The organism is Sphingobacterium sp. UBA3519 (assembly GCF_002377215.1).
Taxonomy (GTDB): Bacteria; Bacteroidota; Bacteroidia; order Sphingobacteriales; family Sphingobacteriaceae; genus Sphingobacterium; species Sphingobacterium multivorum.
In genome coordinates, this window is the sequence record NZ_DFPI01000010.1 from 149,953 (window position 1) to 207,623 (window position 57,671).

A 57,671-nucleotide genomic window follows, 5' to 3' on the forward strand; every position below is an offset into this window, starting at 1 on the left:
TGGCTGCGGCACCTTTTAAGATGGAAATATTGTCGATATCAGCTGGGTTGATGTCCAGCATACCATTACCTCTAATACGTTGATCGTCCCAATAATTATTATTGTTTGCACCAGTCGCACCACCTTGTTGATCGTTACGGATGATGATACCATCGACAACATAGAGGGGCTGGCGTTGATAGTTTAATGAATTGATACCACGGATTTGAACGTTAACCGCACTGGCAGAACCACCCGGAGCAGTGGTAATTTTCACACCTGGGGCTTTACCGTATAGTGCTGATCCAAAGTTGGTGTTACCCGCTTTGGTAATTTCTTCTGCTTTGATATTGCTAACTGCATATCCTAGCGCCTTAGATTCGCGCTTGATACCCATCGCAGTTACAACAACTTCATCTAAAGCTGAAGCGTCCTCAGTTAAGGAGACTTTAATCGATTTAGCGGAAGTAACCGTAATTTCTTGCGTGTGGTAACCGACAATAGAAACACGTAATACTTCTCCTGGAGCGGCTTGAATCGTAAAGGTTCCGCTTGCATTTGTTTGCGTTCCTTTGGCAGTACCCTTAACAGAAACTGTCGCTCCTGAAACAGGACCTTTCGCGTCTGTTACTGTACCAGTAATGGTTTGTTGTGCGTAAAGCGAGGTGGCGCTAAATAGCGTGCACAATGCTATACCTGTTGCTTTTTTGTAAAATAGACTCATTTTTTAATGATTAGTATGAATTACAATAAGTAAATGATTAGTGTGGTTATTTATTGAATTAAAATTTTATTGATATGGTTTTCGACTACAATTGCTGCAGTGCCTTTGATTTGTGCGTGTTTGTTTAAAGCTGACATCTGGATATTCGTTGTTTTTGCAATCTCGGGGATACAAAATTCATTGATGGCAATTTGTATTTGCGGATTCAGAATCCTTCCTAATTCTGCACCTCTTCCGCTGACAATAATTTGTTTTGGATTAAGAATATGGATAAGTGTTGATATACCTTTACCTAGCATGTAACCTATTTTTCCTAAATTATTGATCGCGATTTGATCGCCTACATTCGACGCTTCAATTAAAGCATCTATTTTGTTGAGATTGCTTTTTACGAAGGTGCTGTAAATTGAATATTCGTTATTTTGGATATCAGCTTCCGTGCTTCGAATGGCAGCATCCAACGACGCTTCCACTTCAAGGCACCCTCTTTTTCCGCAAGAACATAAGGTGTTGTCATCCGAAAGTGGGATATGGCTAAATTCTCCCGCAAAACCAGACTCTCCTTTAAAAACGGAGCTATTAATAATAATACCCAATCCTACTCCCCAATTTAGGTTGATAATCAGCGAATGATCAATACCCTTAGCCGCCCCAAACTCTTTCTCTGCTATAGCGATACATCTGGAGTCGTTTTCTATGACAGTAGATAGCTGATATTTTGCTTCTATGCTATCTTTTATGCGATATAGCGGATGATTATGGGGATAAGATTCATTGACACCCAGCTCGGAGTTTACAAATCCCGGCATGCTAAGACCAATGCCAATTATTTTATTGCTATTGATTCCCGATAATTCTAAAATCGATTCAATTTCACCCAATAGTAAATCAGAAGAATTGCTAGCCTTTAATTCTAAAGGAATATCGCGGTGTTCGATGACTTTTTGCTGATTGAGATCGGTAATGGTAAATGTAGAGAAATGCTGATCGGCTGAAATCGTTAAAATATAAAAATTCAGCGCTGGATTAATTGCGAACTGTAAAGGACGTCTTCCACCAGTGGATTCTGCAAAACCACATTCAACAATTATCTTTTCTTCGAGTAAACGATTGATTATTTTTGTGATGGAAGGTGTACTCTTGGCGAGTTTTTTGACCAACTCTGCAATAGAAAGCGCAGAATCAAAATAAAGGTTTTTCAGTATTTCTTTTTCCATCAGTTTGTGTGGTTTCTAAAAGTTGATTAAACTTTTGTTAAAGATATGTTAAATCGTATGTAAGATCAAAATACTTTTTAAAAAAATTTAAAAAGTTGCCGTTGTGCTTTGTCTTTTTATTTTTTCTATAACAATAAACCTTCCTGTTTATGCCATTAAATTGTGGACTGCGCATAAAAATGAAGGGTAAATACGTTATATTTACCTTTTAATTATACAATCTGATTATGAAACAACGCTATTACTCCTTGGATGTATTTCGTGGAGCTACTGTGGCACTGATGATTATGGTGAATAATCCGGGTACATGGGCTCATATGTTTGCACCGCTAAAACATGCAGAATGGCATGGATGTTCACCTACAGACCTGGTTTTTCCCTTTTTTCTTTTCGCAGTAGGTAATGCCATGTCTTTTGTTATACCTCGTTTACAGGAGGCAGGACCTGCAGTATTTTGGCAAAAAGTAATTAAACGGACGATCTTGATTTTTGCGATTGGACTTTTCATCAATTGGTGGCCTTTTGTGAAATGGGATGGTGCGGAGCTGGTTTTTAAACAATGGGTGGACGGAACGGATCCGAGCCGGGGAATTCGGATTTTCGGTGTGCTCCAACGCATCGCAGTCGCTTATTGTTTTGCTTCGATTTTAGCTTATTATTTTAAAGAAAAAACGATTATCTGGATCTCGGCAATCATACTGTTGTTATATTGGGCAATCTGTGCAATAGCCGGAGGAGCAGATCCCTATAGCTTGGAGGGCTGGTTCGGTACAAAGTATGATATAGCAATCCTAGGTTTGCCGCATGTTTACAAAGGGGAGGGGGTGCCATTTGATCCTGAAGGGCTGATGAGTACCTTGCCGACAATTGTTCAGGTCGTCTTTGGCTATTTAGTTGGTGTATTTATTAAAAAGCAAGGTCAGGTGGATTGGCTGTGGACGAAAGTGCCGGCCTCAAGTGAGCCTCATTTTAAATTGCTGGCGGGAATGTTTGTGACCGGATTTATTTTGGTCGTATTGGCTTGGATATGGGCCTTGGGTTTTCCGATCAATAAAAAAATATGGACGAGTTCCTATGTGCTCTATACAACAGGTTTGGCAACCATGACACTAGGTGGTATGATCTGGTTTATTGAAGTGCAGGGGGTGAAAAATAAATTGACACAGTTTTTTGATGTTTTTGGTAAAAATCCGTTATTCATCTTTGTCTTGAGCGGTGTTCTACCACGCTTTTTGGGATTGTTCCGCATTCCTGATGGCGTAAAAGAGGATGGTACACAAAAATACCTCGACGCTTTTGCCTGGTTTTATAAATATGTTTGCGCGAAAGTGCCTGGGATACCAGAAGTTGGTTCTTTTGTTTATTCACTATGTTTCTTAACGTTGATGTGGGTAATCTGCTATTGGTTGGATAAGAAGAAAATCTACGTAAAGGTTTAATAGTGGCTGAACCTTTGCTTATTAAATTATTTTGGCAACCGAAGATTTTTGCTATCTTTGCAGCCAATTAATAAAATTTTTAACGCTTTAATATTATTCAGGAAATGTATTTAAGTAAAGAGTACAAAGCTGATATCTTCGCAGAATTTGCTGGATCAGCTACAAACACAGGATCTACTGAAGGTCAAGTTGCTTTATTCACTAAGAGAATTGCTCACTTAACTGAGCACTTGAAAAAAAACAGAAAAGATTTCGGTACACAACGTGCCCTACAAATGTTAGTAGGTAAACGTCGTTCATTATTAGCTTATCTTTACAAAAAAGATATCAACCGTTACCGTGCGATCATTAAAGGTCTAGGTTTACGTGATATTATCAAATAAGCTTTAATACAAAGGTGTTAAGAAAGCCATCCAATTTTTGGATGGCTTTTTTTATTGTGTTTATCGTGCCCGAATTGTTATTGTATTTTTCGCGTCAGCATGGTCGTTTTCTGTTCGTCATGGCCTTTTGTAGTTGTTCAGGACTTTCTTAGGTTAGCGGACGACATTGGCCTATTTATCCCTTACTTCAGTTTCACTATTTAGTCTTTATTTAATCGCTTTTTCCTCGGAGCTTGCTCGCTATTTCTTCGCTTCCAACCGAAGAAGTACCGAACAAGCTCCGAACAAGTACCGAAGAAGCACCGAGGAATCTCCGAAAATGATAGCCATGTTTTATACTTGTCTTATATTGTTTTATACTACGCGACAGGCTAGATTCCTCGTTATAATTGATAAGCCTTTGGAAGCCTTTTTCGAGAAATAAGAGAACTTGAGAAGACTTCAATTGATTCATTGCTTGACAGATTAAGGCGGTTGCTGCCGTATTACGATGGTTTGATGATTTAGCCTGCTGTTAATTGCATTAATCTTAATATTTTAATTTACCTTTGTGCTGAAATCTAATGTATTTAAAATATTGGCATGCTGCCAACACGATGAAAAGCATGTCGCAAACAAGATTAAATGAATTACAACGAAATTAAAACAACCATCGATATGGGTAATGGCACCCAGATCGAATTGTCTACAGGTAAATTGGCAAAACAAGCCGATGGTGCTGTAGTATTAAAACAAGGTGATACGATGTTGCTTGCAACGGTCGTTTCAGCTAAAGAAGCGAAATCTGGGGTTGATTTTTTACCTCTTTCTGTAGATTATCAAGAAAAATACGCGGCAACTGGCCGTATTCCAGGAGGTTTCTTACGTCGTGAAGCTAGACTATCGGATTATGAGGTATTGATCTCACGTTTGGTAGACCGTGCATTACGTCCTTTATTCCCTGAAAACTATCACGCAGATACACAAGTGGCAATTAGCTTGATCTCTGCAGATAAAGATATTATGCCTGACGCTTTAGCAGGTTTGGCTGCTTCTGCAGCTATTGCTGTTTCTGATATTCCTTTTAATGGACCAATTTCTGAAGTTCGCGTTGCGAAGATTGACGGTCAATTGGTGATCAATCCAAAATTATCTGAACTTGAAAAAGCAACTTTAGAATTTATCGTTGCTGGTTCTGCACAAGATATTGGTATGGTTGAAGGTGAAGCGAAAGAAATTTCTGAAGCTGAAATGGTGGAAGCAATTGCTTTTGCTCATGAAGCGATCAAAAAACAAGTTGCTGCTCAAGTAGAACTGGCTAACTTAGTTGGTAAAACGGTTAAACGTGAGTATAACCATGAGCCTGAAAACCTTGAATTGAGAGATGCTATTTTTGCCGCTACTTACGATAAGGTTTACGCTATTGCAAAATCTGCTTCTGCAAAACATGACCGTTCTGAGAACTTCGCAAAAATCGCGGAAGAGTACAGAGCAACAATGCCAGAAGAATTGGATGATGATACAGCTTTCTTGTTTAAAAAATATTTCCACGATGTTCAGTATGATGCTGTTCGTAACCTTGTCTTAGATGAAGGAATTCGTTTAGATGGCCGTGATGTACGTACTGTACGTCCGATCTGGTCTGAAGTGGATTACTTGCCTGCTGCACACGGTTCGGCAGTATTCACACGTGGTGAAACACAATCATTGACTTCGGTTACTTTAGGTGCTAAAGACGATGAGCAAATGATCGATGGTGCTTTTATCAACGGTTATAACAAGTTTATTCTTCACTACAACTTCCCTGCATTCTCTACAGGTGAGGTAAGACCGAATAGAGGTCCAGGTCGTCGTGAAGTTGGTCACGGTAACTTAGCAATGCGTTCATTGAAACAGGTACTTCCTGCAGACAGTGAAAATCCATATACGATCCGTGTCGTTTCTGATATTCTTGAGTCAAATGGTTCTTCTTCTATGGCAACTGTATGTGCTGGTACATTAGCACTTTTGGATGCCGGTGTGAAATTGAAAGCGCCAGTTTCAGGTATTGCCATGGGATTGATTTCTGATGAGAAAACAGGTAAATACGCGATCTTATCGGATATCTTAGGCGATGAAGATCACTTAGGTGATATGGACTTTAAAGTAACTGGTACGGAAAATGGTATCGTTGCTTGTCAAATGGACTTAAAAATCAATGGTTTGAAATGGGAGGTGTTGACACAAGCTTTGGATCAAGCAAAAGAAGCGCGTTTACACATCTTGGGTGAAATGAAGAAAACAATTTCTGCTCCTCGCGAAGATTACAAACCACATGCACCACGTATCGTTCAATTGTTGATCGATAAAGAATTTATTGGCGCTGTAATCGGACCAGGTGGTAAAATTATCCAAGAAATGCAACGTGAGACCGGTGCTACAATTTCGATCGAAGAAGTTGATAATAAAGGTGTTGTTCAAGTATTCGCAGATAATAAAGCGGCTATTGATGATGCAGTAGGTCGTATCAAAGCGATTGCTTCTAAACCAGAGATTGGTGAAACTTACGAAGGTAAAGTGAAATCAATTATGCCATTCGGTGCTTTCGTTGAAATCATGCCTGGTAAAGACGGTTTATTGCACATCTCTGAAATCGACTGGAAACGTCTTGAAACAATGGACGGTATCTTCAAAGAAGGTGATAAAGTAACGGTTAAATTGTTGGATATCGACAAACAAGGTAAAATGAAGCTTTCCCGTAAAGCTTTATTGCCTCGTCCGCCGAAAGAAGACAAACCAAAGCAGGATAAACCTGCTGGCGAAGCTCCTGTAGCTGGTGCTGGTCAAGAATAAGTTTATTCTTTAAATGATATGAAAAGCTCGCTTTACGCGGGCTTTTTTTATGGAAAATAAAACTTAGCTGCATCTTTATCCTATGAAAAGTATACTTCGTTTGCTTCTTTTGAAATCCAGTCCGATTCTGGTGTTTGTCCTCATTCATGTGTCAGTTTATGGTCAGCGGTCTTTTGGGGATAAATTTCAGAAGCTGTCTGCCACTGTACAGCATTATGCACATAAAAATAATATGATTTTGCCCAAGGGGCATTATGAGTTTTATAAACTGGATCGTGCCATTTTGTGGTCCTATAAACAGGATTTATTTTGGCCTCTTAATAGGTTAATCTTAAAGGATAAAGCTATCAGGGATTCAATGACAGACGAGCTTTACATTAATTTTGATCGGGAATATAACCGCTTTGTGATGGATGTGTATGAAAGCCCTTATAAATTTAACGAGGCAAGACCATTTGAAGCACTTTCCGTGCAAGGTTCATTCAGAGGTGGGATGTCATCGCTTGTGGAGCGTTTGTCCAAGTTTTTATTGGATCATCAAGGACGCTGGGGCCTCGATCTGTCTTCTTTTACCTTATATATGGATCGGGAGCTTAGTGATGTGCCCTTAGCATACGATGGTGAGCCAGAAGTGGTGAAATTGCTCAAGCAATTTTTTGAGGAGGCCAAGATTCCCCATAAACCCGGTATTTACTATGGGAACCCGATGTACTGTTCGTATCGATTTGACTGGGTGACTAATAAAAATAAAGAGATTACACTCGATTGCTCGGCATATAATGACTATTTTAATATACTGTTTAGTGAAACGAAGTTATATGCGCTGGGCGGGACATGGGATAGCATGAAGGGACAAATGTCTTTTTTTTATGATCGTAAGAATAGCTGGAAACAGTTTGCTGCCCGGCGGGATGTCAAACGAATTTTGGATTTTTTAAAGGAGGAGACTGCTGTTAATCTATTGAAACTACATCATGATAGTAAAAGATTTAGTGGCGATTATTGGCTGGATGTTGCGGTGTTGAAATAAGGGGGGGTATTTTAAGAAGGAAATAGAAACAAATCAGGCTGTCAATTCGACAGCCTGATTTGTTTTTTATAACATGATAACACCTTTTATCTTCGCTACTTCTTTGTAGAAGTAGATCACCTGATCGGCGTCTTTAACGTTCAAGTTTACCGTAATTGAAGTATACTTACCTGTTTTGGAATCCTTAAAATCAAACTGTGCACCTGTGTCATCAAATACGCTCTGGATCTGATTGAAGTGGTCCTGATCTTTTGGTAAGATAAATTTATACGTATAGTCCTTTGGAAATGTTTCTAAGTCTTCCAAACGCTCTTTAAAAGTTTCATAGAAGTCTTTTGGATTATCACCTCCATCAGGGATATCTTGTATATTGATGTTTTTGTAATCTGCCATGTTTTGTTTCTCCTTAAATATGTTATTAAGGTATTAACAAATATTAATCCAGTAATGTTTTACTGACAATTTTTCAGTTAATTATTGTCAATGCTTGAAGGCCAATCGGCTTTGTTTTTACCAAAGTTTTTGTGTGGCGTAGCACTCATCTCGATTTCCATCTGTCCACCTGCTAAAAGCTGCGCATGTGTAATGAACGTTTTGGCGTAAGGCTGGCCATTTAATTTGATTGATTTGATATATGGATTGGCTTTGCCTTGGTTTTTAACATCGATCGCTAACGTTTTGCCATTCGGTAGATTGATATTCGCATGTTGCATCATCGGCGAACCGAAGACATAAACACCACTCATTGCATTTAATGGATAGAAGCCCATTGCCGAGAATACATACCATGCGCTCATTTGTCCGACGTCATCATTTCCACATAGACCAGCTGGACTGTTTGTGTAAAACTCAGTCATCGCTTTACGGACTAAGGCTGCACCTTTCCAAGGTTGTCCCGCGTAAGCATACAAGTAGGGGATATGGTGATTTGGTTCGTTACCTTGCGCATATTGGCCGATTAGTCCTGAAATATCCGGTGAAGCTTCACCACCAAGATCCGATGACATGGTCGTAAAATAATCCAGTTTTTTCAAAAATTTCTCCTCGCCACCGAAAAGATTGATCAGCCCTTTGACATCTTGGGGTACTAACCAGGTGTATTGCCATGCATTACCTTCGCAATAGTCATTCTCGCGGTGTTTGGCCATGAGGGGGTCGAAAGGTCTGCGGAACTCGCCATTGGCTTTTTTACCGACGAAATGACCTACCTCTTTGTCAAAATATTGCTCGTATAGTTTGTAGCGTTTTTTGAAATAAGCAGCGTCTTCTGTTTTACCCAGTTTTTCGGCAATTTTATAAGCACCGAAGTCAGCAATCGCATACTCTAATGCCCATGCTACAGACTCATTAGGCATGCTGTCGATAGGAATGTAGGTCAGTTCACGCGCATATTTCAGACCGTGATCATTACCCATTGCTGTGGTCTTAACAGCTTCCCACATCAAAGGATAGTCTTTCTCGTCAATAATTCCTTTTAAGAAGGCGTCAGCAATCACTGGAATTGCAGGTAATCCAACCATTGTATTGGTTTCATTGCCTTGTAAGTGCCACATGGGTAATTTACCTTGTTGTTGATAGATCGCCAACATGGTTTTGATAAAATCCTGGTTGATTTTACGGTCCTCCAAGATCGTCATCAAAGGATGAAGACCACGGTAAGTATCCCAAAGCGAAAATACCGTATGGTTGACAAAATCCTGTTTTTCATATACTTGTTTGTCAGTCCCTAGGTAATCGCCATTTGCATCGTTGAAGATGGTAGGAGCGAAGTAGGTGTGGTATAATGCCGTATAGAAGATTGTCTTCGTATCTTTGTCGGCTTCAAATTGAATCTTATTTAAGGTTTTGTTCCAACGTTGATCGGCGTCTTGCTTTACTTTTTCAAAATTCCAGCCTGGAATCTCGGCGTTGATATTGTTCAGCGCATTGGTCGAGCTTACTGGAGAAATACCGACTTTAAGTTCAATGGTTTTGTTTTTAACAGCATCAAAGAATAAAGCCGCTTTGATTGCCTGTCCTTTGAATGTTGTTTGGCCTAATTTTTCTTCTTTACCGTCGAAAAATCTTACTTTTTGTATTGGTTGGGAAGTTCTGATGGCAAAATACAATTTTTGGTCAGTTGCCCATCCTGTTGAAAAGCGGTAACCAACAAAGGTCGAATCGTTCACCTGTTTGATGTAGGTGTCTGTCGGTTTATCCCAATTGATATGGTAACCTAAATCGACCAAAATATGTGCATTGTCTGTTTTTTCATAGCGATATTGATGATAACCAACACGTTCGGTGGCTGTCAGGTTGGCCTGCACCTGATAGTCATCTAAATAAGCGCTATAGAATCCCGGTTTTGCTACCTCATTTTCTTTTTTGAAGGAAGAGCCATAACCTGTATTCATTTTGTTGAATTCTGCGGGCGTTAATTGTAATTTTCCGTTAGCAGGAACGATCATAAGGTCGTTGAGGTCACCGATACCTGTTCCACTCAGGTGGGTATGTGTAAAACCCAAAATTTCCTGGCTTTTGTAATTGTATCCACTGCACCAATCCCATCCGTTGAACTTGTCCCAAATCTGTGGAATTTGAGTAGGCCCCAATTGCACCGCACCTAAAGGTACATTCGCACCAACAAAGACGTGGCCATGATCCGCGGACCCAATAAAGGGGTTGACATATTGTGTAAGATTTTGCTGGGCTTGCGCACAAAATGGTAAAATTAGTGTGCCCAACACTGTTTTGAGTAGTTTATTTCCTATCATAGGTTTTTGTTCGGGTATTTGAAAACTGCTTAAAATTAGTAAATAAAACCTTTTAGCGCAATTTTATTATTATTTTAGTAAATTGTCGTTAAATTTTTTACTTTAGTAATCTTCGTAATAAAAAACTTAACAAACCTACTACTACTACATGAAGAAACGTATTCTGATCAGTGATATCGCAAAGGCCTTGGGGATTTCTGTAACTACTGTGTCCTTTATTTTAAATGATAAGGCAAAAGAAAAGCGTATTAGTGAGGCTTTGACTAAGCGGGTTTTGGACTATGTCAAAAAGGTCGGCTATAAGCCCAATGAGTTGGCAAAAAGTCTCCGCACAGGGAAGACGAAGATTCTAGGTTTGATTATCGAAGATATTTCCAATCCTTTTTTTGGGAATATAGCACGCCTGATCGAAAGTAAGGTCTATGAGCAGGGCTATCGTATTATTTATTGTAGTACCAACAATGATGTAGAAAAAGCGAAGGAGTTGATCCAGATGTTTTACGATCGGCAGGTGGATGGTTTTATTATTACACCTTCCGATGGTTTGGAAGATACCGTAAAGCAGTTACAGCAGAATAATATCCCGGTTGTGCTCTTCGACCGATATTTTCCGGGGCTTGAAACAGACTATGTTGGGGCCGACAATTTTCAGGGGGCCTTTGATGCAAGTAACCATTTGTGTCAACAAGGTTATAGACGTATCGGATTTGTATCGCTCTACTCGGATCAAACTCAAATGAAAGAGCGTTCAGATGGCTATATGAAAGCTATGGATAATAATAAGCAGCAAAGTTTTATCCAGAAGATCCAAATGGATGCTTCGGATGAGGAGGCGATGGAATCTTTGCGGGAGTTCATCTGTGAAAACAGGCTGGATGCTGTTTTGTTCTCCACTAACTATTTGGCGATTTCGGGCTTGAAGGCCGCTAAAAAGTTCAACTTTACGATGCCAGCAGTCATTGCTTTTGACGACCATACAGTTTTTAAGTTGGTAGAACCTGCTATCACAGTTGTTTCGCAGCCGATCAAGGACATTGCTGAGAACCTGATTAATATTTTGTTGCTTCGTCTTCAGGGTAAAATAAAAGCAACACGTAGAATGGTGTTGCCTTGTGAACTGAAAGTTCGTGAGTCGACTAAAGTGAAAGTTACTTCGTAGTATCGGCTACAAATTTCATTGAAATAGAATTAACGCAGTGACGCGTGTTTTTTGTCGTAAAGCCTTCTCCGAGGAATACATGGCCTAAATGCGCGCCACATGTGCTACAAAGGATTTCAGTGCGGCGACCATCGGCATCGGTGATCCTTGTAATTGCTCCAGGAATCTCATCATCAAAACTTGGCCAGCCACAGCCAGATTCAAATTTCGACTCCGAACGGTATAGCGGGCTGTCACAACGGCGGCAGATATACGTTCCTTTGAGCTTATTGTCTAAAAGTTCACCCGTAAAAGGCCGCTCAGTTCCCTTGTGTATAATAATGTATTCCTCTTCTTTACTTAGCGGGTTGTATTTTTTGTTTGTTTCCATGGCTGTCGTATGTTAGTCGTTGATTTTGACAGGAGCGGTCGACTGGGATCAATCTATTCCTTTATATAAAAGAGCATCTCTATAAAAGTAGTATCATCCAGATTCTTTCATTTTCAGTCTGGGAATTGATCCTGGCCCAGTCTCCATTCATCTTGATAAAGTTACGGAAATTAAGTCGAAAAAAAACCTTTTGTGTCTTCTGCGATCTGTTATTTTGAATATTTTAAATTGTCATGGAATTGTCTTATATTTGGGTAGCTATTCAAATGAAAAGTTGTAGTGATGGAACCACTTTAATAGCGTAATGTTGTTTTTATCCTTGTTTAAACGCATTTGTTTAGAATGATTATAAATTGATATTAAAGGTCACAAAATTGTCAGCGATTTGTTAATAAATCATACTTTTGTGGCATTGTTAGGGGGGTAGTGGCTCCTTTAACCATGGGAGTTAATTTTTTACATTCACAAATAAATAGTATAAAGTGCTAAATATGAGAACTATCTCATCCGTTTTGGGAAGCCTTGCGAGGGTGGTGTCAACGAGTTTGATGCTATTATTTGCCGTTACGACGTTGCATGCGCAAGATGTCAAGGAAGGTGAAAAAATCTTCAAATCTAAGTGTACATCCTGTCACGCCATTGACAGAAAAGTGGTTGGTCCTGCTTTAAAGGGGATTCCAGAGACGAAAGACGAAGCTTGGTTAATCAAGTGGATCAAGAACTCTCAGGCTTTAATTGCGTCTGGCGATGCTGATGCAGTTAAAATCTTCGAAGAGAACAACAAGCTTGTGATGACTTCTTTTACTGATTTATCTGACGATCAGATCAAGTCGGTATTAGCGTATATCACCGATGCTTCTAAGGAGAAACCGAAAGAGGCTGCTGCTGGTGGTGCTGGCGCTAAAGATGATAACGCGTCTATGTTCATGATTTTGGGCTTGATCGCAGTTGTTGTTTTGGCTGTAGTGGTTATCGTGGTGTTGAATCGTGTGATCCGTACCTTAGAAAATGTAATTGCTAAAAACCAAGAAGCTATTGCTGCGCAACAAGAGCCAGAAGATAGCCAACGTTTTGTGAAGTTTGCGAAAGCATTCGTTAAAAACAAAAAGTTGGTTGGCTTTACAGTCTTGATGTTAGTTGCATTATTAGCTGTAGGTGGTTGGAAGACCATGTGGAACGTTGGTGTTCACCAAGGCTATCAGCCGGTTCAACCAATTAAGTTCTCGCACCAAATCCACGCGGGTGTTAACAAAATTGAGTGTCAATACTGTCACGGTGGAGCATTTAAATCTAAAAATGCGTCTATTCCATCGGCTAACGTATGTATGAACTGTCACAATACAATCACTGCTTCAGAGCATTATGATGGTGAGATTTCTCCGGAAATTGCTAAAATCTATCGTGCATTGGATTGGAATCCTGATACGCGTACTTACGGTAACAATCCGAAACCAATTCAATGGGTTCGTATCCACAACTTACCTGACTTTGCTTACTTCAACCACTCACAACACGTTGTGGTAGCTGGTGTTGAGTGTCAAACTTGTCACGGTCCAATCCAAAATATGGAAGAAGTATACCAATACTCTCCATTGACGATGAAATGGTGTGTTGATTGTCACAAAAAGACAGATATCAAATCGGATAACAAATACTATGAAGATTTGATCAAAGCACACGAAAGAATTAAGAAAGGTGAGAAAATGACTGCAGCCATGATCGGTGGTCTTGAGTGTGGTAAGTGTCACTATTAATAATTATTTGAAATACGCAATCTTATATACAGCTTAAATGGATAGCAATAAAAAATATTGGAAAGGTTTGGAAGAGTTAAATCAAACTCCTGCTTTCGTTGAAGGAAGCAAGGGTGAGTTTGCCGAATCTATTCCTGTAGAAGATGTATTAAACGAAGCTGGCTTGAGTACTAAAACTCCTCGCCGTGACTTCTTGAAAGCATTAGGATTTGGTTTGGGTGCTGTTTCTTTAGCGGCTTGTAACCGTACTCCTGTGCATAAGGCAGTTCCTTATTTGATTAAACCTGAAGAGGTAACTCCAGGTATCCCTAACTATTATGCTTCGACGTTCAACGGTCAAAGTATCTTGGTTAAAACGCGCGAAGGTCGTCCGATCAATGTTGAGCCTAACCCGAATGCAATTGGTTTGAACCAAGGTTTGGATTCAACGACTGCTGCTTCTGTATTGGATTTATACGATGAGTCCAAATTGAAACAGGCACAATTGAAAGGTCAAGATGTAGAGTGGTCTAAATTGGATGGGGAAGTTGTTAAAGCTTTGAATGCAGCAGCATCTTCTGGTAAACAAATTACGATCGTTTCTAACACCGTAAACAGTCCTTCAACGTTGGCGGCTATCGCTGCTTTCGCAACGAAATTCCCAACAGTTAACCATGTACAATACGATGCTGTATCTTACAGCGGTATTATTGAGGCGAATAAAGCTTCATTTGGGAAAGCTGTTGTCCCTTCATACAATTTTGAAAAGGCAAATGTGATTGTTTCCGTTGCAGCTGATTTCTTAGGAACTTGGTTAGCAGGTGAGGAGCATACACAACAATACGCTAAAAACCGTGATTATAAATCGTTGAAAAACGGAAAAATGTCACGTCACGTGCAATTTGAGTCTGGTCTTTCGATGACTGGTACAAATGCGGATGCTCGTATCGCCATCAAACCTTCGGAAGAAGGAGCTACATTGGTTGCTTTATATAATGCAATCACTGGTCAGTCTTTGGCTGGTGCCACTGCAAACAAAAAAGCACAAAAAGGTGTCGCTCTAGCAGCGAAAGAATTGGTGAACAGCAAAGGCGCAGCAGTTGTTGTTGCTGGTTCTAACGATGTCAATGTACAGGTATTGGTCAATGCAATTAACGTTGCATTAGGCGCGTACGGTACAATCATCGATTTGGATAACTATTCTAAACAATACCAAGGTTCAGATTCTTCGTTCCAAGCTTTCTTAGCAGCTGCGAAATCAGGTCAAGTTGGTGTTGCGTTCTTCTTGAATAGCAACCCGGTGTATGATTACTTCAAAGCAGAAGATGTAAAAGCAGCGTTGAAACAAGTTCCTTTCACCTTATCGTTTTCGCAACGTGCGGATGAAACAGCTTCTGAATTGACAGCGATCGCTCCAGCAAGTACATTCTTGGAGTCTTGGGGTGATGCGAATCCAAAAGAAGGTTTGTTCTCGATCGTTCAACCAACAATTAATCCTGTTTTCAAAACACGTCAAGTTGAACAAAGCTTGTTGACTTGGGCAGGAAATGATACCGATATGTACAACTTCGTTAAGAACTTGTGGTCTACACAAATCTTAGCAGGTTCTACGAAAAACTGGGATGCTGTATTGCAAACTGGTTTTGAATATAAAGGTGCTAAAGCGGCAACAGCTCCTGCATTTACAGGAAATGCTGCAGCGGCAGCTTCAGCAATTGAGGCATCAAGCAAAGCGATTACCGGTGAGTTTGAATTGAAACTTTATGAGCCTGCTGGTCTTCGTGACGGTCGTTACGCGAACAACGCTTATTTACAAGAACTGCCTGACCCTGTTTCTAAAGTAACTTGGGATAACTACGCTGCTCTTAACCCGAAAGATGCTGAGAAATTAGGATTGGGTGAAGACGGTAAAGTGACTTTAAAAGCAAATGGTGTTGAATTGGAATTGCCAGTTGTACAACAACCAGGTCAAGCACAAGGAACAGTTTCAGTTGCTGTAGGTTACGGCCGTACAAAAGTTGGTAAAGCAGGTAATGAAGTTGGTAAAAACGCATTCCCTTTTGCTTCTATCATCAATGGTACAGTACAAGGTGTTGCTAAAGCAACTGTAGCGAAAGCGTCTGGTACTTACCAATTGGCACAAACACAGACACACCACACGATCGAAGGTCGTAACGTTATTCGTGAAACGACATTTGCGAAATATCTGAAAGATCCTAACTCTGAGGCAGGCCGCTTTACGGATAATCACAAAACATACGATTTGTGGAACAAATATGAGCAACCTGGTCACAAATGGGTGATGGCGATCGACTTGAACGCATGTACAGGGTGTGGTGCTTGTATCGTTGCTTGTAACGTTGAAAATAATATTCCTGTTGTAGGTCGTGATGAGGTTCGTCGTCGTCGTGAAATGCACTGGTTACGTATTGACCGTTACTATACAATCGAAGGAAAAGATCAAGATCTTACAAAAGAGAAAGAAATTGCGAGAGCTTCGGCTGATTTGGATTTCGAAGATATCACTGTTGTTCACCAACCGATGTTGTGTCAACACTGTGGTCACGCACCTTGTGAAACGGTTTGTCCGGTATTGGCAACAGTACACTCTTCAGAAGGTTTGAACCATATGGCATATAACCGTTGTTTTGGTACACGTTACTGTGCGAACAACTGTCCTTTCAAAGTTCGTCGTTTCAACTGGTTTGCATACTGGAATGATTCACGTTTTGACAACTACTTGAACAATGAGTTCACACAATTGGTATTGAATCCAGATGTTGTTACTCGTTCACGTGGGGTAATGGAGAAATGTTCAATGTGTATCCAACGTATTCAAGCAGGTAAATTACAAGCTAAGATTCAAAATCGCAAAGTTAAAGATGGCGATATCCAAATGGCTTGTCAACAAGCATGTTCTGCAAATGCAATTATCTTTGGTGATGCAAATGATCCAGAATCAGAAGTATCTAAAGCATTACGCAACGAGCGTGTTTATTACGTACTTGAGGAAATCAATGTTCAACCGGGTATCGGTTATATGACAAAAGTTAGAAACACTTTTGAGGCGTAATCTTGTACAATATTTGAAATAAAAATACTATGTCATCGCATAACGAATCAATATTAAGAGAACCATTAATGACCGGTAAGGACATTACGTATGCAAAAATTACGGATGATATCTTACTACCGGTTGAAAATAAACCGAATAAAGCATGGTGGATTGGTTTTACCGTTGCTGTATTAGGTGCTTTATTATGGGTAGTTAGCGTTAGTTATACCTTTTGGACAGGTATCGGCGCTTGGGGTCTGAATAAAACTGTAGGCTGGGCTTGGGATATCACCGACTTCGTATGGTGGGTAGGTATCGGTCACGCGGGTACGTTGATTTCAGCTGTATTATTAATCTTCCGCCAGAACTGGCGTAATTCAATCAACCGTTCTGCAGAGGCGATGACGATCTTTGCGGTAATCTGTGCGGCTACATACGTTGTAGCTCACATGGGTCGTCCTTGGTTGGCTTATTGGATTTTCCCACTTCCAAATCAATTTGGATCACTTTGGGTAAACTTCAACTCTCCTTTGGTATGGGATGCGTTTGCGATCTCAACTTACTTTACAGTATCCTTGGTATTCTGGTACTGTGGTTTGTTGCCGGATATTGCAACAATTCGTGACCGTGCTACTGGATTAAAACAAAAAATCTATTCTGTATTATCATTCGGATGGAATGGTTCAGTTAAGACTTGGCAACGTTTTGAAATCGTGTCATTGATCTTGGCAGGTATCTCTACGCCGCTTGTACTTTCTGTACACACGATCGTATCCATGGACTTTGCCACTTCGGTTATCCCTGGATGGCATACAACGATCTTCCCTCCATACTTCGTGGCGGGTGCGATCTTCTCTGGTTTCGCGATGGTACAGACGTTATTGTTGATCTTACGTAAAGTAATGAACTTTGAGAACTACATCACGATGTTCCACATTGAGTCGATGAATATTATCATCATGACAACTGGTTCTATCGTGGGTGTGGCTTACTTGACTGAGTTGTTTATCGCAATGTACTCTCGTTCAGAATACGAAATGTATGCTTTCGAGAACCGTATGTTGGGTCCATACGCTTGGGCTTACTGGTCAATGATGACTTGTAACGTAATTTCTCCACAGTTATTCTGGTTCAAAAAAATCCGTACAAGTATTCCTATCTCATGGATCTTATCGATTGTTGTAAACATCGGTATGTGGTTTGAGCGTTTTGTAATTATCGTGACTTCATTGCACCGTGATTACTTGCCTTCATCTTGGGCAATGTTCTACCCAACTTGGACAGACGTAGGTATCTTTGTAGGTTCAATCGGATTATTCTTTACATTATTCTTGTTGTTCTTACGTTTCTTACCAGGTATCGCTATCGCCGAAGTGAAATTGTTGTTGAAATCATCTTCATTACAACATAAAACTAAATTGGCTCAAGAAGGCGCATTCCCTGAGGAACAAGTGAAGTACTTCCAGGAGTCATTAGAGAAATATGATTCAGTGACAGAAGAAGAGATTAAAGAATTATCAGTTAGAAAATAATCAGCAATGAACAATACAAAATATATATTAGGTAGTTTTGCGGATCCCGATGAAATGATGCATGGGATCGACAAATTGCAAGCAAACAATATAAGTATTTACGACTGCTTTACTCCGATGCCTATTCACGGCATCGAAGCAAAGCTGGGTGTGAAACCTTCTCGCTTGCCTATCGCAGCATTTTGCTTTGGAGCATTAGGAACGACATTAGGTTTTAGTTTGTTGTATTATACAATGGCATATGATTGGCCGATGAATATCGGTGGTAAACCATCTTTTGGTATGCCAAACTTTGTTCCAGTTACATTTGAGGTTACCATCTTATTGTGTGCCTTGGGTATGGTTGCCACGTTTTTCTTCCGTAACCACTTATTTCCGGGACGTGCACCTCGTGTAATGGACTTGAGAGCAACAGATGATCGTTTCATCCTTGCAGTAGATGCCAAAGAAAATACAGATCACGCTTTGATCGATAGCTTATTGAAAGAAGCTGGAGCTGTTGAAGTTAAGTACAATGATAGAAAATATGTTAGCTATGAATAAGAAGAATTTACTTGGAACGCTATGCGCAGCTGTGGCATTGACAGCACTTGTTTCTTCTTGTGGTGACAAAACAACTCGTAGTACAGGTTTAGAGTTTTCTCGTAACATGTACGATCCGCTTGCTTTCAATCCGGATCAACCTAATGCGAATTTTGCTGATGGAAAAACAGCACAAACACCTCCTAAAGGTACAGATCCAATTGGTTTCACTCGTTTTGAATACGCCAATACATTAGAGGATTATGAACGTGCAGGAAGAGAAGTAAAAAGTCCTTTGGTCGTAAATGCCGAAAATCTTGAAAAAGGTAAAGCTTTGTTCACCACTTACTGCTCGATATGTCATGGAGTAGAAGGTAAAGGTGATGGTCCTATCACAAAAGACCGTAGCGTGACTGATTCAAGAGGTACTCGTCAATTAGAGAACTTTCCTCCGCCACCATCTTATCACAGAACAGATGCGGCGAGCTCTTCACGGGGTGGTTTGATGGCTGACTTGACTGATGGTAAAATTTACCATACAATTTATTACGGACACAACTCCATGGGATCACATGCATCTCAATTGTCTCCAGAGGAGCGATGGAAAGTTGTTATGTATGTTCACGAATTACAAAAGAAATAATCTAACATCAGATATATAAATGGGAACTCACAGTCATCATCACGATTATAATTTCAACGAGCGATACGAGTTTGCTGGCAAAGCTAAAATGTTCAGTATTGTCGCTGTTGTACTAGGCGTAGCTGCTGTAGCTTTCGGGTTGCTTTCGGGCGATCACGTTACTGTAGAGCGTACTTATGCCAACTTGTTATTGATGGGTTATTACTTTACATGTGTATGCGCAGCTGGAACATTCTTTGTTGCCTTGCAATATGTAACACAATCTGCATGGTCTGCAGGTTTGGTACGTATACCTCAGGCTATGGCGAGTGTTTTACCAATTGCATCATTAGTTTTATTAGTTATTGTAGGTTTAGGTTTAACCACGCATAACTTATATCACCACTGGAATGCAGATGGTATCACTGATCCGCATAGTACAAATTTTGACCCTATTATCGCAGGTAAATCTGCTTATTTAAATGTTCCATTCTTCTTGATCCGTCAGGTGGTATTTTTGGGAACATATAGCATTTTTGCTGTTATTTTTGCGAAACTTTCTTATAAAGAAGATTTGGAAGGAGGATTGGCTTCTTATAAAAAGTCATTCAAATTGTCGGCAATCTTCTTAGTTATCTTCGGTTTTACTACACCTATCTGGTCTTTCGATACAGTAATGTCTTTAGAAGCACACTGGTTTTCAACGATGTTCGGTTGGTATAACTTTGCAGCAATGTGGGTTAGCGGTATTTCATGTATCACGATCATCGTTGTTGTATTGAAGAAAGCTGGTTATATGAACTGGGTAAACGAAAATCATTTACACGATTTGGGTAAATTGATGTTCGGTTTCTCGATCTTCTGGACTTACGTTTGGTTTGCACAATTCATGTTGATTTGGTATTCAAACATGCCGGAGGAAACAGTTTATTTCTACAAACGTTGGGAACCTGAATACAAACCTTGGTTTTGGTTGAGTATTATCATTAACTTTGTGGCACCATTGTTACTATTAGTGGATCGCGATGCTAAACGTAAACAAAATGTAATGTTGTTCGTAGCGATTCTATTATTGGCTGGTCACTGGCTAGATTATTATATCATGATCATGCCTGGTACTGTTGCTGAACATAGAGGATTTGGTATCATTGAAATCGGAACTGCACTTGGTTTCTTAGGTTTGTTCATCTTCTTAGTGATGAGTAAATTGAGTAAACAAGCATTGGTGCCTAAAAATCATCCTTTCTTGGATGAGAGTTTGCATCACCAGATATAGTTTCACTTTTAAAGGAAGGTTACGTAAAAACGTTATAAAAGAAATGAGCTTTAAATTAAATAATAGATTCAAATCCATCTCGGGTTTTGTGCTTGCACTAGGATTGCTTTTTGCGACTCCTATCCTAGCAAGTCAACAAGATACAGTAGCATCTGATTCTGCTAAAGCGGCAACTACAGCAGTAGCTGCCCCTGCAGCAACGGATTCGGTTGCAAAAGATACAACAGCGGCAGCAGGTACTGCTGCTGTTGGATCTGCTAGTTCTTCTACAGAAGCTAGTGCTGCTGCTCCTGCTGTTGAAGAAGTGAAGCAAATAGACCCTCAGGTTTATAAAAACTTCACATATTATGTCTTGTTATTCTTGGTTATATGTACAGTTGTTGCCGTTATCGGTAAAGTACTTTCGATCTATGAATTGACAAGAAAGATGAACGGTAAATACAATCCGTTTGCGAATAACACATTTCAATCGGCATTGTTATTCATTTTCTTGGTTGTATTCCTTTATGGTGTATATTGGTCATATGTACACTGGGGAGCTGCTTATTGGAGATCGGCAGTAACTGAGCACGGTGAGCGTATTGATACGATGTTTATCATTACGACAGCAATTACAACATTTGTATTGGTTATCACACACATCTTGTTGATGACATTTACATTCTTGTACCGCATGCGTGCAAAACGTCAGGCTTATTATTATCCTCATAACAATGCAATCGAGAAATTGTGGACAATTGTTCCAGCTGTTGTTTTGACAGTATTGGTATTGTTCGGTTTCTTTACATGGAGATCGATCACAAATATTCCTGAAGATCTTCAAAAATCAGCATTACAAGTTGAGGTATTAGGCGAGCAATTCCAATGGAATGTCCGTTATGCTGGTTCAGATGGGATTATTGGTAAACGTAATTATAAAATGACGACACCAACCAACCCTTACGGTATTGACTTTAATGATAAAAATTCCTGGGATGATATTCAGGGATCTGAAATTTGGTTGCCTGTAAACAAACCTGTTCGTTTCCATATCGTTTCAAAAGATATTATTCACTCTTTCTATATTCCTGATTTCCGTGTTCAAATCAATGCGGTACCAGGGATGACCAACTATTTCCAATTCACACCTACTGTAACAACAGAAGAAATGCGTGATCGTTTGGGTGATTATAACTATGACTTCGTGATGTTGTGTAACAAGATCTGTGGATCTGGTCACTACAACATGCAAAAGAAAGTGGTTGTCGTAACTGAAGAGAAATATAAAGAGTGGTTAGCTAAACAAAATAAATATTTTACTGAGGATTTGCAAAAAGAGTTCAGTGGTAAAACAGCTAACGTGAAAAAGGATAGCGTACAAGTTACAGCATCTTTGAACTAATTAAGAATTTTTGAATATAAAATCGAATATGTCAAGTACAGTAATATCGCATAGCGCTGAACATCACGATTCGCACGGCCATCATCATGAGGAGTCGTTCATCAGAAAGTATATCTTCTCGGGTGACCACAAGATGATTGCTAAGCAATTCTTGATCACTGGTATCATCATGGCAGTTTTTGCGATGCTTTTATCAGTATTATTCCGTATCCAATTAGCATGGCCGGATAAAGAGTTCCCTATATTAGAAGTATTCTTAGGTAAATGGGCTGAAGGCGGTCGTATAAAACCGGAGTTTTTCCTTTCCTTGGTAACCATTCACGGTACCGTTATGGTATTCTTCGTGTTAACGGCTGGTCTATCGGGTACTTTTAGTAACTTATTGATTCCATATCAAATCGGAGCACGCGATATGGCATCTCCTTTTATGAACATGTTGTCTTACTGGTTGTTCTTTGTAGCATCAGTTATTATGGTTGCATCGTTCTTCGTAGAAAGTGGACCTGCTTCTGCTGGTTGGACGATCTACCCGCCACTATCGGCTGTTCCTACTGCAATCGCAGGATCTGCAACAGGTATGACTTTATGGTTGGTGAGTATGGTTCTATTTGTAGCTTCACAGTTGATCGGTGGTATTAACTATGTAAGTACAATTTTGAACATGCGCACAAAAGGAATGGACTTATGGAAAATGCCTTTGACAATCTGGGCGTTCTTCTTAACTGCTATCGTAGGTATGTTGTCATTCCCAGTATTGGTTTCGGCGGTTGTTCTTCTGATTTTTGACCGTGCTGCTGGTACGTCATTCTATTTGTCGGATCTTGTTGTTCAAGGACAAATTTTACCGAACGAAGGTGGTTCACCAATTTTGTTCCAACACTTGTTCTGGTTCTTAGGTCACCCTGAGGTATATATCGTTGTTATGCCGGCTTTAGGTTTAACTTCTGAGGTTATTGCAACCAACTCACGTAAACCAATCTTTGGTTACCATGCGATGGTTTATTCGTTGATCGGTATTACCGTGTTATCGTTTATCGTATGGGGTCACCACATGTTTGTAACAGGTATGAACCCGTTCTTGGGTGGTGTATTTATGATTACAACATTGATTATCGCGGTTCCTTCAGCGGTAAAAGCGTTTAACTATCTTGCAACGTTGTGGAAAGGTAATATCCGTTTCACTCCGGCGATGATGTTTGCTATCGGTTTGGTATCGTTCTTTATCTCTGGTGGTTTGACAGGATTGTTCCTAGGTAATGCGGCATTAGATATCAACTTACACGATACGTATTTTGTTGTTGCCCACTTCCACTTGGTAATGGGATCGGCGTCAATCTTCGGTATGCTTTGTGGTGTTTACCACTGGTATCCTAAGATGTTCGGTCGTATGATGAACACAAAATTAGGTTATTTACACTTCTGGTTGACTTTCGTTGGTGCTTACATGGTATTCTTCCCAATGCACTTTATGGGTATCGATGGTGTGCCTCGCCGTTACTATGCATTTACACACTTTGATTTCATGGCAAAATGGGTTTCTGTCAACCAATTGGTAACTTGGGCTGCGATTGTGGCTGCTTTAGGTCAGGTAGCTTTCCTGTGGAACTTCTTTACATCGATTTTCTTCGGTAAAAAAGCCCCACAAAACCCTTGGCAGTCAAACACATTGGAATGGACTACTCCGGTAGAGCATATCCATGGTAACTGGCCAGGAGAAATTCCAACTGTACACCGTTGGCCTTACGATTACAGTAAGCCAGGTCATGGTGAGGATTTTATTCCTCAAAGTGTTCCTTTCTCTGAAACGATGAGCTCTAACTTGCCTCATGATTTTGAAGGAGATGAGGAAGCAGAGCGTATCCAAGCAGAATGGAATGCTCAAAATGGTAGAAAAGACTAATAAAATCTTATAAAATAGAGTAGGGATTTCTACTCTATTTTATAGAAGTTTGTATTTTAAGAGGTAGGGGTAGTATTATGTTTCCAGCAGCTGAGAAGCGATTTATAAAGACCAATTTTATAACGATCATTGTGTTGTTTTTGGTCATTATTGCTGGCGGAGTTGTTCGGAGTACAGGGTCAGGAATGGGATGCCCAGATTGGCCAAGATGTTTTAACCGTATTATTCCTCCAACAGATATCTCCCAATTACCGCAAGGATATGAACAGCATTATATTGAAGGAAGGGCAAAGAAGAACGAACGTTTCGCGAAAATTGTAGAATTTTTCGGCGATAAAGAAATGGCTTACAAGCTCCGTACTGATAAGAGTATTTTGCAGCATGAAGAGTTTAATGTTGCGAAAACCTGGACGGAATATATCAATCGGTTGGTAGGCGTTGTTTCCGGATTCTGTTTGTTATTTACAGCTATTTATTCTTTCACCTATTTAAAATCAAAAAGCTCGATCGTTGTTTGGTCAGTGATTAATCTTTTTGTTGTCGTACTTCAGGCCTGGTTGGGATCGATCGTTGTATCGACAAATCTGATGCCCTGGATTATTACGGTACATATGCTCTTAGCCATTGTAATTGTTTGTATTAGTATTTATACATATTTCAAAGCAGTTACTTTGCGAAACAAGACCTTACTGGTCAATCGTTCTTTGGGTATATTAAAAGGACTCGCTATTGCTTCAATTTTATTGATGCTAACACAGGTAATTGTCGGAACGGGAGTTCGCGAGGAGGTTGATTTATTAACCGGTTCAACGATAGCCCGGACTGATTTTATAACAACTATTGGCCAACAGTTTGAGTTACATCGCTGGTTGGCATATTGTTCTTTGATTTTAGTTATTGTATTATTCTTTTTGGTCCGCACGAGTTTTAATACGGGGTCTAAGCAATATAAATTTGCTTTAATCGCATTGATTCTAGTGGGTATCCAAATGCTATCAGGAATTATCTTAGCTCGATTTGCAATACCTGCATTTGCACAAACAACCCATTTGGTGGTAGCTACGCTGTTATTTGGCGCGCAGTTCTACCTGTTGTTATTGTTAAACAAGCAAAGGCACTAATCTTGGCATTCGGGATGTTTATGTTTAAAAGTACGTGTTTAATTACACTGATAGTAGGAGGTCTCTTTTAGTTATGAAAGAATTTATTTCAGATTTCAAAAAGCTTGTTAAGTTGAGACTTACGTTGACGGTTGTATTTTCTGCGTCAATTGCTTTTCTGATAGGATCAAAACAACAGGGTGATATATTCTGGTTCAATTGGTTATTGTTGACTATAGGTGGTTTTCTGGTGACAGGTTCTGCTAATGGTTTTAATGAGATCATTGAAAAGGATTTGGATAAACTGATGAAACGTACGGAGGACAGACCGTTGCCATCAGGCCGCATGACAACAGGACAAGCTTTGGTATTAAGTGTCTTTATGGGCATCTTAGGAACCTTGGTGCTTGTTCGCTTAAACTTTGTCGCTGGTCTGCTGTCGGTTTTCTGTATTCTTCTTTACGCATTTATCTATACACCATTAAAAAGAAAATCACCAATAGCAGTGTTTGTCGGCGCGTTTCCGGGTGCATTTCCGCCATTAATTGGATATTATGCAGCCTTTTCGCAAGACGATTTAGCCTACTATAGTGGACATAATGAAGCGGCAATTATTATTATTCCCTTTGTGTTGTTTGCTATTCAATTTTTATGGCAGTTTCCGCATTTCTGGGCAATTGCTTGGGTTGTGGATGATGACTATAAATTAGCGGGTTTTCGCTTATTGCCGACGACAAAACGTGATAAGATATCTGCGTTTATGGTATTCATTTCAGGTTTGTTTATGATACCTGCAGGTTTTATACCGTATCATTTTGGCTTTGGTGGAATTTGGTTTACGATTGTATCTGTGGTCGGAGGAATAATGTTTGGTTATTACGGTTATTTGCTGTTTAAGAATTGTGATATTCCTTCAGCAAAGAAAGTGATGTTTACCTCATTTATCTATTTGCCTGTGACACAACTCGTATTATTGCTTAACTTTATTCCGTTGAAATAATGTTAGATATACAAGCACAAACTGACGAGAAGTTAGTACAGAGAAAAGCCCAAAAGTTCAACCTATGGTTGGGTATGTTGGGGATGTTCATGATGTTTGCGGCGTTATCCAGTGGTTTCATTGTATATACAGCGAGCGGTGTGGACAAAGGGATTAAGACCCTATTGCCAAATGCACTTTTATATAGTACCTTGGTGATTGTGGTTAGTAGTCTAACGATGTTTTTAGCCCATAGAGCGGCTAAAAATGGCGAGTCTTCCAAACAGCGGTTGTTTTTGATAGCAACTTTTATTTTGGGAGTTGTATTTTTTGCCTTGCAAGTTCATGCTTGGAATGTATTGATCGATAGGGGTGTTTATTTTGTGAATAACAATGCATCGCAATCTTTTATTTACGTTTTTATATGGATGCACTTGGCGCATATTATTGCGGGGTTGATCGTTTTGATTGGCGCGATTATAGGAATTAACAAACTTCCTAAAGACGGCAATCTTTTCCGCATGGATCTTGCCAGTATTTTTTGGCATTTTCTCGATCTTTTATGGATTTATATATATGTTTTCTTACTTTTGAATCAATAATAGTAAACAATGAGTACAACAGTATCGCAATTGGATAAGGTAAAAACTGGTCCATGGAATGGTGGAAAATCACCTTGGAACTTAGAGTATGGAAAAATCATGATGTGGTTTTTCTTGGTAGGGGATGCCTTCACATTTTCTGCATTTTTGGTTTATTATGGCGCGCAACGATTTTCACACGCTGTATGGCCGGATCCTGATAAGGTTTTTCAATCTATTCCAGGAATTACTGACGGGGGACAACCCTTAGTATTTGTCGGTTTAATGACGTTTATTTTGATTATGTCTTCAGTAACTATGGTGTTGGCGGTTGAAGCTGGACATCGTAATTCGAAGCATGAGGTTGTTAAATGGATGTTATGGACAATCTTAGGTGGTCTTTGTTTCGTTGGTTGTCAGGCATTAGAGTGGACGCATTTGCACCACGAAGGCTTTTGGTTCGGACGTAATCCTGCTACTGATATTGCTACACATATGGAAGGCGGAAATGTTGTTGAAAAATTGAGCCATTTCTTTACGGGAGATGTATCGTATACATCAGCACTTCAGTTTGCAAACCTATTCTTTACAATTACTGGTTTTCACGGTTTCCACGTAACTGTTGGTATTATTTTGAACATCATTATTTTGTTCATGACTTTAAATAATACTTTTGAAAAAAGAGGATCCTATTTAATGATTGAAAAAGTAGGTCTATATTGGCACTTTGTGGATTTAGTGTGGGTATTCGTGTTTACACTTTTCTACCTTGTTTAGTAAATCAATTTAATTACAAAAGCTATGTCACAATATCAAGATAATATCGCTCACGGAGAGCACGCTCACGAAGGTGGGTTGGATAAAAAAGCCATCTGGAGGGTGTTTGGAGTACTTTTGGCCCTTACTTGCCTAGAGTTCTTAATCGCATTAGGCTTCGTTCACCATTGGCAAATTCTGTCTAAAGGGGTATTGGTTAATTCAATTTACATTATACTTACTTTAGTTAAAGCTTATTATATCATTGCATTCTTTATGCACTTGAAATTCGAGAAATCGAGCTTCATTGTCACTGTAGGAATCGTCTTTATTTTTATTATTTATTTTATTGTTTTGATGCTAGTTGAAGGAGGCCATTTAGCTTCTGCATTCCAAGAACATCAAATATTTCCAAATAAATAGATAAAGTGAATGGATAATAATACTGGACAAAAGAAAGGTATTAAAACTATATTGATCCTGGCAGTAATTCTTTTACTGCCGGGATTTTTATATTTTATACTAAATAAAAGCGGCTCGAATAGCTACGCCTCCTTACCAATTTTTGGGAAAAAGGAAGTGCCTGGAACAACACATCGAAAATGGGGACGTGATATTCCCGATACCATCTACCATACGGTGACGCCTGTTGATTTTGTGAATTACGATGGTAAGAAAGTGCATTTGTTGGACAATGATACAACACTCTCTGTAGTCCACCTGATGTATTCTAGGGACGCTTCCTTATCAAGGACAATGATTAAGCGATTAGATCAAATTGCTAATCGGTTTATTCAGAATCAGAAAGTTAAGTTGTATTCTATCACGGTTGATACAGCCTATGATACACCTGATGTATTAGCGAAATACGCGAAAGTTTACAAACCCTGGACCAAATCTTGGTTTTTTGTGACAGATCCTTCTGTTGATATCTTTAAATTTGCTAAAGAAAGTCTATTGCAGGACGCGCTTGTCAACAATGATGGCAATAAACCATTTATTATTGGTTCTAATTATCTTTTACTTGATACAAAAGGACGTATAAGAGGTATTTATGACATTAATGTCAAAACGGATGTTGACCGCCTTGAGGATGAAATCAAATTATTATTGGTCGAGGAAGTCCGAAACCATCCAGCTACAATAGAACAAAAGAGATAATTATCATGGAAGAGAGTCTTAACAAGGAGAAAAAGTATAGTAAATGGATTTGGGTGCTATCTATTGCTATCCCGATAGTGGTTGCTATCCTTTTCACAGTGAATTTACAAAAGCTGGGTTATGATGTAAAGCCGCTAACATTTTTGCCTCCCATCTACGCGGCTATCAATGGGATTACGGCTGTACTGCTTTTTTGGGCAGTGGCTGCAATAAAAAAGGGCAATAAGCCCTTGCACGAGCGTTTGATCAAATTGTGTATTGCTTGCTCTTTAGCTTTCCTGGCGATGTATGTCGCTTATCACATGACTTCAATCGAAACAAAATATGGTGGCGAGGGAATTTTGAGACCGATCTATTTCTTTATCCTGATTACGCATATCTTGCTTTCTATCATTATCATCCCTTTTGTGCTTTTTACTTTTGTAAGAGGTATATCCGGTTCTTACGAGCGTCATAAAAAGCTTGCCCGCATTACTTATCCAATGTGGCTTTACGTGGCTGTTACCGGTGTGATAGTTTATTTAATGATTTCTCCGTATTATATCTGTTAGTGAGAAAGGGGCGGGGTGCAACGGATTCGATGTGGGGGATCTGGCTTAAAATTGAAATGAAATTGGAAGCGAAGGAGTATATATTCCAGCCATTCAAGAGTATAAACAGCGTAGGATTAATCAGCCGATTTGTATCGGCTAGATGGATCTTTAAAAAATCATTTGCATATGAAGCGTATCTGGATTTATCAGGCAGATCGTCTGCTAACGGCAGCAGAGGGACAGGAGATTGTTACTGACCTAGAAGCTTTTGCTGAACAGTGGAAAGTACATGGAAAACCACTTTCTGCTTCCGCAGAATTGCGGGATAATCTTTTTATTATCCTTAAGGTGGACGAGGAAGTGGCGGCTGCATCAGGTTGTTCTATTGATAGTTCGGTTCGATTTTTAAAAGGAGTTGAATCGAAGTATGGTATTCAACTATTTGATCGCATGCAATTTGCATATAAAGGGGATCAAGGAATAGGCGTGGTTAACCGTGACGGATTTGAGAAGCTACTGGCAGACGGTACCATCAATGATAATACCTTAGTATTTGATAATACTATTACCCATGAACATCAAATGGAGAATGCTTGGGCAGTGCCCTTCCATCAAAGCTGGCATAAACGACTTTTTAAATAAGTTGTAAACAAGTATAAAAGAAAGGCCATATGTAATTGTGGCCTTTCTTTTTGATCTATAGATCTGTATTGCTTCTCTTTCTGATTGGTCCGCCGAATGGCGATAGCTTCGCTTATTCAGGAATAGTATAATGGTGCATGTATTTTGCAATCGCATTTGCGCGTCTATTGACATAGGCAGATGGGTTACGTGCATCCCATTCTCTGGGGTTAGGTAATATGGCTATAATCAATGCGGCTTGTTTTTTTGAAAGATTGCTGCCTGTTTTACTAAAATAATACGACGCTGCCGCATCGGCACCATAAACTCCCTGTCCCATTTCAATCACATTGAGATAAACTTCGAGGATGCGTTTCTTGCTCCAGAATGTTTCTATAAGAATTGTAAAGTAGGTCTCGAAACCTTTTCTTAACCAGGAGCGCCCTGGCCATAGAAAGACATTTTTGGCGACCTGCTGACTGATTGTACTTCCGCCGCGTAATTTCTTTCCCTGTGCATTTTTTTTAATGGCATTCTGAATCCCTTGCATGTCGAATCCCCAGTGTGTCATAAAGTGAGCATCTTCTCCTGCAATGGCCGCTAACTTGAGGTTGTCCGAAAGTTCATCGTAATCCAGCCAGTTTTTTTCCAGTTTAAATCCTTTGCCCTGCTCTTTTAGTTCAAACCCACGTTGAATCATCAACCAGGTGATGGGAGGATTGACGAACCTTAAGCTAATGACCCAAAAGAGTGAAATACCAATAAAATAGAGCACTACCCGTGTCGCAATGCGCAGGATCGGAGATTTTATGGACTTCAATGGGTTGAAGGATTTTTTTTTGAAGGTATTTTGTTGTTTGCTGGACGTATTTTGTTTACCAGATCTTTTGATGGCCATGACTAATTTTTTTCGGATACAAACTTAGCTTATATTCTTGTTTAATGGAAATGATTTTGTCGAGAAGTTGAGGGTATCGTTTGCCAAAGCGACGATATTATCCTATTTTTACGCTTCATAAAAATTGATTTACAAGTTGGCAAAAGAAAAGAAAGTGACCCCATTGATGCAACAGTATAATGCGATCAAGATTAAATATCCTGGAGCGTTATTGTTGTTCCGTGTTGGCGATTTTTACGAGACATTTGGTGAGGATGCAATCAAAGCTGCCCAGATTTTGGGCATTGTTTTGACGAAGCGTGGTAATGGCTCGGAATCGGAAACCGCGTTGGCTGGTTTTCCTCATCATTCGTTGGAGACCTATCTTCCAAAATTGGTGCGTGCCGGCCAACGGGTGGCGATCTGTGATCAGTTGGAGGATCCTAAGACGACAAAAACAATCGTTAAGCGTGGTGTGACAGAGTTGGTTACCCCTGGCGTTTCCTACAATGACAATATTGTTCAGCAGAAATCGAATAATTATTTAGCGTCAATCTTTATCGAAAAAGAGCGGATCGGTATTTCTTTTCTTGATATTTCAACAGGCGAATTTTTGGTTGCTCAGGGAAGTGTTACCTATATCGATAAATTGCTTCAAGGTTTTAAGCCAACGGAAGTCATTCTTTCCAAAAAACAGAGCAAGGATTTTGCGGAGCAGTTTGGGTCGCATTACTATACTTATTTTCTTGACGAATGGCCGTATACGGGAGACTATGCTACAGAAACATTATTGAAGCATTTTGAGGTCTCGTCGATGAAAGGATTTGGCGTGGATCGCATGACCGTAGGGGTTGTTGCTGCTGGTGTAGCATTGCATTACCTCAATGAAACCGAGCATCGTAACCTGCAGCACATTTCTACGCTTTCCCGTATTGAAGAGGACCGTTTTATGTGGCTGGATCGTTTTACGATTCGTAATTTGGAATTAATCGGTTCGTTGAATGAAAATGCGGTTACGCTATCCGATGTACTGGATCATACATCCAGTCCAATGGGAGCACGTCTGCTCAAGCGCTGGATCGTGATGCCGCTCAAAGACAGAAAGAGTATTCAGGAGCGATTGAATGTGGTCGATTTCTTTTTCACTAACCGTGACTTACGGGATGAACTGATTGGTCAGATCAAACAGGTGGGCGATCTGGAACGTTTAATTTCCAAGATCGGACTGCAAAAAGCAAACCCGCGGGAAATTGTGCAATTGAAGCGCGCATTATATGCTATTGAGAAATTGAAAGAACTTACAGATCGTAAAGATGCTGATGCTCTTCGGACAATCTCAGATCAGTTAGATGCTTGTGCTGTTATACGTGAAAAAATAGAGCAACAGGTTCAGGCGGAACCTCCTGTCGCAATCAATAAAGGGAGTGTAATCGCGGAAGGGGTGGACCCTGAATTGGATCGATTGCGCAAGATCGCTTTTGGTGGCAAAGATTATCTGCTTGAGATCCAAAAAAGGGAAGCGGAACTCACAGGGATTCCTTCTTTAAAAATAGCGTTCAATAATGTTTTCGGTTATTATCTGGAGGTCACTAATACACACAAAGATAAGGTTCCGACGACGTGGATCCGTAAACAGACACTGGTGAATGCAGAACGTTACATTACGGAGGAACTGAAAGAATATGAAGAACAGATTCTAGGTGCTGAGGAGAAGATCCAAGCACTGGAGAATAGATTATATGCAGAGCTATTGCTTTCCATTGCTGAATATATCAAACCTATTCAGCTCGATGCACAGCTGATCGCTAAGCTGGATGTGCTGCTTAACTTTGCGGTTGTAGCAGAGAAAAATTATTATGTAAAGCCTGAAATCAGCGAGAGCAAGATCTTGGATATTAAAGGCGGAAGACACCCTGTCATTGAAAGAAACCTGCCAATAGGCGAGGACTATATTACCAATGATACCTTCTTGGACCCAAAGACACAACAGATTATTATTATTACGGGGCCTAATATGGCCGGTAAATCGGCGTTACTCCGTCAGACTGGATTGATCGTGTTGATGGCGCAAATTGGTTGTTTCGTACCGGCAAAAGAAGCAAAGATCGGTCTGGTTGACAAAATTTTCACCCGTGTGGGCGCTTCAGATAATCTTTCTTCTGGAGAATCTACGTTTATGGTAGAGATGAATGAGACGGCGAGCATCATGAATAATTTATCAGACCGTAGTCTCATTCTTTTAGATGAAATCGGTCGTGGTACCAGTACCTATGACGGTATTTCTATTGCTTGGGCTATTGCTGAGTTTTTACACAATAATCCCGCAGCCAAAGCAAAAACATTGTTTGCAACGCATTACCATGAATTAAATGAGCTGACAACTTCATTGGATCGTATTAAAAATTATAATGTGACGGTGAAGGAAGTCAATAACAAAGTTATTTTCTTGCGGAAGCTCGTTCCAGGAGGCTCAGAACATAGTTTTGGTATTCATGTGGCAAAGCTCGCGGGGATGCCACAAAAGTTGCTGAATCGTGCCAACCAGATCCTGAAAAGATTGGAGCAGGAGCGAACTGGTGGGGAGCAGATTAAGGATAGTATGCGTAAGATTCAGAAACAGGCCTACCAATTGCAAATGTTTTCCATTGATGATCCTGTCTTGAATAAGATCAGGGATATGCTGAATAATCTGGATGTTAATTCGCTTACTCCAGTTGAGGCATTAATGAAGCTGGATGAGATACAACGCCTGCTAAAGAATTAAATCTTCTTTTGGACTTGTACACCTGATCTCAAGTGGGACTTGTTTTCTTCGATTTGAACACGCCAGATCATGTTTTTTAAAACAGAACATCATCTGGCGTATTTTTTTCTGAAAGTGCCTGATCTTATTGGTTAGAGAGAACCTTGAGCTCGCTTTCATTGTTGTTGATGTCTGCGAAGTCATGAAAGTTTTTGAAGGGCTATTGCTTAAAACCTGAAAAATAGTTCCAAGCTTCCGTAATTCGCCTGTATTGGGATCAATACCTTACTGCTGGCATCATAAGGCGCGTAATGATAGCCGAGTTCGAAACCAATGTACTTTTGGTTTTTCATGCGAAATAGGGATGCGAGACCAAGTCCTAAGTGCACATTATTGATGGTTACCATACGATCGGTGTATCCACCATCATAATAATAACCATCCGGATCATAATAACCAGAGGAATAAGCGCTTTCTGTAATACCGGTATCTGTAATATCTATGCCAAGGATACCTTTTGGAATCAGTATACATTTGTCGTTGTCAAAAACTTTGTAACCTACAGCACCGCCCATAAATGCGGTCGCTGAAGAATTGACCGAAACATTGGAGCCCTCGTAATTGTAATCAATATTGCGGTCGTTTGAGTTGATGCGCACCTTGAAGCCACCTTCAAAAATAAATTTTCTTTCCAGCGAGCTCGTCAGCATAAATCCAAAGCTTATGTTGGTTCCGAAAATTTTGTTGGCTCCACCAAGTGGGGTGACTACGCCGATTGAAGGAACATAGCCAAGTTTGGCTTTTTGTCTATCTCTGTACACTTTGGGTGCTGGAAACCGCTGTTGATTATCTTGTTCATCAGCTTGTCGGTCTTGCTCGGCACTGGAAACGTCAGTATCTGAAAAAAGCAGTAAAATATCTTTTTCCTGATCCGTTAACGTGTAACTGTCAGAAACAAGGAGTGCTTGTGCCCTTACTTTGATGAGGCCATCCAGTGGGTGCCGCAATGGGTAAAAATTGTATTTTTCCTTATGCTGTTCGTATTGCGTTGAGAAATCGTCCTGGTCTGCCGCATCCAGTCTTTGTAGAAAGCTTTTATCAAATTGACTGTTCCAATAGAGGTCAATCGCTGCAGCACTATTTTTCTTTTCAATGATTTGCATAAGGATGCGTAACCTTTGTACAAATTCATTGATACCACAGCTTGCCTCTATGCTATTAAGTAAAGGGTCAATTTTGTCAAAGTCATTGTTGTTTAAGGCTTGTGTCAATAGGGGAAGTGTCTCAACGGTATATCGTTCACAATTTTCCTGTCCATACAATAGTTTTGTGGGAAGGACACAGCTCATAATCAATATCATAAGAGCAAGCTGACGGATATTCATGGCTTATATAGATTTGTTGCTGACTAAATTAGCAAATAAATCGCAGGTTACATGGGTTTGTTTGTGCCAAAGGTCCTAAAAGTTTTATCTTTGGCGTATGGCGTCGATATTTCGGTTTAAACAATTTGAGGTTGATCAGTCTGACTGTGCGATGAAGATCAATACAGATGGTGTTTTGTTGGCTTCATTGTCGGAGATAGAACCTGTAGAACGTGTCTTAGATGTGGGCACAGGCACTGGAGTCATTGCCTTGATGTTGGCTCAGCGTCTTGGGAATAGCCAGATAGAAGCTGTTGAAGTCGACGCTTTGGCTGCGTTGATGGCGGATAAAAATTTTCGCAATTCCATTTTCCGTGAACGCCTAACGCTACATGCTAGTTCCTTTCAGCAACTGGATACAACAGGAAATTATGATTTGATTGTATCAAATCCACCTTTTTATACGGATTCGTTGCATAATCCGGATGAACGGAGGAAACTGGCTAGACATACGGATCTGGATTTTTTCTTTGAACTGTTGGATTTCGCCTCTATACGCTTATCGAATCGGGGGAAATTAATCCTTATCCTTCCAGCGGCATTAGCGGATACCTTAGTCAGTATTTCTACAGAAAGAGGTTTACATTGTTCTACTGAAGTTCGGATAAGTTCCTTTGAAGGAGAATCGGTGCTACGTAAGATCGTAACGTTTGAACGGAGACCTGTTGAGTCGGTTGCAGTACGTGAGTTTGTTATTTATGCTGCTAAAGGTATTTATTCAGAAGCATATCGCACGGCCCTGGCACCTTATTTTTTAGCTTTTTAAATGATGACAAAGATCGGATTACTCTCAGATACACATTCTTTTTTAGATGAAGCGGTATTTACTCATTTTGCAGCCTGCGACGAGATTTGGCATGTAGGCGATTTTGGTGATGTGGATGTTGCAGATCGGTTGGCGGCTTTTAAACCGCTGCGCGGAGTTTTTGGTAATATTGATGGTCAAGAAATTCGTTTACAATTTCCAGAAGATTTGAGGTTTAGGTGTGAGGAAGTGGACGTCTTTATGACACATATTGGTGGTTATCCCGGGAAATATGCTGCACGTATTAAAGGAGAATTGATGAAAAATCCGCCAAAATTATTTATTACTGGACATTCCCATATTCTAAAGGTTATCTTCGATCCTAAGATTCAATGCCTCCACCTTAATCCAGGTGCAGCGGGTAAGCAGGGCTGGCATAAAGTGAGGACGTTAATGCGGTTTGATATCAATAAAGATAAAATTGAGAACCTAGAGGTTATTGAACTCAAAGACCGTTAAGTCACCCAGACTCTTCTTTAGTGTTTTTTGTGAATAGACAGACGAACAATACTTTGGGTAATGGCGAAGAGATCGTGCGGTACATTTGGTTCCAGTGTCACTAACATGCCTTTTGTTAGACTGATTTTGCTTCCGTTAACACCAAAATCAATATTGCCTTCGACAATTTCTACAATAATTGATGCAGCTGTTTTATGTTCCTTTAGATATTGCCCTTCTGCAAAAGTCAAACGATATTCTTTGCTGCCATTTGTTTCTAGGAGAAGGTCCATTTTGGGCTTCTTGTCCTGGAAAGTGACGTTTTGAAAAATAGATGCTGTCTGCATGATCGTAGTACTATTATCTGTTGTTGCTAATATTTTATCCCCACTTAGGATAGGCGGGAAGAATTGGGTCAAAATAACGGAAAAATTCCTATTGGGGGAGTTTTAAATAGAAGTTTCTCAGGTACTACAGTGAGTCACGAACTTCAAGAAGAAAGTTCTTCAAACGCTCCAATGAATCTACAACACGTTGATTTTCTTTTGCCTCAGATTTGTTGTCACGCAGGTAATCACGTGCCCCCTGTAGTGTATAACCTTTATCTTTAACCAAATTGAAGATGATCTTTAAATTGGCAATATCTTCTTGCGTAAATAAGCGATTACCCTTTTTATTTTTCTTAGGCTGTAGAATATCAAATTCACGCTCATAAAAACGTATCTGGGATGCATTTACATCAAACATTTCTGTAACTTCTCCCATTGTATAATACAATTTATTTATTTCACGCTCTTTGTACGGCATATCTTCACAATTAATCTATAGCAAACTTAATAAAAATTCCTATTCAAAAAGAAATTTTTGCGATCTCTTATCGGATCAAGGACTGAACGATAGGGATATAGTACAATTCATAAGAAGCCAATAATAATTGTGTATAAAGGTAAATTTTTCTAAGTTTGATTCGTTTGAAAACGGTCTGGACTTCTTATATGATTATAGTTAGCAAATTTTGGACGAATTTCTTCTCTTTTGGAAAAGCCAATGCAATTACTATTTATCCTTTTATCTTTCTGAAAAGTACTTTTTTTAAACAGAAGGACGACTTGATTCGTCATGAGCGTATACATTTGCGACAAGCGCTTGAATTAGGTATTCTCTTTTTCTATGTTTGGTATCTTCTTGAATTTGCCGTTCATTTTATTCAATTTCGGGATTTTGATAAAGCGTACCGGCGTATTTCGTTTGAGCGGGAAGCTTATGAGAAGGAGGGTGAAACGGATTATCTGTCCAAAAGAAAAATATGGGCTTTTTGGCGATATCTTTAAAAAGACGGTTGATTTATACGTTCTATATATCCGACAAGAGGTCGCAGGCACAACAGTTATGGGGCGAAAAAAGAAAGCGGTACCAAGAATATTCTTGGCACCGCTTTCTTTTATATCCTGACAATGATTATCCCACTAATTTAAGGTAGGTAGCCACTTGGTTTTTTAACTGTCTACGGTCGACAATGAAATCCAAAAATCCATGCTCGAGCACGAATTCCGAAGTCTGGAATCCTTTTGGAAGATCCTTTTTAATTGTTTCTTTAATGACACGGGGTCCGGCAAATCCGATTAACGCACCAGGTTCTGCGATATTTATATCACCCAACATCGCGTAAGATGCTGTAACTCCCCCTGTAGTAGGGTCGGTCAATAAACAAACGTAAGGAAGTTCTGCTTTTGCCAATAACGCTAATTTAGCCGAAGTTTTAGCCATTTGCATCAATGAAAATGCGGCTTCCATCATCCGTGCACCACCTGATTTGGATATTAACATAAATGGAATTTTATGCTCAATACAGTAATCTATCGAACGCGCGATTTTTTCGCCAACGACAGATCCCATGGATCCGCCGATGAAACTAAAGTCCATACAAGCAATAACAATGTCTTGACCATTCATTTTTCCATGGCCAGAACGTAAAGCATCTTTAAGACCTGTTTTGGCTTGACTTTCCTTTAAACGTTCAGGGTATGGCTTTGAATCGAAAAATTCTAATGGATCACCAGAATTTAGATTAGGAAATAGTTCTGTGAATTCGTTATTATCAAATAAAATTGAAAAATATTCTTTGGAGCCAATTCTTAAGTGGTGGCCACAATATTGACAAACATAGTCGTTTTCTACTTGTTCAAGATGCAACAATGGTTTTTTACATGTAGGACATTTGTTCCACATACCATCAGGTGCTTCTTTTTTATTAGCGGTAGCTGTGCTAATACCAGCTTTTTCTCTTTTAAACCAACTCATACGATAGTTCTTATTCGATTACAAACTTATATAAATTTGCTTTTATATACAATTATAATTGTGTTGAATGTACATGCCAAGCGATTAAAACTCCTTGTGTAACAGGGCTTCTATAAATAGGGGAAATGCGGGTAACAATTGGGATATACATGGTATTTAGCTGATTATTAGGTTAGAATTGAATTTTGGACCGGAAGATTAGTCAAAAAAAATGGGCATAAAAAAAGGGTAAGCTACTCCTATCGCACCGCTCAACCAAATACCCTTGCTTTGTTCCCAACCTGGGGGAGTCAATGGGAGCTGGTCGTAGAAGACTTACCCGCCACAAAAGTAGAAAAAAAAACAGTTTTAGGAAAGAAAAAACACCTTTTTATCTTATTCGGTTGATTATCATGGCAATAAATTGCATTTGATATCTTTTCATAGCACCAATTTATGGCGGAGTAGATTTGGTATTTGTGTAAAACAGCTAAAAATGGCGTGAAAAAAGCGCTTGACGAAGTCCATTTGCCGTAAATGTTCTTTTCAAAATGTCGGAAAGTTGCATTATCTGACGTATAGGAGATCGACTTTGAATAAGCATAATCGGCTAATTTTGCCTATTCAAAGTCGATCTCATTTTTGGGACTACATTTTTTCTTGATCGTATTCGCCCAATAGGGAATAATAGCCAAATAAACCGAGTCCAATGGAGATTATGGGGGTCAAGATGCACAGGATAATGATTCCAAAAACGAGATCTTCCTGATGTCCCGTTGATATCTTTGGCAGGGCCAGTTCAAAAATGGAAAAATAAGCAGTAAACAATGCTAAAACGATCCAAAGTATGCCGAGGAATTTTTTGAGATTATTCATGGGGTGCTGAAGTTGATTTGTTGTTGATATAAATACTGCCTATGATAAAACATACAATGGCAATGATAATAGGGTACCATAAACCTGCAAGATAGAATTGCGGGGTATTGGAAGCTTCGGCATTTGTCGTTAAATATGTCGATACAGCCGGAAGGAGTCCGCCGAATATTCCATTGCCAACATGATAGGGTAAGGACATGGATGTGTAGCGGATTTTTACGGGGAACAGTTCAACAAGGAATGCTGCAATGGGGCCGTACACCATCGTAATATAAATCACTTGTATAAAGATCAGCAGGACGAGCAGCATATAGTTTTTGCCTGCAATATGGACTGTGGTTTTGGTTGTTTGCTGCCCTTTCAGTTTACCGGATTGATGAATCATGCTGGCTCGAGTAACTTCCGTTTGGTCCTCATATTGTGTTTTGATGATGGAAATGGTTTCTGCAGTTTGTAATCCATGAGGGTTCTCCGTTGTTTCGTTCACCTTGACTTTCTGTTCGGTATTGGAAAGTTGGTACATGGATTCGTAAATCGGACGATAGGTCAATACGGCAAGTAACATCCCGCCAAGCATGATCCATTTTCGCCCAATTTTGTCACTAAGCCATCCAAATACGACAAAAAATGGCGTTCCCAAGAGTAAGGCGATACCGAGGATGGTATCGGCTTGGTCAGATTGGAGGTGCATGACTGTTTTCATGAAACTCATCGAGTAAAACTGTCCGGTGTACCAAACAACGCCCTGTCCCATGGCTGCACCAAATAGCGCGAGCAGCACAAATTTGAGGTTGTAGCGGTTGCCAAAACTTTCTTTTAGCGGATTTGTACTTGTTTTCCCTTCCGCTTTGGCCTTGCTAAATTCGGGTGACTCCTTCATTTTCTTACGGATGAGATAGGAAACATATACCATCACCAAAGAGAGGAGGAAGGGAAGCCGCCATCCCCAGGAATCAAATTGTGATTCGCTGAGAAAGCCTTTGGTAAGGAGGATGACGACCAGAGATATGAAAAGGCCAAAAGTAGCTGTTGTTTGTATCCAGGATGTCCAATAGCCCCGCTGGCCCAATGGAGCATGTTCGGCGACGTAAGTTGCCGCACCGCCATATTCTCCGCCTAGGGCAAGACCTTGCAAGAGACGAAGGATCAACACGAGCAGCGGTGCCCAAAAACCGATACTTTCATAACTGGGGATGCAACCGATGAGAAATGTTGCGCCGCCCATGAGCATTAAAGTTACCATAAACGTATATTTTCGACCGATAATATCGCCTAGTCGGCCAAAAAATAGAGCGCCAAATGGCCGGACGACAAATCCTGCAGCAAATGTGGCTAGGGTGGAAAGAAAAGCAGCAGTTGGATTTTCTGCCGGAAAGAATTTGGTGGAAATTACAATGGATAGGCTGCCAAAAATGAAAAAATCATACCATTCAATAAGCGTTCCCATGGAGGAGGCTCCGATGACTTTCCAGATGCTTTTTGTATTGTTTTCGTTCATTAATTTTTGGTTTTTGGTTGGATATAAATGTACATTTTAATTGCGCTCCAAACGGCATTTCGGCGCTGTTGCATGATCGAAAAAGAGCTAATTCTTTTGAATTTCGGTCTGTCCGACTATTTTATAGCGTTTTCCGGGTAGGCTGTGAATGAGTGACTGCATTTCAAGTTCCAATAGGATTAAGGCCAATTTACTTTGTGGCCATTTTGTGAGGTCAATCATATGGTCTATTTCTAATTGTCCCTTTTGCTGAATGAGCGTAAAAAGGAGTTGTTGATCTTTTGTCAATGTCAAAGGAAGGCTAAGCTGTTGACCAACAGCTTTTGTACTGATTTCCCAATTCATGAGGTATTCCAGATCCTGAAGACCTCTAATCATATGCGCGCGGTTGGTTTTGATGAGGTAATTGGTGCCTTCAGAACTTTTTTCGTAAACGGCTCCTGGAAAGGCACATACATCGCGATTGTAGCTGTTGGCTATTTCGGCGGTAATCAAAGCACCTCCTTTAATTGCAGCTTCTACAACAATGGTGACATCCGCCATACCGGCTATGATGCGATTGCGCATAGGGAAGTTACTGCGTTCAGGTAATGTGTTGGATGTAAATTCTGTCAATAAACCTCCTTGATCTAGCATTTTTGTGGCAAGTTCACGATGGGATGCCGGGTAAATGCGATCGAGACCATGCCCTAATACAGCAACGGTGGGAATATTATTTTTTAGTGCGTTGCGATGTGCTAAAGCATCAATACCATAAGCAAGACCGCTTACGATTAAGGTGTCTTTGGAACCATTCATAGCCTCTAGCAGATCTTCGCATATTTTCTGGCCATAGTAGGTTGCATGTCTAGTGCCGACGATACTTATAATTTTTGTGCTGTTGAGTGGCTGATTCCCTTTATAATAGACAACAAGCGGAGCGTCTTCACATTGTCGTAGCCTATTTGGATAATTTTGGTCCCCCAGCCATAACGCTTGTATCTGATGTTTTTCGATAAAAGCAAGTTCTTTTTCACAGGCAGACATATAGCTTTTATTGTGTATGGCTTCTGCGATCGATTCCCGTATCCCAAGAATTTGCATCAAATCTTTTTTTGAGTAAGCAAATAAGTCTGCCAACTCGTGACCTTGGTCAATGATGTTACGCGCTGTCCTAGGGCCAATGCCCTTGATTTTCGTCAAAGCTATGGGATAAATTAGTTTCATAATTGGGTTTATTTAAATATAGGAAAAATATAAGTAGCTGTCATACTTTTTGTTAGAATTGCTTAGGCATATTATGTTTTTAAAGCAATGACAAAGTTCTTAGTCGGAGGCGATCGCGTGTCTGCTCGAAAATCCGCGGATCGCCATGGCATGAATGCGCTTTTCCTAAGCTTATTTGAGATATCAAGGAATGAAATATTGGTCGATTATGGAAAGAAGATGAGGAATTGGTACCTTTGAGCGATTAATGATATTTTAACTATGGAAATGAAAGAACCTTTTGATATTGAATTGGGGGATATAGTTTATTCTGTTTTCCCTGAGGAAGAAGATACGTATGTTATTTTTAAGGATGGTGTGGAATACGTAAAGATTATTAAAGACAATGATACAAACTGGTTGAAACTTAATCCAGAAACGGAGCTTCCTATGTTCGGTATGGATGAAGAGATCAATCTGATTGGCCTAGAAATTAAAAAAGAATTAGGTCTTTAGTTCTCTAAGTTAAAGATAGTTAAATGCTTTTTAATTTTATTTATAGTTGGTTATTTTAGTTTGTCAATTATAAATATGGTACGTATCGGATTTCTATCTTTATTGTTTTTCTGTGTCTATTTCTCATTTAATAGGCAGGGGCTTTTTGCCTATCCAACGGAATTTTATCATCAGGATACCATTGCGAAAAAAGGCAGTCAAAAAGATACTTTACGTTTGGACACTGTTTCGATCAAGCGTAAATCAGCAGCGGATAAATGGGAAGAAAAAAAGGAGGAGTATAAGTCGATCTTTTTCTGGGGTGATACGAAAAATATGGTGACCTTGCCTCACCAGGGAGGAATTGCGGTCAATCTGAACAAGCTTTACAATAAATTCAGTCGAAAGGGACGAAATTCGCGGAAGCTTCAACGTCAGTTTGAAAAAGAATACCAACAGGATCTGATTCGCGAGGAATGGTATCCGCTGACTCAGGAATACAGTAAGTTGTCGGGAGATTCTCTGCGCAAATTTAGAATATACTATGAGCCTTCCTTAAAGTGGCTTCGTGAGAATGATCGGTATGAGAAGATTGCTTATATCCATCTGTGTTTAACGAACTACCTGGATTCTGTAGACATTATCCATAGGCGACTTCAATTTCCTATGGGTAATGCCAAACTTTAACTACATAGGTACGTATACCAGGTATTTTGTATCAAAGAAATCTTCTTTAAAGTAACCGGAAAGCGGGTGTAATTCTGCTTTGAGCTTAGATTCTTTGATCTCTTCGGTGAGATCTCCGCCTTTCAAGTAAAGAATTCCATTAGGAATACCGTTTTTATCTTTTTTTGCGAATTTATTCTGTATCCAAGGCGTAAATTCTCCAAGTCTTGTCACAGCTCGTGATATCACAAAATCGTACTTGTCGTCGAGTTGTTCTGCGCGGATATGATCTGCTTCAACATTTTGGAGACCCAGTCCTGCAGCAACTTCGCGTACGACTTTTATTTTTTTGCCGATAGAATCGACCAAATGGAATTTGACTTCAGGAAACATAATGGCCATTGGGATACCTGGAAAGCCCCCGCCGGTTCCCACGTCCAAAATTTGTGTTCCTGGCGTGAGCTCTTGAACAAATTTAGCGATACCTAGCGAGTGTAACACATGGTGCAGGTAGAGGCTATCTATGTCCTTACGTGAAATGACATTGATTTGGCTATTCCAAAATGTATAGAGGTCGGCAAGTTTTGCAAACTGTTCTTTTTGAATATCCGTTAATTTTGGAAAATACTTATAGATGATATCAACTGTTGGATTCAAAGCTTAATGTTTTAAAAGTGAATTATTTCCAGCTTATTTTTTTCTTTTTTCTGCTGAACATGCCATTGATGCAAATATAGAAATAGTAGATGAAGTCTGCCAAAGGTAGCCACCAAATGAGTTCCTTTACTTCTAGTTTTTTATAGATGTTGGCAAATATTATCCATTGTGCAATCAGCCTTAGGAGGTAGGCTGTAACAGGAACATACCAGTACATTGGAAAGGCAATTGCTGTTGCGATAAGGGCGACATAAAAAAGGACGGCTGATACCAGCTGCGTGCCGAGCATGCGCTGATGTCGCTTTTTGTAAATGGTAGAGGCTCCTGAGTGTCTTGCTTTTTGCTTGTAATAGCTCCTCCAGGTCGCTTTGGGTTCCGAATAGACAATGGATTCGGCTGCCAGTGCAATGTTAACGTTGGTCGGATTTGCATTTTGGTTGACAAAAAGATCATCATCGCCAGACTTAATATGCATATGGGCTGCAAAACCTTTGTTACGAAAGAAAAGGTCTTTTTTGTAAGCCATATTGCGTCCTACTCCCATATAGGCATCTCCCTTTAGTGCATAGGCAAAGTAACTCATGGCCGTATGGCTGGTTTCAAATCGAATCAATAGATTTAGCAAGCTTTTTTGCTTAAAATAAGGAGAATAGCCAAGTACAATTTCTGTTTCTGGTCTGAAGGCTGCTGCAATTTCTTTGAGCCATTGATCGGATTGTGGTGCACAATCTGCGTCAGTAAACACCAGTGTCTGGTGCTTTGACGCTTTGATACCCATACTAACGGCAAACTTTTTACCATGTTTCAAGCGAATATGCTCTTTGATATCCACAATCTTTAAATGGGGGTATTTTGCTTCGAACTCATGCAATATCCAGGGCGTATTGTCAGTCGAAAAGTCATTGACCACAATGACTTCAAAATTGGGATAGTCTTGATTCAGTACACTCGGGAGGAATTCCCGAATATTATCCTGTTCATTGTGTGCACAAATAATAACGGACAGCGGTGGGAATTCAGTTCCTTCTTGTACAGTTTCAATTTGATAACCACTCAATTTGCTATATACAAATAAGATGTAGTACAATTGTATCAAGAGGAAAAGACCCAATACTCCGAAAGCAATATATGGAAGATTGGCCAAAAATACGTGAAGGTCAAGCATAGCTCACAAAGATAAGTGCTTTCCGCAACTTTTTTATAGGGGAAAAATGATAATTTATTTTTGAAACATCCTGTTTGCAAATCTTTTTATAGTATTTTTGCAACGTATTCTAGGGATGAATCCGAGCTTGGGTGAAAATTAGAAAAGCTATAACGACTTTTTAAGTTACAACTGACTGAAAATGAGTTTTTAATTTTTTACACCAAATGCCGATATCGCCATGTCCATGGCAAATCATCCTTTAAAATAGAAATAGTCTCAGAGGAAAAATATTAATGAAATTTACGCTACAAGCACAAGATAAATTGTCAAAAGCACGTGCAGGTGTTGTCGAAACTGCACACGGTCCCATTCAAACACCTATTTTTATGCCTGTTGGTACGGCAGGTACAGTGAAAGCAATTCATCAACATGAATTGAAGAACGATATTGAAGCGCAGATTATTCTGGGTAATACGTACCACCTCTATTTACGTCCCGGATTGAATGTGTTGAATAAGGCGGGCGGGCTGCATAAATTTAATGGTTGGGATCGACCTATTTTAACGGATTCCGGTGGTTATCAGGTGTATTCGTTGACCGAAGTACGTAAAATCAAAGAAGAGGGGGTTACCTTTCGTTCCCATATTGATGGATCAAAACATCTATTTACACCAGAGAATGTCATGGATACACAACGTATTATCGGTGCGGATATCATTATGGCATTTGACGAGTGTACGCCTTATCCATGTGATTATGGGTATGCACGTCGTTCTTTGGATATGACCCATCGTTGGCTGAAACGCTGTGTGGATCGTTTTGATAGTACAGATCCGCTTTATGGATATGACCAGACTTTGTTTCCAATCGTTCAAGGATCTGTTTACAAAGATTTAAGGATAAAATCTGCGGAGACTATCGCTTCGTTTAACCGCGAAGGAAATGCGATTGGTGGATTGTCGGTAGGCGAACCGGCGGAAGAAATGTATGCGATGACCGAAGTTGTCTGTGATATCTTACCGCATGACAAGCCACGTTATCTCATGGGGGTAGGTACACCGGTAAATATCCTTGAAAATATTGCTTTAGGGGTGGATATGTTCGATTGCGTTATGCCAACCCGTAATGCTAGAAATGGTATGCTTTTCACGCAAAATGGTATTATCAATATCAAAAATGAAAAGTGGAAAGATGATTTTTCACCAATAGAAGCGGAGAGTGATCTGCAGGCAGATCAATTTTATTCGAAAGCTTATCTAAGACATTTGATTAAATCGCAGGAAATTCTTGGAGCACAAATTGCTTCTTTACATAATTTACATTTTTACCTTTGGTTGGTGAATCAGGCTAGGGAGCGAATCATTGATGGAACTTTCTACGATTGGAAAAACAAAATGGTGAAAATATTGGATCAACGTTTGTAAAACTAAATAGCTCAAGTTAAAAAAATGCTGTCGTTAATCGATCGTTACATCATCAAAAAGTATCTAAGTACTTTTTTATTCACTATGGCAATATTTACTATTGTCATGGTGGTTTTTGACGTGTCCGAACGATTGGATGATTTTTTAAAATATCATGCTCCCCTCGATAAGATTATTTTTGAGTATTATGCAGGGTTTATTCCCTTTTACCTAAATTTTCTTTGTCCGCTGATCAACTTTATTGCGGTTATTTTCTTTACCTCAAAGATGGCAGACCAAACCGAAATTGTCCCGATTCTCAGTGCCGGATATAGCTTTAACCGTTTGCTTCGTCCCTACATGATCGCTGCAACCCTAATCTTTGCCATTTCTTTGGTATTTAACATCTTTATTATTCCGAAGACCAATAAGATGAAGGTTGATTTTGAAAATATCTATGTAAAGCCACCTAAGGATAACTCGAGGGTTTCTACCCATATGCAACTGGACAAAAACAGCTATGTTTATATAGACAACTTTGATAATTCTACCAAAACAGGCTACGGATTTGTACTTGAAATTTTCAAAGGGGATACCCTTAAGGAGAAAATGATGGCTGATCGTATTACGTGGGACTCGGTGGCGACAAAATGGAAGATCGAAGGGTATACCAATCGTATTATCAATGGACTACATGAACGCATGGACAAAGGAGCTGTTAAAGACACAACCTTGGATATGAAACCTTCTGATTTTGAGGTACGTGATAATATGTTTACCGCTATGGATACACGCGAATTAAATATTCGTATCCATAAGGAGGAGATCAGGGGAACCGGAGTCATGAACGATTTATTACTGGAGAAATACAAGCGTTACGTATATCCATTTTCAGCTTTTGTATTGACCTTGATGGGTGTGGCACTGTCCTCCAAGAAAGTGCGTGGGGGGATAGGATTGAGTCTTGGTATTGGTATCGCGCTAAGTTTTACGTATATCGTATTTATACAGTTTGCGACTATGTTTTCTTTGAAAGGGGGACTGCCACCGTTGATAGCCGTATTAATTCCGAATGTTACCTTCTTTTTGGTAGCACTATACCTGGCGATAAAAGCGCCAAAGTAATTTTTTGTTAGTTTTCAATAACTTCAGTGAGCCTGCCTTATAAAGGGAAATAATAGGTATTGCTCATCATTTCTATACAAATGTATTCTAGAGAATATGACTAAAATTCAATTAAATCGGAATATTCTAATTCTGCATTTAACAATACTTATTTGGGGATTTACCGGAATTTTGGGTAGCTTGATTTCCGTATCTGCCCTTCATTTAGTGTGGTATCGTGTTGCAATAGCGTCTATCGCGCTGTTGATCTATTTCTTGGTAACTAAACAATCGATTGTAGTTTCGCGGAAACAATTTCTCCAATTTTTTATGGTGGGGGCCGTTGTTGGACTGCATTGGGTATTATTTTTTTATTCGATCAAAGTATCTACCGTATCGGTGACATTGGTCACGCTATCCTCGGTGACTTTATTTACGGCAATATTGGAGCCTATTGTGAATAAAAAGCGTATTGCGCTGTTGGATATTGTTGTTGGTTTGGTCATTATCATCGGTATTTATACAATCTTTTCTTTTGAAACACATTACCTTGTTGGTCTATTGGCGGGGCTTGGCTGTGCGTTTTGCGCGAGTATATTTTCTATCGCCAATGCGCGAATGGTTAAAAAATCGAGCCCGACCTTGATTACGTTCTATGAGATGATGGGGGCATGCTTCTGGATCAGCATATTGATGTTGTTTACAGGAGATTTCAATGCTGAAATGAAATTGGGACAGCAAGATTTAATTTATCTGCTGTTGTTAGGTGTGGTTTGTACGGCGGTGGCCTATGTTATGGGGGTTGCTGTCATGAAGGAATTATCTGCTTTTACTGTTGCGCTGACAACAAATCTGGAACCTGTTTATGGTATTCTGTTGGCGATGTTGATATTTGGACAAAAGGAGACCATGAGCGGTGGGTTTTATCTTGGCGCTTGTATCGTTTTGGGAGCAGTATTCACTTACCCTTATGTCAAAACGAAATTAGAGAATAGACAAAAAGATCTTGTTATTCGTAAATTGCATTAATTGAAATCGGGGCTATCCAATCTTTTTGGATAGCCCCGATTTCATGTGGTTATATACCTTTCCCCTAAAGCATCATTTCATAGAGCTAATTTTCAAAGGGTTTGATTTGTTTTTTTGAACACCTTCTGTCTCTGCTCAACTACTGGAATGAAAATTCGCCAATCCCAATATTGCGCTCTTTATTGCGGTCAAGATAGATCGTAACGATTTTTCGTTCTTGCTTGCCACTGCTATAGTAGGTATAAATTTCGGCCATGACCGCTGCTGGTCCTGCTAAAGTAAGGGAATCATCGTTATAGAAGTCAACTTCAATTTTGTATTTTCCTTTTAAAGCTTTTTTTAATAGAAATTGTTCAGGGCCATAGCCACCAGTAAAGTCATTGCTGAGTCGGCCCCCAATGGCTGTGGCAGGATTACTATAGAAGCATTTTTCTTGATTTGGATCAGTTACCCAAAGGTCGATATCGGTGTTTCGTGAATTCCAATTAATGACAACACGAATGTCGACGGGTAGGTCAGCAATCAATTTTTTGTTCACGGCAACTTTGGAGCTTGCAGCTTTGTTTGCTTTAATGAGATTATTGATTTCCATGACCAATGTTTCTTCAATACCATCATCGCGATCGGCAGCTTCTGGGGAGTAGCTCTGGGTCAAAATCCCATATAATTGTTCTAGTGCCTCCTTGAACATACCTTTGTCTTGTAAAACGAGGGCATAATCGCGGTGGCTTTGTGGATCCATGGGACGCCATTTTAATACCTTAGCAGTAATGAACAGTGCATTGTCGTAATCTCCCCATTCCCGTAACTTATAGGAAATGGTTTTGTAGAGATCTGCATTTTCAATTTGTAAGTCTGCAAGTGCGCTTAAGATGAGTAAGGCTTTGTTGTGATCTCCTCTTTTGAAAAAGAAGTTTGCGACATCAAAATAGAAAGTTGGCGTTCCCATATACTGATTCCGAAGTTGGAGATAGCTTTTGTAAGGATCTTTGGATTGATTAAGGTCCTGTAAATAGGCTTGGTCTTCTTTAATTTCAGGGATGCTTATTTTTCCATGTATGCTGTTGATGCTGCTTGTCGTTTGTATGCCAGCTACGCGTTCTTCTAAGGATTGAACAACAGCGAAATCCTGAAGAACATCATCAGATGCCGCCATCGCCAATTCACTGGTAACAGCTTTGGCGGTATTTGAATTGCCTTCGGCTGACACTCTTTTTTCACTAGCGGGAGCTGATGACCTGAGTTCTTCGGCTCGTGATGTCGCGGCAGGGCTAGCTGAAGGACGCGACGGTATAGGTGTAACAGGAGCAACTCCGGTAGCCATTTCTTCGGCAACAGCAAGTTCAGGGATGGAAATCAATTTTTTACGCGTTGGGTATTTCTTTTTTTGCTGAAAATCGGTATTCCACCAGGACTGAAGCTGTTTGGTAATGTCTTGAGCCTGATCCAACAAGTCTGCTACACGTTCTTCCTTTTCTATATGTTCTTCTTTGATGAGCCGATTGAATTCGGAAAGCAATTCGGCGGGCGGAGTTATTGCATAACGTACGTAATCTTCTGTGGTTTCCAGTACAATCAGGCTGGTATTTCGGGTAACAATACCGAACTGTTTGCCAAGTGTTTCAATTTCTTCACGATTGTCTTCGTATTGAAGATCCAACGCTTCAATTTTCTTTTGTGCCCAGATCTGCTGTAGGTCAATTTCACCATGGTCAGGCTGTAGCGCTATACTAATCTCTTGCGGTGCTTGTTGCCCATCTCCTACAAGTACGGTGATCTGCTTTAATCCCGGGCTTTTCCCTACGCCTGCGAGAGAAAAATTGGCTTGTACTGGCGTGCCTTTTTGAGGATAAACTTCCTCAAAATCATTTTTTTCTTTTATCCCCAGGTAAATAAGGTCTATCGTATTTAGCTTATGGTACGCTTCAGTTGTTGAGGTATTGGCTAAATTGATCATCTTTCCAAGATGTTTCTGGGAAATTTGTTTTAGGACACCGTAGTCCGATCCATTGGACGAAGTAATGCAATAAACTGGATTGTCAAGGTTGATTTTACTTTGACCAAATGTAGAAAGGCCATCGCTAAACAGCAGGTAATTGTTGGCCTGTATTACACCGGTTTTTATTTGACTATAGTCTGTGCCGCCATCGTAGTCAATTCCTTTGATGTAGTTTTTGAGATCATTCCAATTACCTTGTCGTACCTGAAACGTATGACCTTTTACAAAGCGGATATCCAATAAGCCGAGATCGACAGTCATATTGGGGTTTTCTTTAAAAAAGAGATCTAATAGGGCGAGTTCCTTTTCTATATCTCTATTTTTACTGCTGAGCGAGCGGTCCCATATAATTCCAATACTGTGCCCCCATTTTTTTTGAGTAGATTTTGTCGCGTTTGCCGTTACATTGGCAAGAAAGTAGAAGCTTTTATCCCCATTTTCCTGAAATAGGCCAGATGCTTCCTTGTTGCCTGTCGGCAGTTGAAGAACTAAATTTCGCTGGGATTTAAACTGTTGTTTATGTAAAGAAGCTGTGTAATTGCTGTTATGCTGTGAGAAAGCCAAAGAACCGTCTGGTTTCTCGGTGAAATCTGGCTTATCGGTATTTTGAAAGACATGAATATCCAATGCGAAGTTTTCAATGGGGGAACTATAGTTTAAGGGTAGATGGTAGTACCGAGCCTGATCCGATGTTGTGGTCAGATTTTCTGAATAGCTAATCTTAACGGTACGCTTCCCATTCGCTGGTAAAGGGTAAATTCGAGTTCGGAAATTATTTCCTTCGACTTTTTCCAATAAACCCGGATCAATGCGGCGTGTTTCTATACTTTCAAATACTTCGGTTCCTTTATTCTTATCGACTGGAACTGCTTGTCGTAATTTGCCGTTGATATCTAAGGCGTAGCCGCTCACGGAGACACCTTCGGGCATAGGGAATGTCAGTTCGCCCTCGAGATCGCGGTTGGTCTTGTTATCAAAGACCATTGTCATCGTCGTTTTGGCTATATTTCCGAATATGACGACAGCTATTTTTAGGTCTGCCAATATCACCTTGTTTTGCTGGCCATCGCCATCTTTAATTTTTAAGCTTGGTATTTCGCGTGTAGTTCTGATCTGAGATTTCGTATCCACATTAGAAAATACCAAAATTATGCAAAGGGCAACTATGATCTTTTTCATCTTTCTATTTTTAGTAGGTGAGGGCAGAGAATATACTGTTAATTCGCTGCACAATTAGCTATTTATTCTTGTAGTGATGCCGGGAAATTCAAAATTCCATAATCGAGGATAATTAATTTTTATACCGTGTTTTTTACGGTTGATGCAGTTTATTTAAACTTATGTTAATCATTGGCTAATATTTGGCTTTTATGTTTGCAATACCGTTGGGTTGCCCACTGCGCATGGATTGTGTAGACAAAACCTGCTGTGTTATAGCCTAAGCAAGACGATAAGGATGAAATTTAACTAGTTGAACGTGTCCGGAATATGGATAACAGTAAGCATTATTTGAAAAATTTAGACAGATGAAAAAAATATACAGTGTATTGGCGTTGGCCCTATTATGTGCTTCATGTAGTAAAGATGACGTATCGCAGATTACTGATCCGATTGAACTGACCTATCCCGAAAAGGCCATAGCAACAGATCCCAAAGTATTGATTGATGTTAATGGAGTAAAAGTGTATAATGGGGGTTATGGATCATCGATGGCTCAAGATCCTATTGATAAATCTATATTTTATCTTTTAACGGATAGGGGACCAAATATTGATGGGACGGAAAATGATAGTAAACTATTTGCTTCGCCAACATTTACACCGCAGATCGGTAAATTCAGATTAAAAGACAATACGCTAACATTGGAATCTGTTATCGAATTGAAAAATAAAGATGGTGTGAAATTGAATGGTCTACCAAATCCAGAAGGGAAAGGTGGTTCTGGGGAAAAAGCATTGGGGGTTGATGGTAAAGATCTAGGGAAAAGTGAGGATGGAATCGATTCAGAGGGACTAGCGAGAGCGGCGGATGGTTCTTGGTGGGTCAGTGACGAATACGGACCACATATCGTTCATTTTGACGCTTCGGGAAAGGAAATAGAGCGGATCAATCCGTGGTCTACGGGTAAAAAGTTGCCTTTGGTATTTGCCAAACGTCGTCCTAATCGTGGAATGGAAGGATTGACGCTTACACCAGATGGTAAAACACTGGTCGGAATTATGCAATTTCCACTTTATAATCCATCTAAAGATGCGATTAAAAATTCATTGGCAATCCGTATTGTTACGCTGGATATTGCGAGCGGCGTCACGAAACAATATGTCTATATGATGGAGCGTACCGATTTGCAGGCAGTAAGTGAAATCGCTGCCGTGAGCAATTCAACATTTATTGTATTGGAACGTGACGGGGAATACGCGACAGAAACAACTCGTTCTACTGTATTTAAGAAGATTTATAAAATAGATCTTTCTGGCGCAACAGATATCTCAGATGCGAATAATACGGCAACGGGGAAATTATTTGATGGTAAAACTGTGGAGGAACTCAAAGACGCGGCTACATTGGCAAAATATAATATTAAACCAGTCAATAAGACATTGGTCGCCGATTTAATGACGGATATCAAGGAATTGTATCCGCATGATAAAGCTGAGGGCCTGGCTGTCATTAATCCATCTCTGATCGCGGTATGTAATGATGATGATTTTGGGGTAACGGGAAAAGGTTTTTATGCGACGAAAATATTACCTTGTATAAAGACCGTAGACAAAAACAGTATTTATTTTGTTAAACTTAAGGATCCATTGAAATAGTGGCTAACTATTAATTATAAAAAGGTCCGTTGAATTCTCAACGGACCTTTTTATGTTTTGTGCTGTCCAAGCTTTTATCCTTGTTACGAAGTCTAAACGTAGCTTAGCATATCACTGGTATGATCTCTCTATTGAGAACTTCCTTCTTTTAAGCATTTATTGTTGCCAGGAAGTCCTTGCTTTCAAGCTCTGAATACCCCATTAAGTATTCGTCTACTTTTCGAGCACATTCGCGTCCTTCAGAGATGGCCCAAACAACAAGCGACTGGCCTTTACGGCAATCTCCAGCAGTGAAGATATTATCAATTGTCGTTTGGTAGTCTTTATCATTTGCAAGGATATTTCCTTTTTCATCGACACGTACACCCAATTGTTCTAGGAGCGTATGTTCAGTGTGTTGATAACCAATAGCCAATAAGACGAGGTCTGCTGGTATTTCACGGATCTCGGATTCTCCTAAGCGGGTTCTTTTTCCAAATTCATCAACTTCGTATTGAACCTCTTTGATTTTTATAGCTTTGATATGGCCATCTTCATCTTTAACAAATTCTTGCGTTTCTGTAGCCCAAAGTCTTTCACAGCCTTCTTCCTGAGAAGAGGAGGTTCCGAATGTGAGCTTGTCCATTGGCCAAGGATTGTTCTTTAGACGTTGTTTAGAAGGTGTAGGTTTGCGGGCAATCTGTGTGATACTTTTTGCACGATGACGATTGGATGTACCAATACAGTCTGATCCGGTATCACCATCACCGATGACAACAACATGTTTGTCTGTTGCCAGGATGCGGTCTTGTTCGATAGCAATTCCACTTACTTCTTTATTTTGCTGGGTCAGAAAGTCCATAGCAAAATGTATGCCTTTAGCTTCATGCCCTGGTAATTGCATGTGCCATGGAACGGTAGAGCCTGTTGCCAATATAACAGCATCATAAGCTTTTAATTCATAAAAGCTGATGTCTTTGCCAACTTCTGTATTCACCTTGAATTCTATTCCCGATTCTTTCAGGAGATTGACACGGCGATCGATTACCGATTTTTCTAATTTAAAATCCGGAATACCGTAGCGGAGTAATCCTCCAACCTGATCATCACGTTCGAAAACAACAACATCGTGTCCTGCTTTATTGAGCTGAGCAGCAGCCGCTAGTCCGGCTGGACCGGAGCCCACGACGGCGACGCGTTTGCCTGTTTTTAAATAACTTTTATGTGCTTTGACATAACCCTTTTTAAAAGCAATCTCGATAATATGTTTTTCGATCTCCTCGATAGTGATCGGAGTACTATGTATACCAAGTACACAGGCTGATTCGCATGGTGCCGGACATATTCTACCTGTAAATTCAGGGAAGTTATTGGTGGAGGACAAAATCTGATAGGCCTCTTCCCATTTTCCATCGTATACGGCATCGTTAAATTCAGGGATGACATTGCCCAGTGGACAGCCTGAATGACAAAATGGAATACCGCAGTCCATGCAGCGCGCGGCCTGCTTATTGAGCTCGTTCTCAGAATACCCTTTATTGAATTCTTTATAGTGCTGTACGCGACCTTCAACAGCTTCTTTTGTTGGAAGCACGCGCTCAAATTCTTTAAAACCTGTAATTTTTCCCATGATCTGTGCTTCCTATATTATGCTTCAACTAATTTTTGACGAATGACATTTTTGTATTCTCTCGGGAATACCTTAATGAATTTATTTTTTTCTCTTGACCAATTTTGTAGTATGAAATCTGCTCTACGGCTATTGGTGAGCAAGATATGACGTTTCAGTAAGGCGATAATTGCGGTTTCGTCTTCACTTTCCAATGGATCCAGATCGACCATTTCCTGATTACAGTTTTCGCGGAAATCTTCATTAATGTCGTAGATCCACGCAATACCACCGCTCATTCCGGCAGCAAAGTTACGACCTGTAGCACCCAAGATCAGCGCACGCCCCCCTGTCATGTACTCACAGCCATGGTCACCAACACCTTCAACTACAGCTGTTGCACCAGAGTTACGTACGGCGAAGCGTTCACCGGCCTGTCCGTTGACGAATAGATGCCCAGATGTTGCTCCAAATAGTGCAACGTTGCCAATAATGATATTATCTTCCGGTACTAGAGCACTTTCTGCAACTGGATAGATGGCTAACTGAGCTCCTGATAGTCCTTTTCCAACATAGTCATTGGCTTCACCTTGTAATTCAAATGAAAGACCTTTCGTTGAAAATGCACCAAAACTCTGTCCGGCAGAACCTTCAAATTTGAAATTGATGGTATTGTCTGGAAGACCTTCTGAACCATAAAGTTTTGAAATTTCATTGGACAGCATGGTTCCGATGGTACGGTCTGTGTTTTTTACTTTAAATGTGCCAAATACAGGCGTTTTGCTTTCTAAAGCCAACTTGGATTGTTTTAATAAGCCCCAATCCAAAATCATGGCCATACCGTGATCCTGCTCTTCGGTATTGTATAACGATTGTCCAGGCTCGTTGCGTTCCACATGTAGAATGTCTGTGAAATCAATTTTCTTAGCTTTCCAATGGTCTATATTTTCCCGTTTCTTTAAGAACTGAGCCCGCCCGACCATCTCGTTGATGGTGCGGAAGCCAAGATAAGCCATCGTTTCACGGACTTCCTCTGCTAGGAAGGTAAATAAGTTGACAATATCTTCTGGTTTTCCAGAGAATAATTTACGCAGTTCTGGATCTTGCGTTGCAACACCCACAGGGCATGTATTCAAGTGGCATTTACGCATCATGATACAGCCACCGGCAACCAATGCTGCTGTAGATACGCCCCATTCCTCAGCGCCCAATAGTGTGGCGATGATGATGTCACGACCTGTTTTTACCTGACCGTCCGCCTGCAACACAACGCGACTGCGCAATTTGTTTTTAACAAGTGTCTGATGCGCTTCTGCAAGCCCTAATTCCCAAGGCAATCCAGCGTGTTTGATTGAACTGATCGGGGATGCACCTGTACCACCATCAAAACCTGCGATAAGAATCACGTCGGCATGGGCCTTCGCCACTCCGGCAGCAATGGTACCAACACCCGCTTTAGAGACCAACTTTACGTTGATTCTTGCTTGACGGTTAGCATTCTTTAGGTCAAAGATCAGCTGCGCTAAATCTTCGATGGAGTAAATATCGTGATGGGGTGGTGGTGAAATTAGACCGACACCCGGTGTAGAGTGTCTGGTTTTTGCAATCCAGGCATCCACTTTGGCGCCGGGTAATTGACCTCCTTCTCCCGGTTTGGCACCTTGCGCCATTTTGATTTGTAGTTCGTCTGCTTGTGTCAGATAGTTGGAAGTAACACCAAAACGAGCCGAGGCAACCTGTTTTATTGCCGAGCGCATAGAATCTCCATTTGGAAGCGGTTGATAACGCAATTCATCTTCGCCGCCTTCACCGGTGTTCGATTTTGCGCCGATGCGGTTCATGGCGATGGCAAGGGTGCTATGCGCTTCGTGGGAAATTGATCCAAAAGACATCGCACCGGTTGCGAAACGTTTTAGAATTTCACTAGCAGGTTCTACTTGCTCCAATGGAATAGAATTGCGATGTTTTGCAAAGTCCAACAATCCGCGAAGGGTAAACATGTGTTCTTTTTGCTCATTGATTTTCTGCGCGTATTTTTTATAGGTCGCATAATCTCCAGTGCGACAGGCTTGTTGCAATAGGTGAATCGTGTCTGGATTCCAAAGGTGGCCTTCACCACGACGCTTCCATTGATAAATACCGCCTTCTGGCAATAGATTTTGTGGAGTACGGCTTTTTTCAAATCCGCGCCAATGTTTTGAAAGAGCTTCTTTAGCCAGATCATCCAAAGTCATACCGCCGATACGTGAGACAGCTCCGCAAAAGAATTTATCGACAACAGACTTGTCAATACCAAGTACCTCAAAGATCTGTGCACCGTGGTAGGATTGCAATGTGGAGATCCCCATTTTGGAGAAAATTTTCAACAAACCATTGTTAACGGCTTTGACGTAATTTTTGGATAGTTCAGGCCAAGTCAGTTCGGTATCCAAGGTGTTTTGTTCCTTCATGGTACGGATACTTGCCAAGGCCATATAAGGATTGATCGCTGTGGCACCGAATGCCAATAGGCAGGCAAAATGGTGTACTTCCCAAGCATCACCGGCTTCGACCACTATCCCTACAGCACCACGATTACCTGTTTTGATCAAGTGGTGATGGACTGCCGAAACAGCAAGTAATGAAGGTATAGCTGCATGTTTGGAGTCAATCGCACGATCCGAAAGAATGAGTACTTCAAAACCATCACGTACAGCATCATCCGCATAGCGGCACAAGCGTTCCAGACCGGCTTCCAATGATCCAGGTTTACCATCTGAGCGGAAGTAAGACTGGATGGTTTTTGCTTGGAACAATCCTGTATCGATCGAACGCAATTTCTCCAGTTCTTTGGAGGTCAGGATCGGATGCGGTAAGGTTACACAGTGACAGAATTTCTTGTCTTCGATTAGGATATTGCCTGCGTTACCGATAAATGTTGCTAAACTCATGACCAAGCGTTCGCGAATCGGATCGATCGGTGGGTTGGTTACTTGGGCAAAAAATTGCTTAAAATAACTTGAAATATGTTGTGGTTGATCGGAA

General features: G+C 40.1%; 50 protein-coding genes and 1 other RNA gene (2 of these 51 only partly in view). 31 read left to right on the top strand and 20 right to left on the bottom strand.

Annotated elements, in window-relative coordinates; genetic code table 11:
- Positions 1-703 carry the 5' portion of a SusC/RagA family TonB-linked outer membrane protein gene (locus B3297_RS04580; protein ID WP_075991032.1) on the bottom strand. The gene continues 2,522 nt to the left of window position 1, outside the view, so only the first 703 of its 3,225 coding nucleotides appear in the window; it begins with the start codon at positions 701-703; its stop codon lies beyond the left edge, outside the window.
- A 50-nt stretch (positions 704-753) separates the two neighbouring features.
- Positions 754-1,920, bottom strand: coding sequence for an ROK family protein (locus B3297_RS04585; RefSeq protein WP_286728002.1), 1,167 nt, complete (start codon positions 1,918-1,920; stop codon positions 754-756).
- Between the two features lie 227 nt (positions 1,921-2,147).
- On the opposite strand from B3297_RS04585, the gene B3297_RS04590 reads away from it, so the two are divergent.
- Complete coding sequence (locus B3297_RS04590; protein ID WP_070563519.1) at positions 2,148-3,359, top strand: acyltransferase family protein; 1,212 nt, start codon at positions 2,148-2,150, stop codon at positions 3,357-3,359.
- 104 nt (positions 3,360-3,463) lie between these two features.
- A complete protein-coding gene (gene rpsO / locus B3297_RS04595) occupies positions 3,464-3,742 on the top strand; it encodes a 30S ribosomal protein S15 (protein WP_046674145.1) in 279 nt (92 codons plus the stop codon).
- A 211-nt stretch (positions 3,743-3,953) separates the two neighbouring features.
- On the opposite strand, the gene B3297_RS04600 is transcribed toward rpsO, so the two are convergent.
- Entirely contained in the window at positions 3,954-4,196 is a 243-nt protein-coding gene (locus B3297_RS04600; protein WP_139144929.1) for a hypothetical protein, read from the bottom strand.
- A 170-nt stretch (positions 4,197-4,366) separates the two neighbouring features.
- On the opposite strand from B3297_RS04600, the gene pnp reads away from it, so the two are divergent.
- Together pnp and B3297_RS04610 are read left to right on the top strand one after the other, a co-directional pair.
- Positions 4,367-6,553, top strand: a complete 2,187-nt coding sequence (gene pnp / locus B3297_RS04605; RefSeq protein WP_286728004.1) for a polyribonucleotide nucleotidyltransferase — start codon at positions 4,367-4,369, stop codon at positions 6,551-6,553.
- Positions 6,554-6,635: 82 nt separating this feature from the next.
- The gene (locus B3297_RS04610; protein WP_286728006.1) at positions 6,636-7,583 is read left to right on the top strand and encodes a hypothetical protein; all 948 of its coding nucleotides are present in this window, start codon (positions 6,636-6,638) and stop codon (positions 7,581-7,583) included.
- Between the two features lie 66 nt (positions 7,584-7,649).
- Here B3297_RS04610 and B3297_RS04615 read toward each other — a convergent pair whose 3' ends face one another.
- Positions 7,650-7,976, bottom strand: coding sequence for a DUF493 domain-containing protein (locus tag B3297_RS04615; RefSeq protein ID WP_070563528.1), 327 nt, complete (start codon positions 7,974-7,976; stop codon positions 7,650-7,652).
- A 77-nt stretch (positions 7,977-8,053) separates the two neighbouring features.
- Entirely contained in the window at positions 8,054-10,336 is a 2,283-nt protein-coding gene (locus B3297_RS04620; RefSeq protein WP_286778521.1) for a GH92 family glycosyl hydrolase, read from the bottom strand.
- 148 nt (positions 10,337-10,484) lie between these two features.
- Between B3297_RS04620 and B3297_RS04625 the strand changes: the two genes are divergently transcribed.
- A complete protein-coding gene (locus B3297_RS04625; RefSeq protein ID WP_112373823.1) occupies positions 10,485-11,495 on the top strand; it encodes a LacI family DNA-binding transcriptional regulator in 1,011 nt (336 codons plus the stop codon).
- Here B3297_RS04625 and B3297_RS04630 read toward each other — a convergent pair.
- Positions 11,485-11,865: a methionine-R-sulfoxide reductase gene (locus B3297_RS04630; RefSeq protein WP_046674140.1), complete on the bottom strand. Its 381-nt coding sequence runs from the start codon at positions 11,863-11,865 to the stop codon at positions 11,485-11,487. The genes B3297_RS04625 and B3297_RS04630 overlap by 11 nt on opposite strands.
- A gap of 491 nt (positions 11,866-12,356) precedes the next feature.
- Here B3297_RS04630 and B3297_RS04635 point away from each other — a divergent pair, with 491 nt between their 5' ends.
- From B3297_RS04635 to B3297_RS04710, 16 genes are all read left to right on the top strand, one after another.
- Positions 12,357-13,619, top strand: a complete 1,263-nt coding sequence (locus B3297_RS04635) for a cytochrome c3 family protein (protein WP_070563536.1) — start codon at positions 12,357-12,359, stop codon at positions 13,617-13,619.
- Between the two features lie 37 nt (positions 13,620-13,656).
- On the top strand, positions 13,657-16,671 hold the full coding sequence (locus tag B3297_RS04640; RefSeq protein ID WP_070563539.1) for a TAT-variant-translocated molybdopterin oxidoreductase: 3,015 nt from the start codon (positions 13,657-13,659) through the stop codon (positions 16,669-16,671).
- Between the two features lie 29 nt (positions 16,672-16,700).
- Positions 16,701-18,185 carry an NrfD/PsrC family molybdoenzyme membrane anchor subunit gene (gene nrfD, locus B3297_RS04645; RefSeq protein ID WP_046674137.1) on the top strand — a complete coding sequence of 495 codons (1,485 nt, stop codon included), beginning with the start codon at positions 16,701-16,703 and terminating at the stop codon, positions 18,183-18,185.
- Positions 18,186-18,191: 6 nt separating this feature from the next.
- Complete coding sequence (locus B3297_RS04650) at positions 18,192-18,728, top strand: DUF3341 domain-containing protein (protein ID WP_070563542.1); 537 nt, start codon at positions 18,192-18,194, stop codon at positions 18,726-18,728.
- Complete coding sequence (locus B3297_RS04655) at positions 18,712-19,350, top strand: c-type cytochrome (RefSeq protein ID WP_286833372.1); 639 nt, start codon at positions 18,712-18,714, stop codon at positions 19,348-19,350. The genes B3297_RS04650 and B3297_RS04655 overlap by 17 nt, the downstream gene beginning before the upstream one ends.
- A gap of 19 nt (positions 19,351-19,369) precedes the next feature.
- Positions 19,370-20,605 carry a quinol:cytochrome C oxidoreductase gene (locus B3297_RS04660; protein ID WP_070563545.1) on the top strand — a complete coding sequence of 412 codons (1,236 nt, stop codon included), beginning with the start codon at positions 19,370-19,372 and terminating at the stop codon, positions 20,603-20,605.
- A 43-nt stretch (positions 20,606-20,648) separates the two neighbouring features.
- Positions 20,649-21,986 carry a cytochrome c oxidase subunit II gene (locus B3297_RS04665; RefSeq protein WP_070563547.1) on the top strand — a complete coding sequence of 446 codons (1,338 nt, stop codon included), beginning with the start codon at positions 20,649-20,651 and terminating at the stop codon, positions 21,984-21,986.
- 28 nt (positions 21,987-22,014) lie between these two features.
- Positions 22,015-23,886, top strand: coding sequence for a cytochrome c oxidase subunit I (locus B3297_RS04670; protein WP_175441964.1), 1,872 nt, complete (start codon positions 22,015-22,017; stop codon positions 23,884-23,886).
- A 77-nt stretch (positions 23,887-23,963) separates the two neighbouring features.
- Positions 23,964-25,007, top strand: coding sequence for a COX15/CtaA family protein (locus B3297_RS04675; protein ID WP_070563550.1), 1,044 nt, complete (start codon positions 23,964-23,966; stop codon positions 25,005-25,007).
- Between the two features lie 73 nt (positions 25,008-25,080).
- Complete coding sequence (gene cyoE, locus B3297_RS04680) at positions 25,081-25,986, top strand: heme o synthase (protein WP_070563553.1); 906 nt, start codon at positions 25,081-25,083, stop codon at positions 25,984-25,986.
- Entirely contained in the window at positions 25,986-26,567 is a 582-nt protein-coding gene (locus B3297_RS04685) for a cytochrome c oxidase subunit 3 (protein WP_070563556.1), read from the top strand. Before cyoE ends, B3297_RS04685 begins: the two co-directional genes overlap by 1 nt.
- 9 nt (positions 26,568-26,576) lie before the next feature.
- Entirely contained in the window at positions 26,577-27,323 is a 747-nt protein-coding gene (locus tag B3297_RS04690) for a cytochrome c oxidase subunit 3 (protein WP_070563559.1), read from the top strand.
- Positions 27,324-27,347: 24 nt separating this feature from the next.
- Complete coding sequence (locus tag B3297_RS04695; protein ID WP_070563563.1) at positions 27,348-27,725, top strand: cytochrome C oxidase subunit IV family protein; 378 nt, start codon at positions 27,348-27,350, stop codon at positions 27,723-27,725.
- Between the two features lie 9 nt (positions 27,726-27,734).
- On the top strand, positions 27,735-28,463 hold the full coding sequence (locus B3297_RS04700) for an SCO family protein (RefSeq protein ID WP_070563567.1): 729 nt from the start codon (positions 27,735-27,737) through the stop codon (positions 28,461-28,463).
- Between the two features lie 5 nt (positions 28,464-28,468).
- The gene (locus tag B3297_RS04705; RefSeq protein ID WP_286778522.1) at positions 28,469-29,014 is read left to right on the top strand and encodes a DUF420 domain-containing protein; all 546 of its coding nucleotides are present in this window, start codon (positions 28,469-28,471) and stop codon (positions 29,012-29,014) included.
- Positions 29,015-29,182: 168 nt separating this feature from the next.
- Complete coding sequence (locus tag B3297_RS04710) at positions 29,183-29,638, top strand: ABC transporter ATPase (RefSeq protein WP_112373814.1); 456 nt, start codon at positions 29,183-29,185, stop codon at positions 29,636-29,638.
- 112 nt (positions 29,639-29,750) lie between these two features.
- Here B3297_RS04710 and mtgA read toward each other — a convergent pair whose 3' ends face one another.
- Positions 29,751-30,515 carry a monofunctional biosynthetic peptidoglycan transglycosylase gene (mtgA, locus tag B3297_RS04715; protein WP_112373813.1) on the bottom strand — a complete coding sequence of 255 codons (765 nt, stop codon included), beginning with the start codon at positions 30,513-30,515 and terminating at the stop codon, positions 29,751-29,753.
- A 136-nt stretch (positions 30,516-30,651) separates the two neighbouring features.
- Here mtgA and mutS point away from each other — a divergent pair, with 136 nt between their 5' ends.
- Complete coding sequence (gene mutS / locus B3297_RS04720; protein WP_286778523.1) at positions 30,652-33,258, top strand: DNA mismatch repair protein MutS; 2,607 nt, start codon at positions 30,652-30,654, stop codon at positions 33,256-33,258.
- Positions 33,259-33,464: 206 nt separating this feature from the next.
- Here mutS and B3297_RS04725 read toward each other — a convergent pair whose 3' ends face one another.
- The gene (locus B3297_RS04725) at positions 33,465-34,622 is read right to left on the bottom strand and encodes a hypothetical protein (RefSeq protein ID WP_112373810.1); all 1,158 of its coding nucleotides are present in this window, start codon (positions 34,620-34,622) and stop codon (positions 33,465-33,467) included.
- Positions 34,623-34,719: 97 nt separating this feature from the next.
- Here B3297_RS04725 and B3297_RS04730 point away from each other — a divergent pair, with 97 nt between their 5' ends.
- Together B3297_RS04730 and B3297_RS04735 are read left to right on the top strand one after the other, a co-directional pair.
- Positions 34,720-35,427, top strand: coding sequence for a tRNA1(Val) (adenine(37)-N6)-methyltransferase (locus B3297_RS04730; RefSeq protein WP_112373809.1), 708 nt, complete (start codon positions 34,720-34,722; stop codon positions 35,425-35,427).
- Positions 35,428-35,430: 3 nt separating this feature from the next.
- Positions 35,431-35,925: a metallophosphoesterase family protein gene (locus B3297_RS04735; RefSeq protein ID WP_286777347.1), complete on the top strand. Its 495-nt coding sequence runs from the start codon at positions 35,431-35,433 to the stop codon at positions 35,923-35,925.
- A gap of 17 nt (positions 35,926-35,942) precedes the next feature.
- Here the strand turns inward: B3297_RS04735 and B3297_RS04740 are convergent, their stop codons facing one another.
- Together B3297_RS04740 and B3297_RS04745 are read right to left on the bottom strand one after the other, a co-directional pair.
- On the bottom strand, positions 35,943-36,251 hold the full coding sequence (locus tag B3297_RS04740; RefSeq protein ID WP_286777345.1) for a cupin domain-containing protein: 309 nt from the start codon (positions 36,249-36,251) through the stop codon (positions 35,943-35,945).
- Between the two features lie 124 nt (positions 36,252-36,375).
- Entirely contained in the window at positions 36,376-36,711 is a 336-nt protein-coding gene (locus tag B3297_RS04745; RefSeq protein WP_046674120.1) for a MerR family transcriptional regulator, read from the bottom strand.
- A 188-nt stretch (positions 36,712-36,899) separates the two neighbouring features.
- On the opposite strand from B3297_RS04745, the gene B3297_RS04750 reads away from it, so the two are divergent.
- Complete coding sequence (locus B3297_RS04750) at positions 36,900-37,235, top strand: hypothetical protein (RefSeq protein ID WP_070560697.1); 336 nt, start codon at positions 36,900-36,902, stop codon at positions 37,233-37,235.
- 127 nt (positions 37,236-37,362) lie between these two features.
- Here B3297_RS04750 and accD read toward each other — a convergent pair whose 3' ends face one another.
- The 5 genes from accD to dprA all read right to left on the bottom strand — a co-directional run bounded on the left by accD (position 37,363) and on the right by dprA (position 41,764).
- On the bottom strand, positions 37,363-38,205 hold the full coding sequence (gene accD, locus B3297_RS04755; protein ID WP_070560696.1) for an acetyl-CoA carboxylase, carboxyltransferase subunit beta: 843 nt from the start codon (positions 38,203-38,205) through the stop codon (positions 37,363-37,365).
- Positions 38,206-38,428: 223 nt separating this feature from the next.
- An RNA gene (gene ffs / locus B3297_RS04760) (signal recognition particle sRNA small type) lies at positions 38,429-38,526 on the bottom strand.
- Positions 38,527-38,832: 306 nt separating this feature from the next.
- On the bottom strand, positions 38,833-39,060 hold the full coding sequence (locus B3297_RS04765) for a DUF6814 family protein (RefSeq protein WP_070560694.1): 228 nt from the start codon (positions 39,058-39,060) through the stop codon (positions 38,833-38,835).
- On the bottom strand, positions 39,053-40,558 hold the full coding sequence (locus B3297_RS04770) for an MFS transporter (protein WP_070560692.1): 1,506 nt from the start codon (positions 40,556-40,558) through the stop codon (positions 39,053-39,055). Before B3297_RS04770 ends, B3297_RS04765 begins: the two co-directional genes overlap by 8 nt.
- An 87-nt stretch (positions 40,559-40,645) precedes the next feature.
- Entirely contained in the window at positions 40,646-41,764 is a 1,119-nt protein-coding gene (gene dprA, locus B3297_RS04775; protein ID WP_070560690.1) for a DNA-processing protein DprA, read from the bottom strand.
- Between the two features lie 261 nt (positions 41,765-42,025).
- On the opposite strand from dprA, the gene B3297_RS04780 reads away from it, so the two are divergent.
- Positions 42,026-42,259: a hypothetical protein gene (locus tag B3297_RS04780; RefSeq protein ID WP_070560687.1), complete on the top strand. Its 234-nt coding sequence runs from the start codon at positions 42,026-42,028 to the stop codon at positions 42,257-42,259.
- Between the two features lie 75 nt (positions 42,260-42,334).
- Complete coding sequence (locus B3297_RS04785) at positions 42,335-42,925, top strand: hypothetical protein (protein WP_070560685.1); 591 nt, start codon at positions 42,335-42,337, stop codon at positions 42,923-42,925.
- Here the strand turns inward: B3297_RS04785 and rsmG are convergent, their stop codons facing one another.
- Both rsmG and B3297_RS04795 read right to left on the bottom strand, forming a co-directional pair.
- The gene (gene rsmG, locus B3297_RS04790) at positions 42,926-43,561 is read right to left on the bottom strand and encodes a 16S rRNA (guanine(527)-N(7))-methyltransferase RsmG (protein WP_070560683.1); all 636 of its coding nucleotides are present in this window, start codon (positions 43,559-43,561) and stop codon (positions 42,926-42,928) included. It lies immediately after the preceding gene.
- Positions 43,562-43,583: 22 nt separating this feature from the next.
- Positions 43,584-44,726 carry a glycosyltransferase gene (locus B3297_RS04795; protein ID WP_070560681.1) on the bottom strand — a complete coding sequence of 381 codons (1,143 nt, stop codon included), beginning with the start codon at positions 44,724-44,726 and terminating at the stop codon, positions 43,584-43,586.
- A gap of 275 nt (positions 44,727-45,001) precedes the next feature.
- Here B3297_RS04795 and tgt point away from each other — a divergent pair, with 275 nt between their 5' ends.
- The 3 genes from tgt (at position 45,002) to B3297_RS04810 (ending at position 48,244) form a co-directional block, all read left to right on the top strand.
- A complete protein-coding gene (gene tgt / locus B3297_RS04800) occupies positions 45,002-46,132 on the top strand; it encodes a tRNA guanosine(34) transglycosylase Tgt (RefSeq protein ID WP_070560679.1) in 1,131 nt (376 codons plus the stop codon).
- A 27-nt stretch (positions 46,133-46,159) separates the two neighbouring features.
- Positions 46,160-47,236, top strand: a complete 1,077-nt coding sequence (locus B3297_RS04805; protein WP_070560713.1) for an LptF/LptG family permease — start codon at positions 46,160-46,162, stop codon at positions 47,234-47,236.
- A 96-nt stretch (positions 47,237-47,332) separates the two neighbouring features.
- Positions 47,333-48,244, top strand: a complete 912-nt coding sequence (locus tag B3297_RS04810) for a DMT family transporter (protein ID WP_070560678.1) — start codon at positions 47,333-47,335, stop codon at positions 48,242-48,244.
- A 139-nt stretch (positions 48,245-48,383) separates the two neighbouring features.
- On the opposite strand, the gene B3297_RS04815 is transcribed toward B3297_RS04810, so the two are convergent.
- Positions 48,384-51,422 (bottom strand): VIT domain-containing protein, encoded by a 3,039-nt coding sequence (locus tag B3297_RS04815; protein WP_286778524.1) that lies wholly within the window; start codon positions 51,420-51,422, stop codon positions 48,384-48,386.
- A 347-nt stretch (positions 51,423-51,769) separates the two neighbouring features.
- Here B3297_RS04815 and B3297_RS04820 point away from each other — a divergent pair, with 347 nt between their 5' ends.
- Entirely contained in the window at positions 51,770-53,059 is a 1,290-nt protein-coding gene (locus B3297_RS04820; RefSeq protein WP_070560675.1) for an esterase-like activity of phytase family protein, read from the top strand.
- A gap of 148 nt (positions 53,060-53,207) precedes the next feature.
- Here the strand turns inward: B3297_RS04820 and B3297_RS04825 are convergent, their stop codons facing one another.
- Complete coding sequence (locus B3297_RS04825) at positions 53,208-54,668, bottom strand: glutamate synthase subunit beta (RefSeq protein WP_070560674.1); 1,461 nt, start codon at positions 54,666-54,668, stop codon at positions 53,208-53,210.
- A gap of 17 nt (positions 54,669-54,685) precedes the next feature.
- Positions 54,686-57,671 carry the 3' portion of a glutamate synthase large subunit gene (gene gltB / locus B3297_RS04830; RefSeq protein WP_286778525.1) on the bottom strand. 1,529 nt of this gene lie beyond the right edge of the window, so 2,986 of the gene's 4,515 nt are visible here — the last part of the coding sequence; its start codon lies beyond the right edge, outside the window; it ends in the stop codon at positions 54,686-54,688.

Bases quoted from the DNA above. Each gene is read 5' to 3' on its own strand.
- B3297_RS04585 (WP_286728002.1), bottom strand. From the start codon at position 1,920: ATGGAAAAAGAAATACTGAAAAACCTTTATTTTGATTCTGCGCTTTCT.
- B3297_RS04590 (WP_070563519.1), top strand. From the start codon at position 2,148: ATGAAACAACGCTATTACTCCTTGGATGTATTTCGTGGAGCTACTGTG.
- rpsO (WP_046674145.1), top strand. From the start codon at position 3,464: ATGTATTTAAGTAAAGAGTACAAAGCTGATATCTTCGCAGAATTTGCT.
- B3297_RS04600 (WP_139144929.1), bottom strand. From the start codon at position 4,196: ATGAATCAATTGAAGTCTTCTCAAGTTCTCTTATTTCTCGAAAAAGGC.
- pnp (WP_286728004.1), top strand. From the start codon at position 4,367: ATGAATTACAACGAAATTAAAACAACCATCGATATGGGTAATGGCACC.
- B3297_RS04610 (WP_286728006.1), top strand. From the start codon at position 6,636: ATGAAAAGTATACTTCGTTTGCTTCTTTTGAAATCCAGTCCGATTCTG.
- B3297_RS04615 (WP_070563528.1), bottom strand. From the start codon at position 7,976: ATGGCAGATTACAAAAACATCAATATACAAGATATCCCTGATGGAGGT.
- B3297_RS04620 (WP_286778521.1), bottom strand. From the start codon at position 10,336: ATGATAGGAAATAAACTACTCAAAACAGTGTTGGGCACACTAATTTTA.
- B3297_RS04625 (WP_112373823.1), top strand. From the start codon at position 10,485: ATGAAGAAACGTATTCTGATCAGTGATATCGCAAAGGCCTTGGGGATT.
- B3297_RS04630 (WP_046674140.1), bottom strand. From the start codon at position 11,865: ATGGAAACAAACAAAAAATACAACCCGCTAAGTAAAGAAGAGGAATAC.
- B3297_RS04635 (WP_070563536.1), top strand. From the start codon at position 12,357: ATGAGAACTATCTCATCCGTTTTGGGAAGCCTTGCGAGGGTGGTGTCA.
- B3297_RS04640 (WP_070563539.1), top strand. From the start codon at position 13,657: ATGGATAGCAATAAAAAATATTGGAAAGGTTTGGAAGAGTTAAATCAA.
- nrfD (WP_046674137.1), top strand. From the start codon at position 16,701: ATGTCATCGCATAACGAATCAATATTAAGAGAACCATTAATGACCGGT.
- B3297_RS04650 (WP_070563542.1), top strand. From the start codon at position 18,192: ATGAACAATACAAAATATATATTAGGTAGTTTTGCGGATCCCGATGAA.
- B3297_RS04655 (WP_286833372.1), top strand. From the start codon at position 18,712: ATGTTAGCTATGAATAAGAAGAATTTACTTGGAACGCTATGCGCAGCT.
- B3297_RS04660 (WP_070563545.1), top strand. From the start codon at position 19,370: ATGGGAACTCACAGTCATCATCACGATTATAATTTCAACGAGCGATAC.
- B3297_RS04665 (WP_070563547.1), top strand. From the start codon at position 20,649: ATGAGCTTTAAATTAAATAATAGATTCAAATCCATCTCGGGTTTTGTG.
- B3297_RS04670 (WP_175441964.1), top strand. From the start codon at position 22,015: ATGTCAAGTACAGTAATATCGCATAGCGCTGAACATCACGATTCGCAC.
- B3297_RS04675 (WP_070563550.1), top strand. From the start codon at position 23,964: ATGTTTCCAGCAGCTGAGAAGCGATTTATAAAGACCAATTTTATAACG.
- cyoE (WP_070563553.1), top strand. From the start codon at position 25,081: ATGAAAGAATTTATTTCAGATTTCAAAAAGCTTGTTAAGTTGAGACTT.
- B3297_RS04685 (WP_070563556.1), top strand. From the start codon at position 25,986: ATGTTAGATATACAAGCACAAACTGACGAGAAGTTAGTACAGAGAAAA.
- B3297_RS04690 (WP_070563559.1), top strand. From the start codon at position 26,577: ATGAGTACAACAGTATCGCAATTGGATAAGGTAAAAACTGGTCCATGG.
- B3297_RS04695 (WP_070563563.1), top strand. From the start codon at position 27,348: ATGTCACAATATCAAGATAATATCGCTCACGGAGAGCACGCTCACGAA.
- B3297_RS04700 (WP_070563567.1), top strand. From the start codon at position 27,735: ATGGATAATAATACTGGACAAAAGAAAGGTATTAAAACTATATTGATC.
- B3297_RS04705 (WP_286778522.1), top strand. From the start codon at position 28,469: ATGGAAGAGAGTCTTAACAAGGAGAAAAAGTATAGTAAATGGATTTGG.
- B3297_RS04710 (WP_112373814.1), top strand. From the start codon at position 29,183: ATGAAGCGTATCTGGATTTATCAGGCAGATCGTCTGCTAACGGCAGCA.
- mtgA (WP_112373813.1), bottom strand. From the start codon at position 30,515: ATGGCCATCAAAAGATCTGGTAAACAAAATACGTCCAGCAAACAACAA.
- B3297_RS04725 (WP_112373810.1), bottom strand. From the start codon at position 34,622: ATGAATATCCGTCAGCTTGCTCTTATGATATTGATTATGAGCTGTGTC.
- B3297_RS04730 (WP_112373809.1), top strand. From the start codon at position 34,720: ATGGCGTCGATATTTCGGTTTAAACAATTTGAGGTTGATCAGTCTGAC.
- B3297_RS04735 (WP_286777347.1), top strand. From the start codon at position 35,431: ATGACAAAGATCGGATTACTCTCAGATACACATTCTTTTTTAGATGAA.
- B3297_RS04740 (WP_286777345.1), bottom strand. From the start codon at position 36,251: ATGCAGACAGCATCTATTTTTCAAAACGTCACTTTCCAGGACAAGAAG.
- B3297_RS04745 (WP_046674120.1), bottom strand. From the start codon at position 36,711: ATGCCGTACAAAGAGCGTGAAATAAATAAATTGTATTATACAATGGGA.
- B3297_RS04750 (WP_070560697.1), top strand. From the start codon at position 36,900: ATGATTATAGTTAGCAAATTTTGGACGAATTTCTTCTCTTTTGGAAAA.
- accD (WP_070560696.1), bottom strand. From the start codon at position 38,205: ATGAGTTGGTTTAAAAGAGAAAAAGCTGGTATTAGCACAGCTACCGCT.
- B3297_RS04765 (WP_070560694.1), bottom strand. From the start codon at position 39,060: ATGAATAATCTCAAAAAATTCCTCGGCATACTTTGGATCGTTTTAGCA.
- B3297_RS04770 (WP_070560692.1), bottom strand. From the start codon at position 40,558: ATGAACGAAAACAATACAAAAAGCATCTGGAAAGTCATCGGAGCCTCC.
- dprA (WP_070560690.1), bottom strand. From the start codon at position 41,764: ATGAAACTAATTTATCCCATAGCTTTGACGAAAATCAAGGGCATTGGC.
- B3297_RS04780 (WP_070560687.1), top strand. From the start codon at position 42,026: ATGGAAATGAAAGAACCTTTTGATATTGAATTGGGGGATATAGTTTAT.
- B3297_RS04785 (WP_070560685.1), top strand. From the start codon at position 42,335: ATGGTACGTATCGGATTTCTATCTTTATTGTTTTTCTGTGTCTATTTC.
- B3297_RS04795 (WP_070560681.1), bottom strand. From the start codon at position 44,726: ATGCTTGACCTTCACGTATTTTTGGCCAATCTTCCATATATTGCTTTC.
- tgt (WP_070560679.1), top strand. From the start codon at position 45,002: ATGAAATTTACGCTACAAGCACAAGATAAATTGTCAAAAGCACGTGCA.
- B3297_RS04810 (WP_070560678.1), top strand. From the start codon at position 47,333: ATGACTAAAATTCAATTAAATCGGAATATTCTAATTCTGCATTTAACA.
- B3297_RS04815 (WP_286778524.1), bottom strand. From the start codon at position 51,422: ATGAAAAAGATCATAGTTGCCCTTTGCATAATTTTGGTATTTTCTAAT.
- B3297_RS04820 (WP_070560675.1), top strand. From the start codon at position 51,770: ATGAAAAAAATATACAGTGTATTGGCGTTGGCCCTATTATGTGCTTCA.
- B3297_RS04825 (WP_070560674.1), bottom strand. From the start codon at position 54,668: ATGGGAAAAATTACAGGTTTTAAAGAATTTGAGCGCGTGCTTCCAACA.